Below are 56900 nucleotides of genomic sequence, written 5' to 3'. Positions count from 1 at the left end.
TTGCTTATTGACTTCTGATGACTCGGTAGTAGTGGTGTCGCGATTTACTAAATCGTGTAGAGTAGCCTCAATACGCTTTAAACCTGCTTTCATAATGGGTATCTCTAACTTTTCTATGACTTGTGATTGTGGATGGTGCTGAATTGATAGTTGGGATTTTTGACTTTTCCCAATAGTTACATCAATAGGATGCTGAGTGTTAATTTTATCTCTTAAAAGTTATTTGGGGTCAACAATCTCATCCCCAAAGTGAAAAATTATGGTAAAGGTTTAAATTCCTGGTTTATTCAACATATCCAGGAAACGGCTGGGAATTAAGCCAATAATTAGGAGTATTGGGAAGCTAGTGTTTTGCAGGGTTTTCCTCCTTGTAGTACTTAGGATCATTGAGCATTAAGGATTGGGGATCACTTATGAGGCAAGGGTAATGGTTATTTCTTAGTTTTAATTTATGATTCCCCTTTTCTCATTTTATTTTTAACCTTGTGTTATGAGATTTTTATATTTGGGTTTATTGAGCTAAAAATGAATCAAATCATTCTGGTGACTGGGCCTGCGCGTTCTGGTAAAAGTGAGTGGGCAGAGGCTTTGGCAATACAATCAGACAAACCAGTAGTTTATATAGCAACTGCTAGTCGCGATCCTGCTGATCAAGAGTGGCTGCAACGTATTCAACAGCATCAGCAACGACGCCCCCCAGATTGGGTGACGTTGGAAGTACCAGGGCAATTGTCTGATACTCTTGCCCAAATGCCACCGAACACCTGCGTTTTAGTTGATTCTCTAGGAACTTGGGTAGCTAATCTACTCTCTCAGGAAGAAGCAATGTGGGAAAAGACTATGGAAGAATTTTTAGAGACAGTGCAACTAGTGGCAGCCGATATGATTTTTGTCGGTGAAGAAACAGGATGGGGCGTGATACCGGCTTATCCAATGGGTCGAACTTTTCGCGATCGCTTAGGTGGTTTAGTGCGACACTTAGGCACAATCTGTGAAGCTGTTTATCTAGTTACTGGTGGTCATGTTCTCAATCTCAGTTTGCTTGGTTCTCCGTTGTTTGTGGGGGATCGGGGATTGGGTAACGGGGAAGGTGGGGACTTTCAAGGGTAGGGGCGAAAGAAAGGAGAATAACTGATTACTATTAACCATTGACAAGCGACTCTTCTTAAGGATTAATTCCAAATTGAGTATCAAAAATCTAAATAAAATTAAGAGTATGGCATCTCAAAATGAAGTTAAAAAATATCTAGCTTACTGGCTTCAGTTGGGCAAAAAAATCATCATCAATGATGGTGCAGAATCTTTGTTGCCCAAGTCTGTGATTGTAGGCGATCGCTATAGTGATGAGTTTGAAGAATGCTGGCAGAAAATTATTTCTGAAGAAGCAGGAGATTGTTATCTTGAAGGTACGACCGAAACTATTGGCGAACTGCTAACATCCACTTGGGAAATGTATCCCTGTTCGCGCTGCACAATGCCTATACCTTTGCGAACTATAGGTATGCCTGCTGAGTTATGTCCATGCAATGATCTATCTGACTGGCCAAATACAGAAGTTCCTCTTCCCAGAGATCCTGTGAACAGTCAAATACAGTTAAAATTGATTCGCGATCGCATAGCAAAAATAAGTGAACTTTCTCATCGTTCTAATAGTTAATTTTTGTAATTAATTTAAATATTTTCCAATTTCTTTGATGTTTTTAATTCTAATGAACCCGGTTTATAGAAAAACCGGGTTTTTGCTTTTATTGGCATGTACTTTTCAGAAATAACACTCGTATAATTCTGCTATTCATGCTTCTCAAGCAGGTAAATAAGTTTACAGAAAGTGTAAGTGACTGACAGATTAGCAAGAGTATATCGTAATAAATAAGCAAGAAGTTGAATTAGTAAATAAAGCGGTTCAACTTTAAGTATTACACTCAACAACAACAAGATAAGCAAGGAGTTTTGCTACTATGTCTAACGAAAATTTTGCATCTAATTTGTTTAGTGAAGTAGCGGAAGAACAACAGCAGCTAGTAGCTGGTGGTAAGAGCATTTATGATAATCTCAACACTAATTACTATGCAGATTTAACTGCTTTTTCTTTTAAAGCAGCATCTGGTCCTGGCGGTAGTGTGGTAACTCAAGAATTTGCTGAACAAGAAATTGATACCAGCGCTTACAAAACTTTTGAACTCAATCCTTACTACTATCCATACTAAAAAAATCAATTTTTCAATAATCGAAATAAGGGAGTTTAAATCATGTCTAACGAAAATTTTGCATGTGATTTGTTTAGTGAAGTAGCAGAAGAACAACAGCAGCTAGTAGCTGGTGGTAAGAGCATTAATGATTATCTCAGCACTTACTTTAATGCAGATACAACTGCTTTTGCTTTTGCAGCAGCATCTAGTCCTAACGGTAGTGTGGTAACTCAAGAATTTGCTGAACAAGAAATCAATACTAGTGCTAACAAGAGTTTCCAAGTCAATCCCTACTACTACTATCCATACTAAGTAATCCAAAAGTTGAGTAGCCAAATCAGGTACTCAACTTTCAACACAACTATATAAACCTGAACAAGGAGTTTTTAATAATGTTTAATGAATTGTTTAATGAAATAACAGAAGAACAACAGCAATTGGTTGCTGGTGGTAAGAGTATTTCCGACTACATCAATACTAACTACTATCAAGATTTAACTGCTTTTAATTTTGCAATTGGTTCTGGTCCTCATGGTAGTTATGTTACCCAAGAATTTGCATCTTTAGAGATAGATACTAGTGCTTACAAGGATTTCTACCTCGATTCTGATGATCCATATATGGCATATTAATATACTTGGATTAATTATAAACGGTGATGTTGAGCCAGAATTAATAATCCGTTCAATTCTGCTTATATCAAACCTCACCTCCCTTCCCTCTCCTTGCTAAGGGGAGGGTTGAGGTTAAACGGGAATTATAAGTAATCATACAAACTTGAGATGAGATGATAGCTGACTATTGATAAAAACCCAAAAATTTGTGTGATACTTATAGTTTTTTAAACTGTCTATGCAGACATAGAAAAGAGGTGTAAAGGTGTCTACAGATAGAGAACTAATCAAGTCCGAACTTTTTGTAGATTTGTCTGAACAGGAACAGGAGATTGTAACAGGAGGAGGTTCATCTTCACTATTTGATTTTTTTGTTAAAAGAACAAATATTGTGACTTTTGCAAATTATGAAAATAATTTTTCAGATGGTGTACACAACATAACATCTAAGCAACAAACTGGCTATTCACTATCAGAACTTACCTTTGGCTTTAGTTTTGGAAAAAGTGGACGTAAGTATGGTTTAAGTGGCTTGGAGGTCTTACGAAGATTGATTTTGTATCTGTTCGCTTAATTTAGTAGTTGGTTGCCATTATCAAGTCACTTCAATAACAAGCAAACAGATTGATTAAACCTTCAGGTTCTCAATCTTTTGGGTGGATTTCAGATGAAATACAAATTTGTTAAACAGCATAGTGAAGAAGATTGTGGAGCTGCTTGTCTAGCTACTATTTCTAAGCATTATGGACGTAATTTTACTCTCAATCACATCCGTGAAATGGTAGGTACTGGACAGTTTGGAACTACTTTATTAGGCTTAAAGCGGGGTGCAGAAGCACTTGGGTTTAATGCTCGTCCAGTGAAAACTTCGCCAGAACTTTTAAATCGAATCAAAGAAGCACCTCTACCAGCAATTATTCACTGGGGGGGAAATCATTGGGTTGTTTTGTATGGCAAGCAAGGTCAAAAATGTGTAATTGCTGATCCAGCAGTAGGCATCCGTTATGTGTCTAAAAAGGATGTCGCAGATAATTGGACAGATTGGCTGATGTTGTTATTGCAGCCAGATCAAACTCGCTTTTTTTCTCAAGAAGACGATAAAATTAGTGGTTTTTGGCGTTTTTTACGGCGCGTTTGGGCTTTTCGCGGCATACTGGCGCAAGCGTTACCTTTAAACTTAATTTTAGGACTGTTATCTTTAGCCTCACCATTTTTGCTACAAATTTTGACTGATGATGTATTGGTGAGAGGGGATACAAAGTTGCTCACGACTGTTGCTATTGCTGTGGTTGTGATGCATTTTGTTTCTACTAGTCTTTCATTTGTTCAGTCTAATTTAATTGCTCATTTTGCCCAGCGTTTGCAATTAGGTTTAGTGTTAGAATTTGGACGACAAATTTTGCGCTTACCTCTTTCTTACTATGAAGCTCGTCGTAGTGGAGAAATTATTAGCCGTTTACGAGATATAGATCAGATTAATCAATTAGTAGCTCAAGTTATTGTTGGTTTACCTAGCCAATTTTTTATTGCTATCATTTCTTTTGGCTTCATGCTATTTTATAGCTGGAAGCTGACGACAGTGGCTGTAGTAATTGCTCTAGCAATGAGTATTTCTACAGTTATATTTCAGCCGACTTTACGAAATAAAACTCGTGAATTATTAGTTCAAGAAGCAGAAAATCAAGGCGTTTTAGTAGAAACTTTTAAAGGCGCGCTCACGCTCAAAACTACTACTGCATCACCACAATTTTGGGATGAATTTCAAAGCCGATTTAGTCGTCTGACAACCCTGACTTTAAATACAATTCAAATTGCAATTATCAATAGTACATTCTCAGGCTTTGTCGCTGCTATTGGCGGTGTGGTTTTGTTGTGGTTTGGTGGTAATTTGGTAATTCAACCACAGGAAAATCTTAGTATTGGGCAATTATTAGCTTTTAATGCTATGAATGCCAATTTCCTAGGTTTGATTGGTAGTGTCATTGGTTTTGTAGATGAATATACTCGCGCCAAAACTGCTGTTCAACGTCTGACGGAAGTTATCGATGCAACTCCAGAAGATGATAAAGATGCGAAAAAGCAGTTTGCTAAGATACCTGGAGATGCTGACATTATTTGTACTGATGTCAACTTCCATTATGCTGGTCGGATGGATTTATTAGAAGATTTTTCGTTAACAATTCCAGGTGGTAAAGTAATTGCTTTTATTGGTAAATCTGGTTGTGGTAAAAGTACGCTTGCTAAATTAATTGCAGGTTTATACCCATTGCAATCTGGAAATATTCGTATTGGATTATATAACCTAAATGACCTTGCTCTTGATTGTCTACGTCATCAGATAGTTTTAGTTCCTCAAGATGCTCATTTTTGGAGTCGTTCTATTATTGAAAATTTCCGTTTAGGATCACCTCATGTTACATTTGAACAGATTGTTAGATGTTGTCAAATAGCAGAAGCTGATGAATTTATCAGCAAACTTCCTGAGAAATATCAAACTGTTTTAGGGGAATTTGGCGTAAATATTTCTGGTGGTCAACGGCAAAGATTAGCAATAGCGCGTGCTATTGTCAACGATCCGCCAATCTTAATTTTGGACGAGTCTACTGCTGGACTAGATCCTGTCAGTGAAGCACAAGTTTTAGAGCAATTATTTCAGCATCGTCGAGGAAAAACAACAATTTTAATTAGCCACCGTCCGCGAGTAATTGGTCGTGCTGATTGGATTGTGTTTTTAGAACAAGGTAGGTTAAAACTACAAGGTTCTGTGGAAGAATTAAGTTCTCTCCCAGGAGACCATTTAGATTTTTTAACTCCTTGAATTAGTTATTGGTTAGTAGTTAGTGGTTAGTGGTTGGTGGTTGGTGGTTAATTACTAACTAATAAAAAATTTTCATAACTATCTACAACTAAACACTAAGTAAGATAACTATCAAGAATTATGCTCTACACTCATAATCAAAAGTTTCTTCCTTCGGTTAATACCGATGAGTTTCTACCGCCGATTAGTCGTTGGACAACTTTGGCTGGGATATTTTTGGTTCTCAATTTTGGTACAGCGATCGCTCTGGCTTCATATATTAAATATAATGTCAGTGTCAAGACTTCTGCAACTGTACGTCCTACAGGAGATGTGCGGATTGTACAACCAGAACTAGAAGGAACAGTTAAAGGTATTTTTGTTAAGGAAAATCAGATAGTTAAACAAGGAGATATAATTGCGAAACTTGATGATATGGAACTACATATCAAAAATAGCCAATTACAAAACAGTATTGAAGAAAGTAAATTACAATTAATTCAAATTAAAGCTCAAACTCAAGCTTTAGATATTCAAATTGATGCTGAAAAAGAACTTATCGCTAGAACAGTTATTTCTGCAAAAGCAGATTTAGAACATAATAAACGAGATTATCGAAATGAACAAGTTAAAACTCAAAGTGAATTACTATCAGCAGAAGCAAATTTACAAAAAGCTGAGGCGAGTTTAAAAAAAGCCAATGCTGATTTGAAATTTGCTAAACAGGATCGAGAACGCTACAAAGAACTGTCACAATATGGAGCAATTGGGAAACGTGATTATGAGCAGAGAAAATTAGCTGTTGAGCAAGCACAATTAGAAGTAGAAGCTGAGAAAAGAGCTATAGATATAGCTAAAGCAACCCTTCAAACTGCAAAAGCTGCTCTTAATCCTAGTGAAGCAACTGTGGAAATTGCTCAGGAACGTATCGCGCAAGAAAAGGCGAAAGGTCAATCTAGCATTGCTGGTTTAATCAGAGAGAAAAACAGTTTAATTCAACGACAAATTGAACTTGTAAATCAAATTAAACAATATCAACAGGAACTACAAAAAAATATCATTCAAATGCAAAGTAGCGTCATTCGTGCTACTAGTGATGGTGTGATTCTCAAGCTGAATTTACGCAATCCTGGTCAGGTGGTGCGTCCCTCAGAACCTATTGCGGAGATTGTCCCACATCACGCGCCTTTAATTGTGAAAGCCATAATTCCTGCGGCTGAAATTAAAAAGGTGGAAATTGGTCAAAAAGTGCAGATGCGAGTTGATGCTTGTCCATATCCCGATTATGGTACTCTTCAAGGTGTTGTGACTGCTATTTCTCCAGATACCATCGCACCTGTAAATAATTCAGATGCGATCGCAGCAACTAGTACAAGTCCTGCTGCTGGATCTTTTGAAGCAATGATTCAACCTGAAAATTATAGTTTTGGAAATCAGGAAAATACCTGTAATCTACAAGTTGGAATGAATGCTTCTGCTGATATTATTTCTAAACAAGAAACAGCTCTGCAATTCTTACTGAGAAAGACTAGGTTAATTACTGATTTATAAGTTTAATGCTCTCGTGAATGACAAAATCCCCGACTTCTTAAAGAAGTCGGGGATCTGATTTCTCGTTATTGCTAAATTATTATTGAGCAATAAAGTTTGAATTAATTCAATATTAAATTATCTGGGAACATTAATGCAGTTTTAGGTAATACATACAGCGCTTTTGGACAAAAATATTGTCTAATTTAAGCAATTTATTTAGGGAAAAAATAGCATATGCTATTTAATATTCCTAGATGTAATTAGGAAAACTCTAATAACTCTATGTGCTGTGAATTACCAATTTGCTGTACAAATTTTAATTTTGATTTTCTACATGATTACACTATTTTTTTTAGTGATAAATTTTTATAAAACTCAACAAGCATTGCAATGGTGGTCTTGTAGACAATCACTGAAAATGTTTTTGGAAGCAGAGAAAATTCGCGATGGTCTATTACAGGAATCTTTTACTATTCGTCGCAGCTTAGAACTCTTACCAGAAGGTAATTTAGAGTTATCGGCAAATCAAACTCAAGAACTTTTAAAAAAAATTGATAATTTTCATCAATCTCTAGCGCAGTTGAGCGATCGCTTATTTCCAGTATATATACAAGATAATTTGCCTTTGGCAATTCAGTATCTATTAGAACCGTGGCTTAGATCTCATTCTCACATATATTTCCATCTTGATATGCCTCAGTCTTGGCGACATGAATCAGCAGATCGTAGCCTCATTATTTTAAGAACTATAGAGGAGTTACTTAGAATTAGTTTACCTGATTTTTTGACACAAATTTCTATTTACATATGTCTACAACAACAAGCTAATGTCGGCAAGCTAACATTACAAATTACTTACCCTGATATTTCCACTGTCGTATTTTACAAAAATTTACCGGAGCGAGAATTTATTTGTCAAACTTTTAGATTTTTAACATCAGGTAAATGTTTTTGTTGTAGTAATAACCTCAGTGTCGTTTGCTACTTATTTTGGTAAATCAACATTACTTGATTTCGTTTATACTAGTATAATACATCTTTAAATGAATTAAAATTTACCATCTTTAATATATAGTCTAAATTCTTTTCTTCCGTAGATTAAAAATAACACGCATAGACAATTACGGTCAAAATATACACAGTATTTGAAGCAGAAATTTTTTAACTCTTTGTACAGACGCGAGAAAAATTACATTTATACTGATTTTTAACTTCACAATTAGCCGTAATAGTGATCTCATCAATTGTTGAGGTGTGAATTATGAAACAGGCGTTAACAAAACAAGCATTACTAAAAATTTTAGTAATAGATGATCATGAATCAGTATTAGGCGGAACTATAGAAGTGTTACGAAAAAAGTATGTGGATGCTGAGTTTCTGACAGCTGTCACAGCTCAAGAAGCACTTTCTCAAGTAGCGAATTTGCAACCTGATCTAGTAGTGATGGATCTTTCTCTACCAGAGAGTCCTGGCAAATTTGCACGACCAGATACAGGTGTAAAATTACTCAGAAACTTAATGAAAAACCATATCAATTTAAATATTGTAGTCCAAAGCGCTCATGTAAGAACATTAGTCCGAATTAGACCTGATATTGATATTCATAAAGGAGGTTTTACAGTTGCAGATAAAAGTCTTTCTAGCCAAGAAATGTTAACTAGAGTAGATTGGGCTTTACAAGGATTAACTCATACAAAAGATATTAAAGGTGTTCATTATGGATTAGAAGTAAAACCAGAATGGTTAAGGGTGCTAACTCTCGCATTTGAAGAAGGATTAACAGATAAGGCGATCGCAGAACAAATGTGTGTTGGCGAACGTATGGTACGTCATTATTGGAGCAAGCTGCAAGATGCTTTAGATGTTTATCCTGAAGACGGTAAAAATATGCGAATTCAAACAGAAATGCGAGCTAGAGAAGAAGGATTAATTGATTAATTGGGGATTGGGGATTAACAACAAAAAATAATCAACAATAAATAATAAATGCAGGCTGGTGTGTGGAGAATCATTAAAGAGCAAATAATAATTTGGCGTGTAGGTTTATTACCAGGAATGACAGTCATAGTGCTGGTAATAATTACTCGTTTAAGTAGTTATATGCAATCTCTAGAGTGGTTAGCTTTTGATAATTTTCTACGTATACGTCCTGCTGAACCTATTGACGAACGTATTGTGATTGTCGGAATTAATGAAGAAGATATCCACAGTGTTGGAACATATCCCATCCCAGACAGAGAAATTGCAGAACTACTGAGAAAACTAAATTCTCTCGCACCTAGAGTTATCGGTCTTGATATAGTCAAAGATTTACCTGTTGAACCTGGTCATACAGAATTAATTAGTGCATATAAAGATATTAAAAATTTAGTTGCGATTGAAAAAGTATTACCTGAGAAATTTTCTCCCCCACCAGCATTATCTCCAGAACAAGTTGGTTTTGCAGATCAAATTATTGATACTGATGGTAAATTACGACGTAGTTTATTAGCAACACCAATAAATCAAGAATACAAATTTTCTTTGTCTATTTTTTTAGCAAAAATTTACTTAGCTAGGGAAGGTTATAGCCTAGAAAATGGTATTCGTAATCCTAAAACTATTAGGTTTGGAAATATTGAACTACCCCAGTTTTTGCCTAATTCTGGAGCATATATCAGAACTGATGCTGGTGGAATACAGATATTGCTCAATTTTCGCAGTGGTTCAAAAAGATTTAGAATTTTATCTCTTAATGATATTAAAAACGGAAGATATCAGCCGCAGTGGATACGCGATCGCATTGTCATTATTGGTGTAACTGCTCCTAGTGTCAAAGACTTCATCACTACTTCTGCTGTCACATCCATACAACCTGCTGAGGGACGCATTTATGGAGTGGAACTTCAAGCACATGCAAGTTCTGCAATCATTAGTGCTGTGCTAGATTCTCGACCACTTTTGAATACTTGGACAGATTGCTGGGAATATGCATGGATCATATGCTGGGGGATTTTAGGAATTGCTTTCGCTAGACTTACCAAGTCCCCGTGGCGAAATCTTATTGCTGTTGTGATTGGTAGCGCCATTTTAACAGTTGTTAGTTATTTACTTTTGTTGTTTTGGGGTTTGTGGGTTCCACTAATACCAGCAATTCTCGTTTTAAATTTAAATGGTTTTGCAATGACGGCTTTATATCAATATGATCAAGCATTGCGTTCTAGAATTGAAGCCCGTCAAGCGCTAATTGAACGTACTTTTGAAACAATTCATAACGGACCTTTGCAAACCTTGGCTAAAGCATTGAAGAGAATTCGCGAACAAGATTTATCCCCAGAAGAATTGCTACTAACACTTGAAAAAGATTTAGAAAAATTAAACTATGAATTACGGGGAATATATGAATTTTTACAAAGAGAACCTCTAACTCAAGATAGAAGTCTTTATTTAGGAAAAGGTTTACTGCTAAATTTACAAGACCCTATTCATACACTTCTCTATCAAGTTTATGACCATACACTACAGCGAGAATTTTCCTGCTTTCATACACTTAGGATTAAAATAGTAACATTTGATCCTATTGAAGATTATCACTTAAGTATTGACCAAAAACGGGGACTCTGTAGATTCTTAGAAGAAGCTTTGTGTAACGTTGGTAAACACGCCACAGGTATAAGTCGTTTAGAGGTAAGTTGTACCCAAAATGAAGGATGGTACACTCTGAAAATAGTCGATGATGGCTTAGGTAGCATTTCTTCTAAAGAAGGTCGAGGAACACAACAATTTAGAATTTTAGCTAAATATCTCAAAGGAAAGTTTACGCGATCGCCTCTTTCTCCTCGCGGTACACTTTGTGAATTATCTTGGCCTATACCAAAGGTAGGTTTTTGGTAAATGTTTTGATTAAGAATAAAAACATTTTTCATGTATTTTTCTACAATACAAATGACTAAAATCTGAAATGAATTTACTCTGTTACTAGTAATACAATTAAAGTGGATTATGTAGCATGGTTAACAAAATACTTGTTCGCGACTAATGGTAATAGCCAATGATGTAAAACCAATTGCTAATCTTCTATGGTTAATGGCAATTAAAAATAAACAATAACTAATTATTAACCAGCTACATCTACCAATTAGTATATTTTTTTAGTGCAATGCCAAGAGGGAAAGATCATGACTCACACACAGTGGCTCTTGCACAAAGTTTTTAATCCCAAGGTTTTAACAATTTGTGCTTTGACCATTCCTTTCTCGTTTAGCCAGGTAACTTTAGCTGCATATAAACCCCCACCCGATCAAAAACCACCAAGTGGTTATACAGAATCATCGGGAACTAGGGGAAGATGCAAAGCTAGTGATGCTGATTCTTTAACCCTGCTTGCTCCTGTTACACACATTGGACAAACCACTTCAACTCATCCCACCTTTGCTTGGTTTGTAAGTAATCACCAAAGAGTACTGCTAGAATTCTCTATTTATGAGTTAAGCAGTAATGAGCAGCTCAAACTAACTTATAAATCTCGATTACAAAGTTCACCAGGGATTATGAAAGTTTCTGTTCCAGAAACTTTACCCGGTTTAGCCTTGGGTAAAAACTATCTATGGCAGGTAGAAATTTTGTGTGACTTTAACCATCCTTCACGCAATTTACTTGCCACAGCAGACATTGCAATTGTACCCATACCAGGCAGTTTACAAGATGCACTCTATCGAAAACGCGATCGCACTCAAAGAGCTAGCCTCTATGCTGAAGCCGGGATGTGGTACGATGCCTTGGGTGAAGCTTTAGCTAACAGTAGTGATGGCCAATTGGGAAAACTGGCAATAAATTTACTAAAAGACCTAGCTAACTTAGAAAAGTCGCCACAAATTAAGGATCTATATCTCATTGCTTTAGAAAAACATAATTTTTAAGTAGAGACGCGATATATCGCGTCTGGTACAACCCCTTAACGGTATATTGAAAAAATTGGGATGTTCCCGAAGGACGTGGGATTCTTGGTTATAGACCTCTTGCAAAAATATTTTTACCCCACCCTAACCCTAAGCGTAAACGGGGAGGGAACTAAATCTTCCCCCCGTGAACGGGGGGATTGAGGGGGGTTCATTCGACTTTTGCAAGAGGTCTAATACATCGGCTTACATTGTGAATGCATCGGCTGACATTGCGAATGCATCGGCTGACATTGCGAATGTAACGGCTGACATTGCGAATGTAACGGCTTACATTGTGAATGCATCGGCTTACATTGTGAATGTAACGGCTGACATTGCGAATGCATCGGCTTACCAAAGAGAGGGGATAGGGATGAGGACTAAAGTCCTGACTACAAACTCTGCAAAGCTGGTGTGGCGGACTACTAGATTAAGACTTACAGAAAATATTGGCATATCCAGAGCGGAACGATCGCACAGTTTCCGTTTCTGGGTTGTATTGATGTCGCCAGCTACAACCCATGTCATTACTGAGGACATGAATAGAAACAGAAGGTGCAAATTGTGTAGTAGTTTTCACTGTATGGATATCATTGTCAGGAGGTAAAAACTGATAGATGTCACCTGCTTTGAGTTGCCGTACTGCTAACACTTCTAATTGAGCATGACCGGGAATATTGCCTTGATCTACACGTTGGTAAACCGTTTTTTCTTGTTTGCCTTTATACAAACCAACTAACCCCCAACTTTGATGATCGTAAATCGGTGTGGAAGCTCCGGGGGGAATAACTAAACTAAAAATAGTCAGAGAACTATCTTGAGAGCGATACAGTAACCATTGACCGATGCCACCACCTATATTACTGTCAAGATTGGGTTGAGCAAAATTGCTTGGTAGCCAACCCTCTGTTTTTAGCAATTGTGAAAAATAGGGTTCTAAGGTGCAGAGTGTATCTGCCTGTTCTGTTTTGTGCAAGCTGATTTCACGAGCGATCGCAACAAATTGCAGCAATTCTGGACTATCGATAAACCATTGATCTGCTGTTGATGCTTCTAGAGGGGTTGTGTAAATCATAGAGAAGTAATAAACGAAATCATACGAAAGAAGCGAAAATGCCCGATTTCGGGTAACTAACAAAACCCCTGTTACCTTATCTATTAATAATACTACTTTTTTTATAAAAAATTTATAAAAAACGGTATATCGATAGAGAATCGATTATTTATGACCTATAGAGAATATTTTCATCGGTAGCGATCAAAATTAAGTGCTTTTTGTTGAGCAAAATACGTCAGACTATTAAATTAATTTCACTTGATCCCCAATCCCCAATCCCAATTTCAGGAGATGACAAATTAATGTTGATGCGTAAATGGTATAAATGGAGTTTATTGCTGTTGGCTACTCTTCCCTTGATTTTGTCAATGACTGCTTGTACTAGCAGATCAAGAGGTAGTACTAGCCGCTTAGATACAATCAAAAATCGTGGCAAGTTGATTTGTGGTGTTAGTGGACAATTACCAGGATTTAGCTATGTCAAGGCTAATGGCGAATATGCAGGATTAGATGTAGATATTTGTCGAGCGATCGCAGCTGCTATTTTTAATGACCCGAAAAAAGTTGAATTTCGCAACTTAAACGCCAAAGAACGCTTTACTGCTGTGCAAACTGGTGAAGTAGATATTCTCAGTCGTAACACTACTTGGACTATCAGTCGCGATACCTCTGTCGGTTTAGAATTTGCACCAGTGGTGTTTTATGATGGTCAAGGTGTCATGGTACGTAAAAATAGCAACATTAAAAAGCTAGAGGATCTCAAAGGGAAATCCATCTGTACTCAAACTGGAACTACCAATGAACAGAACCTCAGTGACCAAATGCGACAAAGAGGAATTACTTACAAACCACTTGTCTTTGAAGATGTAAATACTGCTTACACTACTTATGAACAAGGTCGCTGTGAAGCTATCACTTCCGACCGTTCGCAGCTAGTTTCTCGCCGTAGCGCCTTCCCAAAACCTGATGAGCATGTGGTGTTGGATGTAGTACTTTCTAAAGAACCTTTAACACCCGCAGTCGCCAACGGAGATTCTAAGTGGTTCGATGTTGTTAAATGGACTGTGTATGGTTTGATGAATGCAGAAGAATTAGGTGTGAATTCGCAAAATGTGAGTCAATTAACTAATAGTACGAATCCAGAAATCAAACGGCTTTTAGGAACAGAAGGGGATTTAGGAAAAGGAACTGGTCTTTCAAATGATTTTGTCGTCAGAATTGTTAAAAGTGTGGGAAATTATGGTGAAATTTACGAGCGTAATTTAGGTAAGAATTCAGAGTTAAAACTAGATAGAGGTTTAAACAGACCTTGGAATAAAGGTGGAATTATGTACGCTCCACCATTTCGATAATATTTCAATAATTTGAAAATTCAAGAAATCTGTGGATTGATTTTTGAGGTCAATCCAAAATCTATAGACGCCCTATGGGTGGCTTATCAAAGAGTAATCCAAACTCCAAATCGAATGACTCCTATTTGGTATAACCGTAAATTTTGGGCTATTGTTGCTCAACTTATTGCTGTTTTTATTGCAGTTGCGATCGCATTGATATTATGGATAAACCTGACAGATAATTTGCAGCAACTTGGTATTCAATTGGGTTTTGATTTTCTCAATTCTCAAGCTTCTTTTGATATTGGTGAAACTCCGATTGCTTATCAAGCTTCTGACCCCTATCGTCGGGCTTTATTAGTAGGTTTAATCAATTCTCTTCGAGTGATAATCTTTGGAATTATCCTGGCTACAGCTATTGGTATTATTGTTGGGATAGCAAGACTATCTGATAATTGGTTGGTGCGGAAACTAGCTTTAATTTATGTAGAAATTCTGCGTAATACACCTTTACTTTTGCAATTATTCTTCTGGTATTTTGCAGTATTTTTAAGCTTACCACAAGCAGAAAAGACAGTTTCGTTTTTGGGATTAATTGAAATTAGTAATCGGGGAGTTTTCTTTCCTTTTGGAATTCACTTTTCTCCGGAATTATCAACATTAGCTCTTGGCTTGACTTTGTACACTGGAGCTTTTATTGCCGAAATTATTAGAGCCGGAATTTTATCAGTATCAAAAGGACAATGGGAAGCTGCAAAAGCATTGGGTTTAAAATCAGGATTAGTCTTGCGTTTAGTTATTTTTCCCCAAGCTTTGCGGTTAATTATTCCACCATTAACAAGTCAATATCTGAATTTAGCTAAGAATTCAAGTTTAGCGATCGCGATTGGTTATCCTGATATTTACTTTGTGGCTTCAACGACTTTTAATCAAACTGGTCGAGCTGTAGAGGTGATGTTGCTAATTATGATTACCTATTTAACCATAAGTTTAGTTATCTCATTTATGATGAATTTGCTCAATCAGACTGTGCAACTCAAGGAAAGATAAGCAAATGTTAAATCAAAATATTCGTAAATGGTTCAAAAAGAATCTTTTTAATACCTGGTACAACAGTATCTTGACTATAGTTTGTGTTTGGTTACTAATTTATGCAATCACAAATATTTTTAACTGGGTATTTAACCAAGCACAATGGTCAGTAATTAAAGCTAATTTACCTTTGTTTTTAGTAGGTCGTTATCCTGCTGAACTTTATTGGCGATTATGGTTAGTACTAGCTATTATTTTAAGTCTTTCAATAGTATCATGGGCAATTTTTACGCAGCGTCTTGCTAGCCGTTTGAATCCGATTTTACCTATAGCATGGGCGCTATCTTTTCCAGTAGTGTTATTGTTAATTGGTGGTGGATTAGGGTTACAGTCTGTAGATACAAATTTATGGAATGGGTTATTACTGACTCTTGTAACTGCTGTGATCAGTATAGTGATTTCTTTCCCTTTGGGTGTTCTTTTAGCATTGGGGCGTCAGAGTAAATTATTTGTCATCAAAAATTTTTCGATCCTTTATATCGAAATTGTACGTGGATTGCCATTGATTGGTATTCTATTTTTAGCTCAGGTGATGCTACCCTTATTTTTACCAATAGAATTTCGTTTAGATCGAGTCGTCAGAGGGATTGCTGGTTTAACTCTTTTTAGTGCTGCCTATTTAGCAGAAAACGTGCGCGGGGGATTACAATCAATTCCAAGTGGACAATATGAAGCAGCCAGAGCCTTGGGATTGAATACTGTTTTTATGATGTTATTTATTATTTTACCGCAAGCTTTGCGAGCAGTAATTCCGGCTTTGGTTGGGCAATTTATCGGTTTATTTAAAGATACTTCCTTATTATCAATTGTCGGATTGTTAGAATTAACTGGTATTTCCCGTTCAATTTTGGCACAACCACAGTATATTAATCGTTATGCAGAAGTTTATTTATTTATTGGCTTGCTTTATTGGGTATTTTGTTATGCAATGTCCTTAGCTTCGCAGCGATTAGAAAAGCAATTGGGGATTGGGAAAAGATGAATATACAAGAGCCGATTATTATTGCCCAAGATGTACAGAAATGGTATGGCAAATTCCATGTTTTACAGGGTGCTAGTCTGACGGTAAACCGGGGAGAAGTTGTGGTGATTATGGGGCCTTCTGGTTCCGGGAAATCGACTTTTATTCGCACTTTTAACGCCCTAGAAGACTATCAACAAGGACGTATAGAAATAGACGGAATTGCTTTAACAGATGATCTACGCAATATTGAAGCAATTCGACAAGAAGTAGGGATGGTGTTTCAGCAGTTCAACTTATTTCCACATTTAACGGTACTGCAAAATATAACTTTAGCGCCAATTTGGGTACGGAAGCGATCGCGTATCAAAGCCGAAGAACTAGGGATGCAGTTATTAGAACGAGTTGGAATCTTGGAACAAGCGCAAAAATACCCAGAACAACTTTCAGGAGGACAACAACAACGGGTAGCGATCGCTCGTGCTTTAGCAATGCAACCCAAAGTTATGCTGTTTGATGAACCAACATCTGCACTTGATCCAGAGATGGTACGTGAAGTGTTGGATGTGATCAAAACTCTGGCTGCGGATGGAATGACAATGGTAGTTGTCACCCACGAAGTTGGGTTTGCAAGGGAAGTAGCTGATCGAGTTATTCTTATGGATGGGGGTGTAATTGTAGAAGTAGCTACACCAGCAGAATTTTTTCAAAATCCCCAACAGGAACGTACTCGTAAGTTTTTATCTCAAATTCTTTAAGGGAGATTGGACTAATACCGTTGCTCGCGTTCTGCGTCCAGAGAAATCATGTAGTAAACCCATCAGCGCAGGTACAACGGTGGGAGTCAAAATAGTGGAAAATGCCAAACCACCAGTCAGGACAATGCCTAATCCTTGGTATAATTCTGAACCCTGACCCGGTAGTACTGCTAAAGGTAACATTCCTAACACACTAGTTCCCGCAGACATGAAAATTGCCCGTAGGCGATCGCTGGTTGCATTATAGAGTGATGCATCATAATCTTCGCCTGCTTCCTGAAGTTGCAAGGCTCTATCGACTAACAGAATGGCGTTGTTGACAACCACACCTGTCAAAATCACAAATCCCAATGCTGTAATCATATCTAACGCCACATTCATTCCGGGAATGCGGTTGGCAATAACTAGGCTTAAGAGTGCGCCACTCATTCCCATTGGTACAGTAGCCATAATTACTACTGGGTAAAGGAATGAGCGATAAAGTGCCACTAATAATAAGTATGTAATCAAAATCGAAAATGCAAACGCAGCAGCTAGTTGAGCAACAGTGGCTGCTAACTGATCTGCGGAACCCGCCAATTCTAGCCGATAGCCTGTAGGTAAATTCGCACGCAAAGGAGCGAGAATTTGATTTTCAGTACGTTCTACTAAAGTAGCAAGCGGTGCATCCGGTGCGAGGGAGACGGTGAGGCTAATTGATCGCTCTAAATCCACGTGATTAATTACATCCGGCCCAATCGTTTCGCTGACTTGAGCAACATCACCTAGTTGCACCTGTCGTCCCTGAGCATACAGTGGCAATTGTCGCAGTTGTTCTGGTGTTTCCACGGAGGTATTTTGTAACTCCACTGAAACATCAAGTTCTTCTTTGCCATCAATGTAATCGGAAGCAATGCGTCCACCCAATGCAGCTTCTACCATTGAACCAATGTCAGCTTCCGAGAGTCCCACTTCTGCAATACGTTCTCGATTGGGAATCACTTGCAGTTCTCCGGCTCCTGTGACAAAGTTGGAACGTACATTCTGCACTCCGGAAAGTTGTCGCAATTTACCTGTAATTTGTTTCTCCAGATCATTGATCTGATTGAGATCAGCCCCGACAATATCCACTTCAAACTCCTTACCAGGATCGCGGAAAATAGAAATGCGAGTTGGGACTATAAAGCGGTATCCAGCAAAATTGTTACTTTGGGCGCGCAACCGATCTACCATTTCAGCTAACCCAGTGGTGGTGGCAAATTCTGATTTTAAGATTGTGGCTATCCCCCGTAGTGCGCCGGGACGATCAACATACAAAATACGCTCAACTTCTGGTTGCGATCGCAAAAATTCTCGGATTGATTCAGACTGGCGAATTGCTTCGGGAATACTGGTTCCTGGTAAAGGTTCCGCCCGCAAGACAACTAAGTTACGATTACCTTCTGGTAAATAATCCGCAGGTGGCATTAGCACAACACTGATGAAAAGTAAAGCAACAGGAATCGACAGTACTATTAATCTCCGACCAATTCGCTTGCGTCCTAGTGACCAACTAACTGTAGAAGCGAGAAAGTTTTCTAATTTACCCTGAAAATGACGAAATACGGCTGAAGATTTGGCAACCGATCGCTCCAACAAATTACCACCTCGATATTCGCCACCTTCCATCATTTGCATTGCTTCCGATTGCTTGAGGAACAATCCAGAAAGCATGGGGACTAAAGTCAATGCGGCAAATAAGGAGAATAAGGAAGAAGCAGAAAGAGCGATCGCCATATCAGCATAAAGTTGCCCAGCTTCTCCCGTCACCATAATTAATGGCGCAAACACCACAACGTTAGTCAGGGTAGAACCAAGCATCGCGCCCCAAACTTCTTGTGTACCTTCAATCGCTGCGCGCATGGCACTTTTACCCTGCTGCATATGGGTGAAGATATTCTCAATCACGACGATGGCGTTATCTACAACCATACCCACCGCAAATGCCAATCCTGCCAAACTGATAATGTTTAATGTCCGTCCCAATGCAGACATGACGATAAACACCATAATCAGTGTAGTCGGAATTGTGATTGCCACCACCGCCACGGTACGCATGGAACCGAGGAACAAAACTAAGACAATGGTAGCTAGCAGCGCCCCACTCACCAAATTACCTTGAACAAAAGCCACCGATTGATTAATATATTGGCTCTCGTCATAGTTGAAGACAAAACGAATTCCCTGATTTTGCCGATCAAATTCTGTTTGCAGTGCAGCAATTTCCGCGCGAACACCTTTAGCAACCTCTGGGACATTTGCCCCAATTTGCCGAATTACACCAACTGCTACCCCTGGTTTGCCGTTAAATATCAACGCACTATCTTGCGGTTTGCGCCCCATCTGTACTTGAGCCACATCCCGCAAGTAAACTGTACCGGACTGATCACGTCGCAGTACAAAGCCTTCTATTTGTGATAAATCTTGCGATCGGCTGACTGTGCGTACTCGATATTCCCGTCGTCCCAAAATTAACGGCCCACCCCGGATATCGCGGTTGTTTTCCCGCAGTACCTCCACCACGTTACCAATCGTGAGGTTGCGATCAGACAATGCTTTTGGATCAACCTTCACTTCTACTTCTCGCTCTTGTCCACCGACTACGAGAAATTGTCCTGTTCCCTCCACTCGCCGCAAGCGGGGAATCACCACTTCTTCGGCTAAATCTCGATAGCGGTTAGCATCCGGTTGAAATCCTTGTTTTGTATCAAAAGGAATCCACATCATCGGGGAACTATTACCGCCCACCAGTTCTACACTCGATTCCTGGGCTTCTGGAGGTAAGCTTTCCACCTGCTGCAAGCGGTTGATCACATCAATCATCCGCTCTTGCAAATTAGCATCCTGAGTAAATTCTAATGTAATGCTACTGCGTCCAGATCGAGAATTACTACTAATTTCCTGTACACCCAGCACCTCTTCCATTTGCTCTTCAATCGGGCGCGTAATCAGGTCTTCTACCTCCGTCGGTCCTGCTCCTGGGTATGTGGTGGTAATCGTAATTTCCGGGCGATCGCCCCCTGGTTGCAACTCTAAAGGCAGATTCAGCAGCGAAAATACTCCCAATATTGCTAGCAAGCAAAACAGGACAAAAGTACCATGTCGCCAACGCACAGAAGTTTCGATAAAGTTCATAGTGGGATTGGGGATGAATCAGTTAACAGTTAACAGTTAACAGTTTAATTTGATCACTGATCACTGATTAGTTGGATCAACTATTTTCACTGGCGCACCATCTTGCAAGCCGTCACCGCCACGTAGGACGATGCGTTGTCCGGTTTGTAGGGAGGAATGATAAATTGCCATGTCTTTGCCCATGTCAGCAATCATTTCTACCTGAATTTGTTTGGCTTTGCCATCGGTGACTGTGAAGACAAACCATTCGTTTTGTCTTCTGGTTAAGGCATCTCGCGAGACGACAAAACTAGAACGATTTGCAGGCATCTTTAGGTTGCCTGCGATCGCCATCCCTGGTAATAATCCTGATGGTGGTTTGTTAATTTGGACACGTACTCGTTGACGACGGGAGGCACTGTCGGCAGAGGGAACGACGGCGGTGATTGTCGCTCGTTGTTTCCATTGTGGTAGGGCGCGAGCTGTGAGTTCAATTGCCATACCGGGAGTAACTCGACCAGTTAATTCTTCTGGTAACTCTAAGAAAATGTCAAAGCGATCGCCTGCTACTAGGGTGACAATTTGATTAGAGCTTTGCACCAAATCACCATTGCTGACGTGTCGTGTCTGCACTACACCCGATTCAGATGCCACAATCCGAGTTCGTTGTTTTGCTAGTTGTACTTGTGCGAGGTTAGCTTGGGCTGCTTCTACGTTGGCTTTCTGGGCGGCAATTTCTTCTTGAATTGGCCCTGCTTTGGCTTCTGCAAGTTCAGCTTGAGCTTCTAACAGTGTTCCCTGGATGTCATTTAAATTTGTTTGAGCTTCCACTAGTGTTCTTTGTGACAATGCACCTTCTTTCACTAGGTCACTAGTACGCTTGAGGTTATCCCGTGCTTCTTGTTCTCGTGCTTTGGCAGATGTGACGGCTGCTTGACGTTGAGCAATAATTTCTGGACGAGTACCTACTTCTAAGCGTGCTAAATTGCTACGTTGCTGTGCTAGTTGCGCCTGTGCTTGAGCGATCGCCAATTGCTGATCAGAGTCATCTAAGACAGCAATTACCATTCCTGCCTTGACGCGATCGCCTGGTTGCACTAAGATTTTTTCGACAGTTCCACTAGTTTGAGCGCGAAGTGTGGATTGTTGAGTGGCTTCCACCTGTCCCAAAAGCTGTACATTCCTGGTAGCAGTTCCAGTGGCCAGAGCGATCGTTTCAATGGGGCGTGGGGATGGTGCTTGCTGCTGTTGAGCCACAGAAGGTTGCGGTGCGCCACCAGGAGCCAGCATCCGCCAAAGGATAATACCCCCAGTGGTTAAAAACAAAATTATCAATGTCCGGAACCAGGGTTTGCCAGAACGAGTAGAACTGTCTGATTGGGTTTGATGGGTTGAAACTGGAGCTTCAGAAGTATCCATAGCGGTTGATGGCAAGCTATTGAGGATTTAGGACTAATGAGTGAGAAGCCAGAATACAGAAAGAACAATATTAGACCTCTTGCAAAAATACATGAGTGCAAGAGTTGGGAAAAGGGTAAAGGGAAAAGGATTTTTCTATTCCTTTAACCTTTGCCCTGACTTCTGCAAGAAGTTTAATCAAAATGCTGAAAGTCTTCTTAGTTTATAGTTTGATAGATAAATGTGACAAAATAATGTCAGAATTTGTAGTTTGATAGAGAAATATTACAAAAGAGTTTAAATCTGGATTTAAATTGCGATGGTGCGATCGCTTTCACGCTTAATTTTATCTAGTCCTTGATAGCGAATTAGTTCGCTGACTCGTTCCCGTGATAAACCCAACTCGCGACTAATGTTAGCTTCAAGTTGATTAGGCTCGGTGATTGAGAACTCAAATTTCATCGTTTTGAGAGGTGAGTGATTTGTTTTCACATTCACTAGCGAAACTCCTTTGGCTTGAAGAACTTTCACCTCAATCGCCACTACCTTTTTCATGATCTGCCGTACTAATTGCGTATCCGCTTGCAGGTATTTTTTATGACTGTAGGTATGATTGAGTATTCGATCTCCCACTAAACCGCTTCCCACCCAAAAAACCAGTCCAATCAACGGTAATGATGACCAAAACACAAACCCTAATGTTTGTAATACTGGAAAAAGTTGAAGTTGACGCATGGAAGGAATAGACTTGATTGCTTGATGTTAATTGCTGATCGTCACTTCTATGTCACTCAGTTAGCTTAATCTTAAAACTAGCAAGTGAAATTTACAGCAAGCTGATATAAATGGGATGTTGATCTTACTGGTTGAAGACGATCTAGCCCAATTAGAACCACTGCGGGCTGCACTATTGAAAGTAGGGCATACAGTAGATGCAATTGAAGATGGAGAAACAGCACAATGGTTTGCTTTTCAAAAAGATTATGACTTATTGATTCTAGATTGGATGTTACCTAAGATGAGTGGGGTAGAACTGTGTCAGTCATATCGAAGAGCAGGTAAAGTCGCTCCAGTACTGATATTGACTGCAAAAGACACGGTTACAGATAAGGTAATGGGTTTAGATGCGGGTGCGGATGATTACTTAGTCAAACCAGTAGATGTATTAGAACTTTTGGCGCGGGTACGAGCATTGGGAAGGCGATCGCCAATGTGGCAAGGAGATATACTCAGCTTAAGTGGGTTACATCTGCATGTATCTAATTTGACGATTGAACTTGATGCAATCACAACTCAACTTTCTAGCCGGGAGTTCCAATTGATGGAATATTTGATGCGACATCCCCGCCAAATTTTATCTCATGATCAGATTGAGCAAGCCCTGTGGAGTAGCGGAGAAGAACCCGAAAGTAATGCAGTCACAACTTTGGTACGCCGCTTGCGCCAACGTCTGCAAATCATTGGGGCTAGAGATTGGCTCGAAACGGTGCATCGGGTAGGCTATCGGTTGAATCCGCCGAATTCATAACAATTCGTGGAAATAGGGTTTTAAACATTAATCATCCCAAAGACATTGAAACCTGACACAGATGCGAGTTCGGTATAACGCAATACGGTTCGGAGCAGATAAATCGATTGATATTGAAACCCACTAGAGACGCGATATATCGCGTCTGGTACAATCCGAAAATTATGACGAAAAATCCTTAACCGAACCGTATTAATTGTCATCCCACCAACAAACGACCAACCCCTAGCCGCTAACAACTAACTGTTGCTTTTCAGGTAACTGGGTATACTCAGCAACAATTTTACGGAATTGCTCTCCTTCTATAGTTTCCTGTTCCACTAATAAGTCTACAAGACGATCTACTAATGCTCGGTTTTCACGGATTATTTTTCGAGCTTGTTGGTAACAAAAAATAGCCATTTCTCGCACTTGTCTATCAATCTTGGTGGCCATTTCTTCTGAATATTCGTTGCGGCTGACCCAATCCCTACCCAAAAAGACATCACTATTTTGAGTTTCCAAAGCTACTAGTCCCAAGTCAGACATCCCGTACATTGTCACCATCTTTCGAGCTAGGTTCGCAACCATTTTCAAATCGTTACTAGCGCCACCTGTAACTTCAGATTCTCCAAATACTTCTGCTTCTGAGGCTTTTCCTCCCAGTGTCATGGTAATGTTGTCTTGTATCCAAGCACGAGTGTAAAGACCACTATCAATCATCTCTTCATTGAGAATTTGCTGAGAGAAACCACCGACTCCACCAGAACGGGGAATAATGGTGACTTTGTTTAAAGGGTCTGCGTGGGGTAAAAGTGTAGCCAACAAAGCGTGTCCCACCTCGTGATAGGCAATCAATCGCTTTTTGTTGCTATCTAACAATGGGTTGAGAGTTAACCCAATCGTCAGCCTATCAATAGCATCGTCAATTTCTATCTGTGTAATTAAATCTTTGCGTCTGCGTGCTGTGAGAATAGCTGCTTCATTCAACAGGTTAGCTAAATCTGCCCCTGTAAAACCAGGGGTACGGCGTGCAACAACTTCTAGGGAAACTGCTGGGTCAACCTTCTTATTACGAGCGTGAACTTTTAAAATTTCCAAACGCCCTTTCCTGTCTGGTGCATCAACAATTACCTGACGGTCAAATCTTCCGGGTCTGAGTAATGCTGCATCCAAAACATCTGGGCGGTTAGTAGCAGCAATAATAATAATGCCTGTATTGCCCTCAAAACCATCCATTTCGGTCAGCAACTGGTTAAGAGTTTGCTCTCTCTCGTCGTTACCACCACCAATACCAGCACCCCGTTGTCTACCAACAGCATCAATTTCATCGATAAATATCAAACAAGGAGCATTATCTTTGGCTTTTTTGAATAAGTCACGGACGCGAGATGCACCCACACCAACAAACATTTCCACAAATTCTGAACCGGAAATGCTAAAGAAAGGAACACCTGCTTCCCCAGCAATGGCTTTTGCTAGTAAGGTTTTACCAGTACCCGGAGGTCCTACTAACAGCACTCCTTTGGGGATGCGTGCGCCAACAGCAGTAAATTTTTCTGGTTGTTTGAGGAAGGTAACAACTTCTTGCAGTTCTTCTTTGGCTTCTTCAATACCCGCTACATCATCGAATTTGATACCAGTTTTTGCCTCCATTTGAAAACGAGCTCTGGATTTACCAAAATTCATGGCTTGACTAGAAGCATTCGTAGAGCGGCGTAGGAACAATAACATTAAAGCAACCAGTGGCAAAATCCACATGAGATTGATCAAAAGACCAACAGCAGCTTTACTATTAGTAGAGGAAACCTCGTCAAATTGAACATTTCTATTAGCTTTAAGTGTATTGATTAATTCTGGGTTTTGATCCAAAAGCTTTACACGTAGCGGTTGAGCATTTGGTTCCTGTCCCTTGAGATACACATCTGCTACTTTTTCAGTTTCGTCCAAATCTACCCTGACGACTTCTCCATCTTCAATTTTTTGGAGCAGTTTACCATAGCTAAGAGTGTTGTTGTCCTGCTGCTGCTCTGCTTTTTGTGCTAAGGCTGGAGTACCTATCACAAATCCTGGCAACATCATCATACCAGCTACCAACGCCCCTGCCAAAGCTGTACGTTTTGTCGGTCGCTGTTTTGTTGACACCTTTTTCTCAAAACTTCTCATAAGAATTACCCTTTGTCCGCTGCCATGATCTGAGCGCTGGTTTTTTTATAGCTTTTCTTTTAGTAAAGAGTAGAAATAAGCTTTTCTCACTCTAGTGTAGCTCTGCCTTCAGAATATTAGGATACCTTCTGCTTTGTGCTGTTGGTACTTCTATTTTAAAAGTAGAGAACAGAGATTGAGGATTGAGGATTGAGGATTGAGAATTGAGAATTGAGGATTGAGGATTGAGGATTGAGGATTGAGGATTGAGGATTGAGGATTGAGGATTGGGGATTATTAATCCTTTTATAGCAAGCGCCATGTTGGTTAGGACACTAGAGCTAGGACATACTCCATGGCTTCTCGCAATGTTCCAAAATTCTCCAGTTGTTTGCGAATCCGACTTTTTAACCATGACCAAGATTTTTCAATCCGGTTTAAATCTGGTGAATAAGGTGGTAAATACCAAACCTCACAGCCTGCTGCTTGGACCAGTTCTTCAGGGATCTCCAAATAATAAAATGCCCAGCCGTCGAGGCGCGCCTCTTAGGCGAAAGCGCCTAAATTCTTGGGAAGGCGCCAAAATATATTTAATACGGCGCTTGCTTTTATTACTTGGAAGTGCCTCAATGCGTCCACCTTTATGAAAAGTGGCATTGTCAATGACAAGTTTCTGTCCTGGTTTCAAGGTGGGAATCAAGCAGGTTTCTAACCAAGTTTCAAATACCTGACGGTTGCAAGCTCCTTCAATTGTGAACGGTGCTAATATCTGTTGACCACAAAGTGCAGCAATCATGTTAACTCGACCTGTCCTGCGACCAGACTTCAGGTCATGAAAGCGTTCCCCTTGAGGACTATAGCCATAACCATAATCTTCTCGATGATCCATGCCTGACTCATCGGCATAAACAATCTCCTCATTCTTCAAGGGGGCTAGCTGTTCCACAAAGGCTTTGCGTTTGGCTTCATCTGTTTCACGGTAGCCGTAGGTCTTTTTTTTCGCGTAAACCCAATCTTCTTCAAAGCACGTGATATTGTGCGATCGCTAATGTCACCTTCCCACAGTTGAGCCATCTCCACTTGAGTTTTGTCGCCATGAGTTTCCACAAAAGCTCGAAATTTCTCCCAGTCAGTGATTTTATGACCAATTAAGCGATTTTCTCTGACTTTGGCTTGAAAGTCACCCCCTTGGACAAATAAGAGCAAAACTGGGCAACCTTATATATTTTGCCCACATTTAATATCTAGGAGTGGAGGTGGCAGCAAGGGGGTAAGTAGAGTGGAATACAATTCATTCTCTAATCAAACCCCCTTGCTGCAAAGGTTGCCCAGTTTTGCATACTCAAGAGTGAAACCGTTTCCCTACGACGTTGGAACCATGTATTGATTGTATTACGGCTGATATTGAAGAATTCACTCGCCTCCGAGCGCTTCATCCCATCAAGTTCAATCGCTTCAATCACTTTTCGCCGCAGATCATAACTGTAAGCCCTTGCCATTGGAATGTCCAAACTAATCACTTCTTTATCTATCTTAGATTATGTCCTAACTAGCCCGGCGGTTGCTATACTACCTGAAATATTAAACCTCCTTAATAGAGATTCTACTAAGGAGGTCAAAAGCGGCACAATAATATCACACCCTGGGGTTCCTAAAAATCATCCAAATACTGACTCAGACGGCTAATTACAGGATCAACATCTTGAGGAAGTGCAGCAGTATAAGAAGCAGCAACACTATGATTTACTACTTCTGGCACTGGTGTTGATGGCGACGGTGAGTGTATGGCTTGTGTTTGATTCACCATAATTGCCAGTTGTGCCACTTGTTGGCTGAGTTGCGTCAGGTGGCGTTCTATCATCTCTAATCGATGAGATTCTTTGGCAAAAAAACGTTCCTCAAGGTCAGCCAATTGCCTTTGTATTTCAGCTATTTGTGGTTCTACTCCTTTTGTTAGTACTGATTGGGGAGTAGGCGGTGGGCTTGGTCTTACTGATTCTGGCACGCATAAAGCCTGCCACAGGGCCTCTTTACAGAGGTCGCTGAAAGTCTTGTTGGGATCTTTCTCCAATTGGCTTTCGATAAGCGCTAATAAGCTTTCGTCAGCCACCCCTGGGTTGAACGTAACCGATTTAACCACCTTTTTTGACCATTGGAACATTATTTTTAAGCCCTAGAAGAGCGATTAGCGGATAGTTGTGCCTCTGAATAAATAAACTGACCTAGAGCATTAGCTTGTCGAGATGGTGATGCTAAGTGGGCATTAATTTTTGCTTCTTTCAATAGACGTTGAACGTCTTCCCAGAAAAACTCCCCACCGCCACCAGTGAGAATCACATCAGTGACGCGCTCTGGTAGCCATGCTAACACACGACTGCAAATTTCACGCGAAAACATTTCTATTAAATTGGGAAGAAAATCATCTAGATTGGCGGGTTTACCTGCACCTCTAGGACGATAGTAGCGATCGCCTTTGGGGCGGTTAACAGCAGCAATTAAAGCCAAAGATTGGCTATCGGCTCCATCAATTTCGGCAGCTACGAGTTCATAAAACTTGCTCATACCGAAGTCTTCACTCTTAGAAGCACCTCTAGCAAAGCGGAAATTATCTACCATCAAGCAATCGATGGTTTGATGTCCAATGTCCACGATTGCTACTGACACCTTAGTGAAATCTGGCATTGCGGCGGTTTTTTTCGGTTGGGCTTCACACCATAGTAAACTACCATAACCTTCTGGCATTACCCAAACTTTACTGATATTTAGCGACACATCCTCACCACGGAACTTCATCGTGTGAGGACCGCTTAATTGGCTAATCAACTGGGCTTTTTCCTTTTCAAACTGTTCTTGGGAAAGGTAAGGCAAACCCATGACAACAGAGATATCATCTTTCAACTTGAAATAACCAGCACAAGCTAAGGTTTTGACAAGCGCATCTTCTACTTTGGATTGACCTACACCTAAATTAGCACCGAAGTCGGCAGCTAGTTGACCTACAGCATATCCACTACCTTGATACTCCAACCACAAATCCATCAAAGGATCTGTTGCACGGGCTTCAAAGACACCTCCGCGCACTTGTTCCATTGACATTTCTTTCACATTGGCGGAGACAAATATTACATTTCCTGGTTCGCGGCTGACACAAGCTTTTGTGGAAGTTCTACCTAAGTCAACACTGAGAATCTTTTTACTTGTGGCACCACCCACATTTGGGGTAGGAGTAGCATTGATCGGAGTAGAGGCCGATACTCTATTCATGGGTATGGCAGCAGCATTCATCGGGGTGGCTGCGGAAGGTTGGTCTGTCATGAAAGCTCCTAGTACTTACTTATGCTTAAAAAAGTTACCATGCTCATCTTACAAAAATGCGTGTATCAGAAATTTTTGGTTACGTTAACATTTAGCTGAAAACTTGCCAAAAATTACTGAATTAGTGAATGTGAGTTAGTTTACTAAGGCTATGCTGAAGCAAAGTTCAATAGCAACTCACAAGTAGCTTGTTCTCATTCATAGGGCTACTTTTTACACCAAAACAGTTGTTTTTGTAGATTCTAATCCGGGGCAAGGTTTTTATCTTCTCCTATGTTTGTGCTTCCGCTTTAATACCAAAACAAGAAATGCTAAAAGTATAACCGCAAGCACAATTTTTGATACAGGAGCAAGGTACTTGTCCACAAGTTCATATTGACTACCCAATATGTATCCTGAGTATGTTAGCAAACCTACCCAAGCAGCGCTACCCACAGTTGTATAAAATATAAAAGATGGTAAAGGCATATTGCTGAGTCCTGCGGGTACAGAAATCAAGGTACGAATTCCTGGTACTAGGCGACCCATCAGAACAGCTTTGTTACCCTGCCTATCAAACCAATGCTTAGACTTAATGATGTCTTTACTACTTATGGTTAGCCACTTACCATATTTGTCAGCCCAAACTTTTAAGCGGTCTTCACCAAGAAACTTACCAGGATAGTACCAGATGAGTGCGCCGAACACAGAACCTACTAGTCCTGCAAAAAACACACCAATAATATTGAGCTTTGCATCTGGTAGGTTTGCTGTATATCCTGCTAGAGGCATAATCAATTCTGAAGGAATGGGAGGAAAAAGATTTTCAAGGAACATTAATAAGGCAATTCCCACATAGCCCATAGATTCGATAGTAGTTTTGATCCAATCAGTCATTGAGTTAATTCCTAAAATTGCTAAGTAGTTGGACAAAATTAAATTGATTTGATTTGTGGAGATCAGGAACTCTTAACTGGAAAAAATCTGTGTAATTAGTTGTGTCTGAGTACTTATTGAGTTCTGTTTGGTAAATTTTGTGTGTTGTTTGTTGTTTGGAGAAAGCAACTATCAACAACTCACATTAAAAGAGAGGGAAAGAGTAATTTCTTACTTTTCCCCCTCTGTTGCTGTTTTACTCTCCTACTCTTGTTAAACGGTGGGTGTTAAAGATTGCACTCTCGATTCAGATTCCCAATCTAATGGGTTCCAAACTCTTTCTTCCATAGCCATCTGTTCAATTAGACTTGCTAGTCTTAAGGCTTTAAGTGCTTGTTCACCACCAACTGAAGGTTGGTTTCCACCACGCACACAGTTGACAAAATGTTCCAATTCTGCACCCAATTTATCAGTGTTGCTAGTATAAACTTTTTCAATCACACCATCTTGCTTGTAAAGGACTTTCCGATAGTCTGTCACAGAGTTAGGTGTAGTGTGACGATGAATCAAAATTTCATTTTTGAGAAAATCTGCCTCTGTATATGAACTTTTACAATGAGCGACTATACTGCGGATTTTGCGGTGAGTGACTTTGCTAGCAGTCAGGGTGGCAACAATGCCATTAGCAAATCCCAAGGTCGCACTCACATAGTCCAAATAACCAGAGTCTAAGGTATGATTGCCACTAGCCGTTAACTTCACCACTGGTGAGGCGGCTAATTCTAATAGTAAGTCAATATCATGGATCATTAAATCCAAAACAACTGAGACATCGTTGGCACGGTTTGAGTAGGGACTCATGCGATGGGCTTCTAAGGCCAGCACTTCTTCAGTTTTTAATACTTTACTTAATTCTTGAAAAGCTGGACTGAAGCGCTCAATGTGACCTACTTGGAGAATACAACCAGATTCAGCTGCGGCATTAACTAGCGATTCTGCTTCGGAAATACTGGCTGCGATCGGTTTTTCTACCAAGACGTGGATTCCTGCCAAAAGACAAGAAATTCCCACGGCGTAATGTAAACGCGTGGGGACAGCAATGCAAACCGCTTCCACATGTGGCAGCAGATCGCAGTAATCCTCAAAAAAACGCACCTTGTATCTACTGGCGGTTTCTAATCCTCGTTCAACATTTATATCTGCAACCCCAACCAGTTCAACATCTTTCATGGAACTTAGGATACGGGCATGATGTTGCCCCATATTACCCACCCCGATCACGCCTATGCGGATCGGGTGGGGCTGGGTGCGGTGTCCGTGTCCGTTTTGTTCTCCTGCTGACATACTGCTATCTTGCACTCTCATTCTCTCCTCAACCACCAATTTAGAGACGCTACAATAATCGTCGGCTTTGATACTTAAACTGCCACTGATTTAGTCGTCTAAAACCATCCAGATGGTAACATAGAGGTTCTATTTATGAAGAATTTCAAAGTTTGTTATGAGTTCCCACCATCTGGGTCTGTTTTTTATACTCAGTAGAGTTTGATGTTTATTTCTAAACTTTACAAATAAATAAACTAGTACTATTTTTGGCCTTAAAAAACAAGTATGGTAACAGCATATGTTTATTAGTGAGACTCAAAAATCAATTTGCGGTATAATTATCTAATTATTCCCACTAAAAATAAATAATTTTTTGCCAGTTAAGTTACTAACTATAGAGAGATTTTGATTTAGAAAGGCTTTATTGGAATAGCATTTATCTGCATTAAAATCAGCAAGAAAGTCAGCAATTATTCTTATCTGTCAACCAGAGATGGGTTTAAGGGGAAGTATTAGGTATCTCATCGATGTAGATTTTTCACCCTTTGCCCAAAAAATATTGCTTTTAGGGTGTAAGGGTGTAATATAAACCAATTTATCTATATCTCTATACCCTTATATCCCCATACACCCAAACGTAAATATGAAAGCTGTAATTTTATTGTCTGGTGGATTAGACTCTTCGACTGTTCTCTATCAAGCACTGGTGGATGGTTGTGAGTGTTATGCTATTTCCTTTGATTACCAACAACGGCATCGAAGAGAATTGCACTCAGCATTAGCGATCGCCCAAAAAGCAGGTATCGTCCAAAATCAAATAGTAACCTTTGATTTACGGCAGTGGGGTGGTTCGGCACTTACAGATGACACGATTGATTTACCCCAAAAGCGTTCTTTAGAGGAAATGTCACAAAATATTCCTGTTACCTACGTACCTGCACGGAATACAATTTTTTTGAGTTTTGCTCTTGCTTACGCTGAAACTATCGCCGCAGAACGTGTCTACATTGGCGTCAATGCTTTAGATTACTCTGGATATCCTGATTGTCGTCTTGATTATATCCAAGCAATGCAGGAAGTCTTTCGTTTAGGAACAAAACAAGGACGCGAAGGCAAGCCGATCACCATTGTTGCACCTCTACTTGAGCTAAAAAAAACTGATATTATCCAATTAGGTAATAAATTGGGAGTTCCTTGGGAACTTACTTGGTCTTGCTACGCTGGTGATGAAATGGCATGTGGTGTCTGCGATTCTTGCCGTTTACGTCTTGCTGCTTTTGCTGAATTAGGACTTAAAGATCCGTTGAATTATGCTTCGCCTTGTTGACCAAACAAGGCAAAAGTCACTCATTCAAAAGGCACTTCCTAAGAAAAAGTGCTGGTACTAAGCCCCTAAATTTATTTATGGAACGATCAGGAAAACATTTATTACTCTCCGAGAAGCCGCTACGCGTCTATGAGATGCTCCCGCACCGAAGTTGCTATGTCCGTGGTTATTTCCCCTCAATTTATTTATGGGGATTATCTTTTTACTTTTTACTTTTTAAGAGGTTTTGGAAGATACACAGAGTAAAAGACATAGCGACAGGGAGAATCTATCAAGAATGTCCCCCCCCGTGTCTCCCGTGTCCCCCTTATTCCCCTTGTCCTCCGTGTCTCCTTCCCCTTGTTCTTAAATTTTAAATTTTAATTGTTTTGTCCCCGCGTCCCCCGTCCTCCTCAAAGCGCCGTACTTGAATTTGATGCAAGCGAGGCCCATCAACTGATGTGACAGTTAATTCCAAATTTTGGTAACGGAGAGTTTCACCCAAGGCAGGAATTTTTTGCAATTGATATAGCATAAAACCTGCAAGTGTTTGATATTCTCTTCCCAAAGGCAAATTAAGATGTAATACATCGTTCAACTCTTCTAAATTAATTTGCGCTTGCACTAAGAATGTCTGGTTATCTATAAACTCAATTAGCAATTCATCGTGATTTTCTACAATACCAATATCACCAATAATTTGGGCAATTACATCTTCAATGGTGACTAGTCCAACCGTTCCACCAAATTCATCCACTACTATTACCATTCCCAGCTTTTCTTGCTGCATCATTGGTAATAATTCACCTAATGGTGTGTGTTCTGGAACAAATCTTACCGGACGTATCAAATATTGAATTTGTGTTTCTAAAACTAATTTGCTTACAACTAAAGGTTTTGCTAAATCTTGAAAGTAAACGACACCAATAATATCTTCTAGAGATTCTCCAATAATTGGGAAACAATAGTAACTCGTAGCTGCCATTTGTTCAAGAAAAATCTGTAAAGTCGCATCTTGAGGTAAAGCTACTATATTATTACGAGGAACCATAACTGCTTGTGCTGTTACTTCTCCGAACTCAAAAACATTTTTGAGTAGTTCTCGTTCTCCCGCTTCTAATCCAGTAGATTCACGTTCTGTAGAAATAATTAACTGTAATTCTTCAGGTGTAACAGGTGGTCTCCAACTTTGACCAGTATATTGAATGCCAAATAATCGCAACAAACAGCGAGTTGATTGGTTGAGAATCCAAATAAAGGGATTAAAAAACCTAACGATCGCTTTCACAGAAGGGCCTAAAAATCGTGCTAGCTGTTCTGAGTACAGCATCGCTACTGATTTAGGACACAGTTCCCCTAAAACTATTTGCAAATAGGCAATGAAAAAAAAGGCGATCGGGATTGATAATGAATGAGCGATCGCAATATTCATTCCTCCGGGAAGAGGCAAGGATTGTAGCCATGATTTGACTATAACAACAATCGTGCTTTCTCCAATCCACCCCAGCGCCAAACTTGAGAGAGTAATCCCTAGCTGAGTTGTAGACAGCAATAGGTCTATACTACGCTGTAGAACTTCAACGGATAATGCTTGTATATCACCAGCTTGTACTAACTGATGAATACGCGATCGCCGTACTGTTACCATCGAGAATTCTGCTGTTACAAAAAAAGCGTTGATGGCAATCAGCAGCAGCACTGACAACACTCGCAGCCATACATCAGTCCAATTCAAGCTAGGAAAACCTATCACTGCAAAGCCCGTGTAAAATGCACACCAAGTTGGGAATTGGGGATTAGGGATCGGGGATCGAGGATCGGGGAACTGGGGGCCCTCTTTGGGGATTAGGGGCGAAGGGAGAAGGGGGATTCTCCAGAGGAGACGCTACGCGTAGACGCGCAAGCGGTGAGACAGCGCGGTCTACCCTACGGGTAGACACGGAGTGGCTTCCAAAGGTAGCCGAAGAAGGCGCGTCTATGGGGGTTTCCCTCATGTAGACGCGCTCATAGACTTCTCGTAGAGTGCGACTACGTTCGTGTAGACACTGAGCGGCGCAGGTAGCGTTCCGGAGGGAACTACCCAAAGGGCTTCTCACAGAGTATGAGGATTAGTGATTCTCCGCGTGTCCTCACGTCTCCCTGCTCCCTGCTCCCTTCTCCGTGATCCCCAATTCCCAATCCTCAATTCCCGATCCCCTACTGCCTTCCTACAGGAATATCTAACACTTCCAAATTCAGTTGTTGAGCTGGATAATCTGTTAGAGAAAGTGAAATGCTTTTGACATCATCAAGCAAAGCTGTGGGAATGCTAACAGTACCAGTATATGTTGGGCTGTTGTTTGGTAATTCTGATGGTAAACCATCTGTACTAGCACTCAGGGTTCGTCCTTTATCATCTGAGACATCTAAAAAACTGTAGAGGAAGCGTACAGAATCTTTACTTTTGTTCTGCATTTTAACTCGCAGTTGCAATGCACCGCCAGAATAACGAGCAGATTGTACCGAAAGACTGACGCCTTCATTTTCAGCAGAAACTGGAAATCCTGGCTGGGGTTTTTCTTCAACTTCTGTCTGGGGTTTGTCCTGTGGCTTCTGTTTGTTGTTAACAGTTTCGTCTTCTTCTTGTTCTGACTTAGGGGTTTTGGTTTTGCCCTCTATTCTTGCCTTTACAGTTTTGAGAATTTCTTGCTCTTTTAAAAGCACCAGCCCTTCATGCTGAGAGTTACCGCTTTTAGCACTGGCAAACTTGGTAGTGGGGCGAGAATCTGGTGCAGTCACACCTTTGAGTGCTTTACTACCAATATCAAATCCTAAAAAGGCACTTACAGAACCAGCTCCCAACATCAGGGCTAATAAAGTTAAAGTTAGAACTACGGTAGAATTTAGTTTCATTGCTCGCAAGCTATGGCAAAAAAATATTGGATTGTTTTAAACTGTGTTTTTCAGGGACTTAATTAATATTAGTCTGCACTATAGCAATATCAAATTATCTAGTGTTAAAACCTAAAAAGTAAGTTGCGATCGCACACAATTAATAAAATTATGCTATAATCTATCAGACAATAACCAGGGTTGGCCGAGCGGTTGAGGCAGCGAACTCATAATTCGCCTTAGGCAGGTTCAACTCCTGCACCCTGGATTTCAAAAGTATTAGTTATGAGTTAAACAGTCAATAGTCTCTAACAGACTGCTGACTGTTGCTTATAGTAGAACCTTAACGAGGAGGTATTTGTTCAAACCGAAACTCAGTACCAACCTTAAGCTTGTTAGCATTTAAGCCTGGAGACATTAACAGCGAAGTGTTGTAAGGATTGGGTAAATCGGGACTACGAAGATAAGGATCATTACTAACCTGTTGGTAGAGAATGTCTCGATAGAGAATGTGAACTAACTCACTATCTCTGGCTATTTGATTTTCCGGAAAACTGTTTCGGGAAAATGAACCAAGACCAAAAATATCGTTTATGTCGCTTTGACTGGTGATACTACCAAAAAAATCAGGAGAATTTTTAAAGTAAGCTCGTTCAAAAGCTTCATTTGGTGTTATATACTCATTATTCGATGTTTGTGCTTCATCTTGAGCTAAAGCCGGAATTGCGATCGCAGTAGTAAACATTACTAATAATCCACCCAAAATTTTGAATTTTAAAGCCATTTTTATTTTTCCTCTGTCTTTGTGCAAATCTTCATTTATCCTTATCTTGAGAACTTCTAGTAGTGACTGTTAGTAGTTAGTGGTTAACAACTAATTACTACCTACTAATAAATTTAATGGTTATCTTTTTTACGCCTGTTTACTGAGAAGCTCAACCATTGGTTTAGCACAAATTTTATTCTTTTGTAATGACTTACCAAGCTCAAACCCCTACCCCATCTGACATCTGGGCAGTTAATAGTGATTTGCCAAGCTTACGTGACAAGTTGCTAGATTTATTTTGCCAACTCGCATATCAAGAAGGCGATTTTGTTCTCTCTTCTGGACAACGTAGTTCTTATTACATCAACGGGAAACAAGTTACACTCCATCCCCAAGGTGCTTTAGCAATTGGTCGTATTCTCTTATCGCTTCTACCACAAGATACTCAGGCGGTAGCTGGATTGACATTGGGTGCAGATCCGATTGTGAGTGCTGTGAGTGTAGTTTCTGCCTATGAGCATCGTCCCATACCAGCGCTGATTATTCGTAAAGAAGCCAAAGGACACGGAACAAAGGCGTATATAGAAGGGCCAAATTTGCCAACAGGTGCAAATGTGGTGGTTTTAGAAGATGTTGTTACTACTGGACAATCTGCCATGAAAGCAGTTGAACGTCTTAGAGCAGCAGATTATACTGTTAATCAAGTAATTTCCCTGGTAGATCGTCAGCAGGGTGGAGCAGAGTTTTATCAATCAGTAGGGTTAAATTTTCAAGCAGTATTCACAATAGAGGATATTCAGGAAAGATATCGGAATTTGAGGAATTAGTTATTTGTCATTAGTAAGGGTTTGAATAATTTTTACTTAGGCGATCGCACCCAGCATTATTAATCAAATTAAACTTTAAAATAGGAAGTCTCTAAACATTGACTAATAGTGGCTACGACAGATTGGGAGAGTGCAGGCAAATCGTAGCCACCTTCTAACCCAAATAAAATTCGACGGGTGATCCTTAAACAATAGTTGGTAAATACACCGTAATCTTGGGGTTGGAGATTAATCATTGCTAGTGGATCAGCTGCATTAGCATCATAACCAGCACTAACTATTAATAAATCTGGTTGAAAGTCTGACAGAAAGGGTACAACCTTTTTTTCAAAAATAGGTTGGTATACTCCAATATCATTACCAGGTGGTATCGGTAAATTCAGGACATTGCGATGAAAACCTTTTTCTGTTGCTTTACCAGTTCCTGGATAACAAGGGTATTGATGGAGTGAACAATAGGCTATTTGAGGGTTAGTTTCCACAATTGCTTGCGTGCCATTACCATGATGCACATCCCAGTCTAAAATGGCAACGCGGTTAATATCTGGTTGTTTCAGGGCATAAAAAGCAGCGATCGCAGCATTAGCAAATAAACAAAACCCCATACCATATTCTCTTTCAGCATGGTGTCCTGGTGGACGTGCTAACACAAAAGCGGGTTCGCCAGTTTCTCGGACGATATCTACTCCATCCAGCCAAGCACTCACTGCTAGTAATGCTACATCATAACTACGGGGAGACACTGCTGTATCTGTATCCAAGTAACCACCACCATTAGAGGCTATTTCTTGGACTGTTTTAATATAGCTTTGGCTGTGTGCCTCCTCAATTAGCGAGATTAAAGGACGATCTACCACTGCTGTAGGCGATCGCCATTCAATTTGTGAAGCAAACGTTGCAACTTTTAAAGCGCTAGTAATGGCACTTAAGCGTTCTGGTTTTTCAGGATGGAGATATCCGGTTTTGTGATCTAGAAATTCGTCCGAATAGATAACTGGCAACATAGTCCAAGCAAAATTGGCATATGGATACTGATTGCAATTGTATCTTTACTAGTCTTTTGTGAAACCAACGATTTCATCGGTTGGTTCATCAAGCATTTCTGGTACCACTGCTTGGTTATTCTTGAGTTCATCCGGCGGTAACTCCCGCAAAACATCATCCATTTTTGGGGGATGTTTGATTTTGTCAAGCACCTCTGGACTGAGTTGTGTTTCATCTCCTGCGGGACTAGATTGTTCGGCTTGTTCAGGAACGGTTTCCTTACTCATGGGAGTAATTTTCTTTTTATCCACCATTAATCTTTAAACTAAAACTTCACATCCCAAGCATCTTAGTCTGTGCTGAGAGGAGATACACACTATCTTGAGTATTAACTTAACTTAACCAATTAAGCTAGGTTTAATCTTGACATTTGTCTTATTTTTACAGGTGTGCAAGATAAATTAAAATTTCTTTAATCAAGTAGATGACAATTGACACAAAAAGCGTCAACATCTCCTATCTCGTTTTTCACTACGGTAACTAGTACAGTGCAACCAAAGCAGCGTCAAAGATTAGATCAAACTCAACGTTGGGCATTTTCGCAATTATTCGGACTCACAAGGCGTAATCCTTTCATGATTTCCCGTTGGGTTTTGCGTTGGGTACTGGTAGGAATTGTTGGTGGCTTATTTGCTGCTTTATATTGGAATATACTAGAAATCTCAACTAACACGCTACAAAAATTACCTGGTTGGGGTGTGTTGCTGTTAATGCCATTAGCGGGATTAATTGTCGGTTTAGTAATTCATTTTCTTGGTAATCCTGGAGAAATTGGCGTTATTATAGATAACATTCATTTCCGCAGTGGACGTTTGGATATTAGCAAAAATCCTGCCATGATTCTTGCTTCTTTAGTTGGGATTTCGGCAGGTGGTAGCGCTGGACCAGAAGCACCACTAGTACAGGTAACAGGTTCGTTTGGGACTTGGATTAGCGATCGCCTTCAACTTCAAGGTGAAGATGTCCGCAATATGAGTCTAGCGGGGATGGCAGCAGGTTTTACTGCCTTATTTGGCGCACCTCTTGGCGGTGCGGTGTTTGCTTTAGAGATCTTGCATCATCAGTATGTAGTGGAGTACTACCAAGCACTGATGCCAGCTATTGTTTCTAGTTGTGCTAGTTACTTAGTGTTTGCGTTAATTACGCATTTAGGAATCGCACCGATTTGGTATTTACCCCAGTATAGTTTAGAAAGCATTAATGATGTTTTGTTTGCTATCCTCTTCGGGATGATTGGGGCCTTAGCAGGATGGATATTTATAGGCATTTTTCACGGATGCGATCGCTTATTTGCCCGTATTCCTGGCCCAGTTTATCTTCGCACAACTTTAGCAGGACTGGCTTTAGGAATCTTAGCATTCTCATTACCGCTAACTCGTTATTTTGGACATGATCAGTTAGCATTCATCGCTAATACTAGCTTTTCTGGCGTTTTGCTGTTGAGTTTAGCCTTGGGTAAAATGGCTGCCATTGGTGTTACCGTAACAGGTGGATGGCCTGGTGGATTTATAATTCCTCTATTTTTTATTGGCGCTTGTCTTGGTAAAGCAATAGCGGTTTTTGTTCCTGGAATTAACCCTTCTCTATCTATGATTTGTGTAATGGCAGCTATTAACGCCGCAGTCACACGTACACCAATCAGCACAACTTTACTGCTGTCAAAACTGACTAATTTCGCTCCCTTAACACCAATTCTTTTTGCAAGTTTAATTGGATTCTTTTTTGCTCCGAAAATTCCTTTAATTGCATCTCAAATTAAGTCTAAGCAGGATGGCTCGTAAACTTTCCCTCTCAATCAAAACCGCGACTGTTAAGAGGTTGTTGGGACGCACCACAGCAGCAAATGATGACAACTATCCGCCTTGGGATTCAGCACCAGGAAGAAACCCTGTCTCTTTAAGCAGTAGCTGTAGTTTTAAATGAGGAAGTTTCGTGTCTTTTTTGTTATTTCTCCATATATCAAAATAGAAGTTTCGCATCAGCGCAATGATGCTGCGGTACTTCACTATGCTGGCAACATAGAATTCATCTAGCTTCATGATTCCATCAGCATGTATCTGCTCGATGTTGTCGAGTAATAGAGACCCCAGTTCATAATGTTGTAAACCTTCTTTTATGCCATATTTTTCCATTATTGTGCGTTTATCGTTCTCCGAACATGAGTCATACGATGCTCGAATAAAGTGGCTAAGATTCCGCAGGATTTCTCCGTAGTCGTAAAATGTGTTCTCCTTAAAGAAAGATTCTTCATCCTTCGTCAACGTAAAACTCTTGTCAAGTGCCAAACCAAAATCGGTTAAATAGATCTGCTCGCCATCGGTGAGGACGTTGCGAAAATGTGCGTCGAAGTGGATGATTTCCTTCGTCCTCAAAAAGGCAATTGTCCTACGCAAGTCATCCAGAGGTTTCTGGAGTTTGTTAGGGTTTTCCCGCAGCCATGTTTCCAGAACATGTGGTATGTACTCCAGGAACAGAGCTAACTCATGGTTGGCGTTCGCTCTGTCTAACATATAATTGCCGACGTTCGCACTATTTCCCCAGTATTCCACAAAGCCTTTTAGACACTTCCTATCCACGTCCACACGCTGCCCAGAGAACGGAATAATCCGATAATGGTACATCAGTGGGAAGGTGGCGATCGCTCCCTCTAATACCCAGTTGGTGGTTTTGATATGTGTCACGAGTTCACGGAAGACCCCTAAACCAGCGACCCCTAAACCAGCAGAACCGAGTCCGTAATTAAAGTAAGTCGGCAGATCATAGAGATTTTTGGTAGAGAACAAGTTGTCATATTCGATGTTTGTCACTGGAATGCGTTTCACGAAGACTTTGGATTCTCCAAGAACTATAGTTTGAGTTAGTCCCCAACCCAAACTTGACTGATTATCGTCAAACAGAGAACGCAGTTGTGCATTATCTAATTGAGCAATCTGTGAACTGAGGTTGAAGTATTTTTTCCTTCTAAGTTCTGAAGAGCTGAAACTAACTTCCACTATCATTCCTCTATCAGCTGTTTTAGTTCATTAATATTGATCGCTTGCAGGTATTTTGCTAGTATCTGGACTTGATGATGAGCGATCGCACATTGCTGCTATCTCTACAATCACGACTTTGTTGGCGAATTCAAAAAAATCCAATACTGTTGTTATGCTGCTATACACGCACTATTTTGCAGCAACAAACTCATCTACCGTCAGTCCAGCACTACGGATAAGACTCCGCAAAGTTCCTTTTGCTACTTCGCGATGGTCAGGAACCGAAAGCGTTACTGGCTCATCATCCTTAACCATAATAATGTGACTGCCAGTCTGACGGACAACATCCCAACCAAACGATTCAAAGATACGCACAACCTCACGCCCACTTAAAACTGGAAGAGCAGATCCCATGACTACGCTATAACCTCAACTTGGCGAGTCTCTACAGTTAGCGGTATACCACGTTCTGCACGAACTTGAAGACAAGCAGCGATCGCATCCTTAATATTCTCAATGGCTTCCTCTTTACTATGTCCTTGGCTAACACAACCAGGAATACTGGGACACTCTACAATCCAAATTCCGTCCTCATCCCGGTCAAGTGTCACATTAAACTTCATCAATTGCTCCTAGCGTTTGTTCGTTTTAACTCTAGCTACTTCTAATCATAAATATATTCTGATAAAGGTAGCGATCAGATCTTGCTGACTACTGCTTAGGTTTTCAACCGAGCGATCGCTTGCAGGTATTTTGCTAGTATCTGAATTTGTTTATGAGCGATCGCGCATTGTATGATACTACACCTCAGAACAATAATCAGGCAATTTGAAGCGTACTTGGGTTAGGAATAAATTCACCTTCTGTTTGCCAAGCTTCTAAGTACATTTCAATTACTTCCTCACCGTTATGTATTGCTTCTAGCTAGGTTTTTCAATCATATTTTGGCGATCGCTATTCTATCAAAAGCGACCGCTTATAGGTATTTTGCTAGTATTTGAAGTTGTTTATGAGCGATCGCACGCTATAATCTTGGCTTGGTTAATTACTTTAGTAAACGGATAAAACCCGCTTGCTCAAAATGTTTATCAGTTGTCAAAGCTTCCTGAATTCCTAATTGTTGCATCACAACGAAAGATGTACAGTCAACTAATGACCAAGCTTTGTCTAGTCTACTTTTGCATAATTCCCAACCCAGAGCATCAGTCACATCGTCAATGTGAATAATCTCAACATAAGCTACTGTTTTAATAGCATCAACAATTTCAAAGATACGTAAACGAGACACCCGAAGTGGGCTATTCAATAATGCTACTAATTCAGAAATTACATAATTTGTTGTATAAATTCTTCTGTGTTGTTGAAAAGCTAAACGAAAATGCTGCTCTGCCTGTGGATAGTGAGGTTGAGTGTGAATAAAAAGACTTGCCCAACCCGACGTATCAACAAACAAACTACTCATCCCCTCTTAGCTCCTGATAAAGAGCTTGTCCTATATAGTAGTCATGATTTTCTGCTAAATCCGAAACATCTACACTAACGGAGCCAATTAGTCGTAGAAGCGGATCTGTTTGCACTTGCTGTGCTGAGTTCTCTGGAAATAGAGTCGTTAACTGCTGTGATAGTACTTGTAACACGACTTCTTCTGGAGATTTATTTAAACGTTCTGCTTGAGCAGTCAGTACTTGCTCTAAATCATCTGGAAGCGTAATCGTGAATGTTTTAGCCATAGCTCCTCCTTTGGTCTGGATTGCACCTATTCTAATTGATCACAATAGCTCTAAGCTTCCAGAGATGTATCCTGTTCACGAGGACTTGGGGATCTCAATTGAGCGATCGCTTACAGGCAGTTTGCTAGTATCTGGACTTTATGATGGGCGATCGCTTTCTGGTGTTGCAATCTCATACTGGTTTACGTGCAATGAAGGCGGTATGGGCTTTTGGCAGTTCGTATTGATCATAACTACGCATGATTTGAATCTGGAAACCTACTTGACGAAGTTTTCCAGCAATATCTTTTACTGCTTCACACCCTTCATCGATAAACCAATCCGCTTCAATTTCTCATTCACTTCCATCACTCTGACTTTCACAACTTGTCCCACTTTCACGATTTTCTTCGGATCATCGACAAATCTATCAGCAAGTTGAGAAATATGCACCAAACCATCCTGGTGAACACCAATATCTACAAATGCGCCAAAATTCGCCACATTTGTCACAATACCTTCTAATTCCATCCCTTCTTTCAAATCAGAAATTTCTTTAATTCCCTCTTGGAAAGTGGCATACTTAAACTCGGCACGGGGATCTCTGCCTGGTTTTTCTAGTTCTTTGAGGATGTCGCGGAGGGTGGGTTCACCAACGGTTTCGGTGACGTATTTTTTCAGGTTGGCTTTGTTGAGTTTTTCGGCAACTTCGGTAACTTTTTGTAAGTTTACACCTAAATCATGAGCGATCGCTTCCACAACTGCATAACTTTCTGGATGCACGGCGGTATTATCTAGAGGGTTTTTCCCGTTGCGAATCCGTAGAAATCCTGCTGCTTGCTCAAACGCCTTTGGTCCTAACTTAGGAACTTTCAGCAGTTCCCGACGATTTTTAAAGGCTCCATTTTGGTTGCGATAGGTGACAATGTTATTAGCAACCGTAGGTGTAATCCCGGAGACAAAAGTTAAAAGTTCCTTGGAAGCAGTATTCAAATCTACGCCGACGTAGTTAACGCAACTTTCGACTGTTTCGTCTAGTTTCTTTTTCAGCAATTTCTGATCTACGTCGTGTTGATATTGTCCCACACCAATAGATTTCGGGTCTATCTTCACCAGTTCTGCTAGGGGATCTTGCAAGCGGCGACCGATACTAATTGCGCCACGTACGGTAACATCTAAATCAGGGAATTCTTGGGCTGCAACTTTGCTAGCGCTATATATAGATGCACCAGATTCGTTGACTATAACTTTGATTGGTTTGCGTTCCAAACTTTGCAATACTTGGGCGACAAACTCATCTGTCTCGCGGGAAGCTGTACCATTACCAATAGCGATTAACTCTATCTTGTATTTTTCAATCAGATTTTTCAGTGTTTGTGCAGCTTTGAGGCGCTGTTCGGCTGCTTGATGGGGAAATACTGCTTGATATTCTAAGAATTTCCCAGTTTCATCCATTATAGCAACTTTACACCCAGTTCTAAAACCTGGATCGATCGCCATTGTTGGTTTCATCCCCGCAGGTGCAGACAGCAGTAACTCCCGCAAGTTTGCTTCAAATGTCTTAATCGACTCAACATCGGCGTATAACTTCTTCTCTGAGATGACCTCGCTGATCAAGGAAGTTTTCATCAGACGGTTGAATGCATCTTTAAGCATTTCCTGGTAAAATTTGCGGATAGGACGATGTTTAGAGCTAATTTCCTGGGATTCTAAATAGGAAAGCACCACATCCTCATCAAAGCTAATCCCAAAACTCAACACCTCTTCATTTTCACCGCGACACAGTGCAAGTAGATTGTGGGGTGCAATATTCTTAACTTTGATTTGATAATTGCGGTACATCTCAAATTTAGTCGTACCTTCAGGATGTTCATCTTTAATCCGTGAGGTAAATATTCCTTCCTCTAGCAAATATTCACGCAGATATGCGCGTAACTCTGCTTTTTCTGCTACTTCCTCAGCTAGGATATCAGAAGCACCTCTTAGCGCTTCTTCTGGTGTTTTCACTCCTTTTTCTTCAGAAACATACTTCGCTGCTGCGTCTTCCAAAGATGTAGGTGCAGCATTTTTGTGATTCAGCGATTTGATCAATTCAGCTAGCGGTTCTAGTCCTTTTTCTCTGGCGACAGTAGCGCGGGTGCGGCGTTTCGGACGGAAGGGTAAATATAAATCTTCGAGTTCCGTTTTTTGTAGACAAGCTTCGATTTTTGCTTTGAGTTCGTTTGTGAGTTTACCTTGCTCGGCGATCGCATTCAAAATTGTCGATTTTCGTTCTTCTAGTTCGCTTAAGTAGGTATGTCTATCTGCTAAATCGCGCAGCTGGACTTCATTCATTTCTCCAGTGCGTTCTTTACGGTAACGTGAAATAAAGGGAATTGTTGCACCCTCTGCCAATAGTTCCAGCGCATTTTGCACCTGATAGGCTTTGAGGTTGAGTTCAGTTGCTAGTAATTGAGGAATGTTCAGCATTGGGTGTCTGTCAGAAAAGCTACTCAATCAAGGTAATACCTTAGATAGCTTTGATGATGCAAGCGTATGATGGTAATATAATATATTAGACTTTTTTGTAATTATTATTAATGGTGTTGTTGTTTATTAGTAGCACATTGTGGCTTAAAAAAAGCGTGAATGTATAATTGCTACACGTTTTTAAACAATAGCTCCAATATTCAATTACTAAAAATTTAGCGCTTCTGGTTTAGTTCAGAGGTGAAAGAAAAATGGCTTTGTTGTTTGTGATACCACTTTTTACTGGTCTAGTAGCTGGCTACATCTTCAAAAAAAGTACCGATGAAATTGGTCAGATTATAGGTGTAGTAGCAGCTATTAGCCTAGCTTTAGGATTGATATTAGCGCCTTGGCAAGTACAGGTTTTGTTGCTAATCGTCGTTTTTGTTAGTACAAAAAAACTCCTACAACAAAACGAGTACAAACTCAAGCAGCAGGAAAAATATCAAGAACAACTAAACAAGAATCAGAATCAGGAATTAATTAGTTCTCAACCTCAAGAAATTGATAATGAAGCAACACTTAAGTATCGCGGTAGTAACTACCAAGCACCAGATGTGAATTTTGAAATTCAAGAGGGAGAAGTTGTTGGGAGGTATCGTGGGATTCCTTGGAGAATGCATCAAGTAGTTAATACACCCAGAAGTATGGAATGATTTTATTGGTCATTTGTCATCCGCAATTATTTTTGTTCGTACATTTGTTTATGTTTTGCTAAAAGCTGGAGATATTTCTTGTTAGTTTTAGCTTGTATCCACTTTTGGTTAAAAAATTTTGCCGATTCAGCCTTAACAGGGTCTACTTCGTAAGGTAAAATTTCTGTTCGTGCTTGCTTTTGTGCTTCTGCTGAATTTTCCTTTTGTGGATTTGTTTTATATTTTTTGCCACTTTTGTGGTTTGCATAACGGCGCGAGCCTCCTTCAGAGGAGCTTCGCTAACGCGTGTAACCCATTTGTAAAAATTTCCGCGCCATATCAGCACCTACAAAATCATCTTGTTCAAGGTAAGCTAAAAACATTTGATAGATTTTTTCGCTAGATTCTCTAGCGATATCTGGTGTTTTGAAACGCCAATAGGGCAAAATTTCCGATTTATATGGTTCTACTAAAAGTACACCTTGCTCACCTTTGCCAACACAATACAACTCAGGGTGTTGTCGAAAATTAATATTTTGAAAGTCTAATGAATAGTCAAATACCATGTTAGATTTTTATTATTAAAAATAGACTTTCAAAAAATATTTGTCATCTATCCGCAAAAGTAAATTTTACTAAAATTAATGATATCTAGCACTGACTCTCTCAACACTATTCTGACTCCCGGAGACTTGCGTCGTGTACATCATATTGCTTTGAATGTCCAAGATATGCAAGCTTCGCGCAACTTCTACGGTAATATTCTGGGTTTACACGAATTAACAGGTGATGAGGTTCCAGAAACATTAAAAGATTTAGTCACGCAGGGAAAAGTCGCTAACTTTGTTACTCCTGATGGGACTATCCTAGATTTATTCTGGGAACCGAAATTATCACCGCCAGATCCTAATCCAGAAATCACTTTTACCAGAGCTTATCATCTAGCTTTCGACATAGATCCCTTGAGTTTTGATCGCGCTGTTGAAGTACTCAGACAAAATCAAATTGCGATCGCACACGGGCCAGTCACTCGTCCCACCGGACGAGGGGTTTATTTTTATGACCCCGATGGCTTTATAATCGAAATCCGTTGCGATCCAAATAGTTAGTGAATAGTTGATAGTCGTTAGTGCTAAATAACAAATGACAAATAACAAATGACAAAAATACAAATTTTCCAAGTTATTGAACAAGCAATCACAAAACCTCCAATCCCACACGAACCAGCAAGACAATCATTAAAAGCTTGGGCGATGTATTGCTTGCGAGACAGAGGTTTTAAGGTGGTGTATGCTCAAAATTCAGATTTTGCTATTGAAATCAAGGGTGGCGAAAAAATTTATTTTAAAGTAGCAAATACTGACGATAATTTAGATCATCAATTTGGTTGGATAGTTTGGGATAGTACGACGAAAACTGCTAGCCTTGTTCCTCGACAATAGTAACTGAAAACATAAAGTCTCAAAGGGAATGGAGAATTGGGAACAGAGGGTTCCCTATTTTCTGTCCCTTATTTTGTAAAAAATGAAAGGGTAAGGGGTGTTTCTTCCATCTCTTTCCCTTTTCTTTTTGTCTTTAAACGAGAAGTAGTGCTTACCCTATAAAGTTTTATTAAAATTGAATTTATGCTACAGGCTAGCTAAATTACAATCTAGTGGGCGTTCTATGTCATCTTCACCCAGGTATTCACCATTTTGAATTTCCAGAATAATTAGTGGAATAAATCCAGGATTTTCTACTTTGTGAAGTGTGGCTGGAGGAACAAAAGTTGATTGATTTTTGTTCAGTAATTTTTCCTCTTGACCACAAGTAACCTTTGCTGTACCAGAAACAATGACCCAGTGTTCACTGCGGTGATAATGAATTTGTGGTTTAATGCCTTGCTTTGGCTTAATTTCAATACGATTAATACTGTAGTTTTTCCCTTTTTCTATAACTTCTACTTTACCCCAATATCGGGTATCAGTATGTAAAGAAGATTGATAAACTGGCAACTGAGTATTACTGCTTTCATTCTGGTTCATAACTAGTTTCTCAACTAGACAGCTATTACCATTCTTCTCTACTGTTAGGTAAAAATGTTGAGTGCTACAGAAATTTTAACTACATTTTTTGTAATGAATTTAAGGGAACTTCAGCATTTAACCATTCAAGGAAATTTTGGTTGATTTGTGTGGGTGAAATTTCAGCAATAAAGTTAGTGTAATTAATCTGTTGATGAATCACTCCTTCAATTTGTTCCCGATAACCTGCTTGAGTTTTCACAACTAGCACCATTTCTGGCTCTTCTGTAATTTCTCCTTTCCATATGTAAGCACAAGTAATTGGAAACCAATTGACGCAAACAGCTAATTTTTGTTCCAATAAAGCACGACCGATTTGACGTGCTTCATCTGCATTATTTAGGGTAATGTAGTAAAGTTTCATTTCCAATAAATTTGTTTTTTTTGTGATCTAGATGCTTGACTTTTATGAAAAAATGCGCTTTCAGTATAATTAAGTTTTAATCTTAATAAAGTTTGCGATCGCTACTTTTGTCGAGTATTAGATCTCCTTATCATATCTATTGATTTGACAACTGGTAGAGTAGGAACAACTGTGATTAATTGCAAAAGTGTCACATCGCCTCTAGTTTGTCGCCCTCTGCTGCATCTTAATTTATTTTCAATAATAAATAATAATAGACCATTGTTGTTACTTACAGTACAGGCTATACAGCTAGTTATGGGTTTGAGGACGAGGATGAATCTATCCGGTCAAAATCTTTAATCTATCTTTAATCTAAATGTTGCAGAATCAAAAAGTGTCTAACTATAGTGCAGTTAAAGGTAAAAGTAGCCAAAATTAATAGTAGGTATCTATGAGAGATTTGATTTATGAAACGCTTACTTGTTCATTTGGTAGTTTTAGTTAGTACACTCAGCGTTATTCCGAGTGCTTATGCTAACCCAGTGAATACTCCAATCACCAATCGAAGTCATCGAGCTGGTTTTTTAGTTACCAAACCAGTGACGATTAAGAATAACTGGGGTAATGTCAGTAACCGAAATAATAGTCTCAGACAAACTGCTGGTTCAATTTCAGTCGTCAGACAGCAGGGATGCACAAAAATTGACCCACTTGAAATAATTCAGAATCCTGGTTTAATCATCAAGGAATGCGAAGAACGAAAAAATCAAACTCCTGAGTATCTCCAGCCAATAGAGTATTTCAAGACTCCAAAACAAATCAATTCTGGTGTTAATGTTACGGTTACTAAATTTTGACTTCACCAAATTAGTTAAAATAACTAAAATTCTGATAGATATTAGATTTATTGTAGGGGCATACAGATGTACGCCTCTACCGATGTCTTTGGATGATAAAAAATGAAACGCTGTAACTAATTTTGCTAATTGAGTAAATAAATCAAAGTCATATCACAAACTTTTCAAAATGGTTTTATGATTTTCTCTGCTCAACTTTAGTAACCAAATATTCTGCCATTTCAATAGCAACTATAATCAATTCTTGCTCTTGCTGACCTTTAGCTCCTTCGTCACTTACAGTTGCATAAATATGAGGATTAGAAAGCATACTAGCTAATAACTGTGTAGCAATTTGTTTGACTTCCTTGGCTTTGGATTGCATCTTTATTATGCTCCCATATTAATAATACTAATTCCCAGAAATTACACTAAATATTGAAAGACAATTTTTCATGCCAAAAAAATTGTTTGACTCCTAAGCAAAAATCCACTAATTTAGTTTTACTTTTAAAGTAAAACAACAATGTGAGGAAGTTGTGAGGTAAGCTAAAGCATATTGAGATATAAGATTAGTAATTTAATTTTTCATGTTACATAATCATTGGAATACAACTCTCTATGAGGATCAACACGGATTTGTTTGGCAGTATGGCGAAGATTTGCTCAACTTACTTTCTCCCCAAGTAGGCGATCGCATTCTGGATCTAGGCTGTGGTACAGGACAGTTGACTGACAAAATTGCTACTCATGGCGCTGAAATCATGGGGATTGATTATTCTCCCGCCATGATTGAAAAAGCGAGACAAAACTATCCGCATTTGCAATTTGATGTTGCTGATGCTAGGAACTTTCAAGTTGAACAGCCATTAGATGCGATTTTTTCTAATGCTGCACTACACTGGGTCAAAGAAGCAGAAGCTGTTGTCAATTGTATTGACAAAGCCTTAAAATCAGGTGGCAAGTTCGTAGCTGAATTCGGTGGTAAAGGAAATGTCAAAGCCATTGTTCAGGCCTTGGAAGATGCTTTGGTGGAACTGGGTTACAATTCTCCAGGCACAATTAATCCCTGGTATTTTCCGAGCATTAGTGAGTATGCAACGTTACTAGAAAAACAAAATCTCGAAGTAACCTATGCTACCTTATTTGACAGACCAACTCCTTTAGAATCTGGTAATACAGGTATGGCGAACTGGCTACAAATGTTCTTCACCAGTCAATTTTTAACAGGAATTTCTCCTACACAACAAGCAAAAATCATCCAAGCCGTTGAAGAACGTTTGCAGCCTGTATTGTATAAAGATGGTAGGTGGTGGGCAGACTATCGTAGAATTCGCGTAGTTGCTATCAAGCATAGATGAGATGAAGTTTTACAAATATCATGCTCTCGGTAACGATTATTTAGTAATTAATCCTCAAGATTTACCGTTTGCGCTCACACCTGAGAAAATCAAAGCAATTTGTCATCGTCATTTCGGAATTGGTTCCGACGGTATTTTATTCGGACCATTACCTTCAGAAATTGCAGAGTTTGCACTTCGTATTTTCAATCCTGACGGTAGTGAAGCAGAGAAAAGTGGTAATGGCTTGCGTATTTTTTCCCGCTACCTCTGGGATTTAGGATTAGTGAACAAAGAATCTTTTACAATTCAAACCCTTGGTGGAATCGTGCGTTCTCTAGTCAAGAATGCAGGAAAAACCGTTCAGGTGGAAATGGGGAAAGTTAGCTTTTGGAGTGATGAGATAGCAGTTGTTGGCGATCGCGCAGAAGTTATCAAAGAATCAATCTGTGTTGATGACCAAACTTTTTCTTTCTGTGCTGCGACGATTGGAAATCCACACTGCGTAATTCCTTTACCAGAAGTAACACCCACTCTGGCCAAACAATACGGGCCAAAGCTAGAAATCCATCCACTGTTTCCCAAACGAATTAATGTTCAATTCATGAAAGTTCTGAATAGAAATCAAATACAAATCGAAATTTGGGAACGTGGAGCAGGTTACACCCTAGCTTCCGGTAGTAGCAGTAGCGCCGCCGCCGCAGTTGCCTATAAACTGGGTTTATGTGACGCTGATATTACAGTACAAATGCCTGGTGGTTTGATTGATATTCAAGTCAAAAACGACTTCACAATTATTATGACAGGCTCCGTCACTAAAATATCTCAAGGAAATCTATCCGAGGAATTGTTTGCGTATTACAACAACCCCCGATAATGAATAAAAACCAAAATCACCGCCCATGATCCCAACGCGACTTTGACTGCAACTAACATATTCAGCAAAGGGAGAACTCCACCACTCAAAAGTGTTCCCAATTCTCCGTGTGGTAGTTCCAATCCTATCAGAGTGATAACCGCCAACACAATGAAAATCAGAACCGAAACCTTTTCCCATGTAGCAGCGTGCCAGCGTTGGTAGATTGCTTGCATCCACTGCGATGATGAGGTGATCGCCACTAGCCCAATCGCTGTTCCGCCTGCTACCCCAGCTGCAAAACCACCACCGGGACTCAGATGTCCCCGAATCGCCAGTTCTATACCCACCAGCGCGGCAATAGTTGCTCCCAAACGTGCTAAAACAATAGATGTCTGATCGCTGAACTGATAGATTGTGCAGGATGGTCTTTCATTTGCCAACAAAAAATTGGCTCCCAAGATGGCGATCGAAAATACTACCACTTCAAAAATCGTGTCATACAGTCGATTCCGGAAAATGATACCCGAAACCGCATTCGGTACCCCACTATCTTGGACAACCGCTTCCACAATCGAGAAAGATAAGTCCGGTGTCGGATTGGGTACTAGCAGCATTTTGACAAACAGCGCTATTCCAGCTGCAATATAGACCCATTTCATGGCTGCGTCTCCTCTAAGTATGGTATATTTACGTAGGTAAGAACTGTTTTAGGTGACGAAAGCTCGGTTTGGATAATATCGTAGATGCGTTGCACCCTAATTGTGGTGTGATAGGGCTGGTTGTTTACCCCTGCATAGTCTTGTTCGTTGTGTGCCGATTGAGGCTGTCGGGTACAGGTGGCATGTATTTCTTTTTCCATCAGCGCCCGTTGCAAAGCCTGGATGTCGTTGTAGGTAACTAGTTCTAGGCGCATATAGCGTTTTCTAAAAATTGTGCGTAAGTCATCTATGAGTTGCCCAAACAGGCGATCGCCCTCTGTTTCCATCGTCCCGTCTTCGAGTACACCTAGACGCAATACCAGCGATGAACGCACCGTCACTGCATATAGCGTAATTGCCAGCAGGGTTCCCATCAACGCTTCGGTCAAAGCCACATCCGCCGCCCCTAAAACCGCATATACCAAGGCTGCTAATGCTCCCAGTATTCCCCGGATGATCAATGCATGGTATGGATTGACCTGAAATACCAGCATACAGGCAGCCAACGGCAGCAAGGCGATGATCATATAAATATAGCTATCATTCATGGTCAGCCTCACTATTGGACTCAGTAGTGGAACAGTATGCCAATACATACCCCAGCATCGTGTTCCAAATTGCTAAGGAAATTATCGCCAGGATGAGTAGCGGCCATTCACCAGGTATTTTTAGTAGCAGTCCGATGATGATTGCGATCGATCCCAGGGTATCCGCCACTGAAAGACTATGCAGCTTAAATAATACCGATCGCTTGCCGAGAAGATGGGAGGTTCCCCAAAACCAGAAGATGATTCCTAAGCCGATGCAGGTATAGCTCAATGCGTTTATCATACTTCTCTCATTCTTTTGATAATATGTGCCAGCAGCATTAATCCAGCATTACCCACACTCAGGATAATCACTGCCACAACACCGATCATCCAATCATCACGCAAAACTGATACTGTGAGGATCATGATTGCTGTCTTAGTAGCAATACTTGCAAATGCCAACATTGTCTGCCAGATATCTTCATCCTTCCAGGCTTCGTACATGGGTATGAGCAGGGCTATAATCATCGCAATGAGAATCAGGTTCATGTTCATGTTTGTTTCCGGCGTCGTACTCGATGTACTTCGTACCAACCCTCTTGCTGGTATTTCAAGACAATGGTTTTGGGTGTAAAGGTAATTAGGAATATATCCAGGAAGATCAGCCGGGGCGATCTTCGTGCTTTAACTCTTTCTAGGGTGACATCTTCGTGGTTATGCGGACGCAGGATGAGTTCAAATGCCTCAACATATGCCAGTGGAATCGCCATGATGATCTTACGCAGCACTCGTAGCCAATCCTGTAATGCTTCCGGGGTTGTGTAGCTGCGCGGTAGTAAGAAGGCGACGCTGACGCCGATGATAATATTTGCCACGCTTAAATTGGCAGTAAGCAAAAACCAGATAGCCAGTCGCAATATCAGATGCCCAATCATGCAAACACCATCCAGAACAGCAAGATCAACATTAAACTCATCACACCGACCAGGTGGTCAAATTGCTCAAGTACACGTGGTAGCTTGATTACTGACCGTTGAAAAATCAAAAAATACGCCAACCATCCAAGGGCGATAGTTGCCAAGGGTTTGATGATATTTGTCACGGTGTACGCTTCGTAATACACAATATTTGCTGCAAACAGCGCACCGATCAGCAATATCACTGCTGGCCAGAAACCTGGTTTGACATCTGTTTTTCCTCCACGTGGCAAAAATATGAATTTGGCAAACGATATAGCTGTTCCCAGTGCTGCAATGTTCATCCCAATAACTTGCCAGGGTAGCAAATTCTTCATTGTCAACACCTTTGCCCCAAAACCAGACAATAAGGGAAAGCCCGATATTGAGAAGCTAGCCATGACTAGGGCAATCCAGATCCCAGTACCAATCGGCTTATGTTGCAGTTCCTTAAGGTTCCGACTTGGTAAGACACCCGCTATCAAGAAGAGTGCTGATTTGACAAGTCCATGGGTCAGCGCATAAAAGCCCCCCACTTCAGGCGCAGCCAGGATAAAGCCTAACTGCGAAACAGTATGAAACGCCAACATGCGCTTGGTATCTTTTTCAAAAATTGCATAAAGCACCCCCAAAACAGCTGTCCCAACTCCGAAGATGCGGATGATCGGATCAAGTTCATCTAAGATCAAAGCACAACGCACAAGCGGAAGGACTCCGGTTTTGACCACAACTCCCGACAGCAATGCTGACACAGGTGTTTCTGATTCCGAGTGAGTCAAGGGTAGCCACAATCCCGATACAAAGATCCCCCCTTTTACCAACAGTCCCAAAAAGATCAAGGCAAGTGCTTCGGTTGGTGCATCGCGCAAACCTGCAAAACCAAACGAATGATGCGTCTGATAGACCAACACCGCGCCCACCAGATAAAAAAGCATTGCTACGTTACTGACAAAAAGATAGCGCAAGGCAACCCAAATCGACCGATCAGTCCGGGGATAGGCAATCAACAGAAACGCTGCAATCCCAATTACCTCTAACGCCACGTATAAACTAATAAAATCCGAACAGACAAATGCAGCATTAACACTGCCATGCAAAATGATGGTCTGTGCGTAAAAAAAAGCTGTCTTAGTGCTATGCCAACAATAGAAAATAACCGCAATTGTTACCAGGGCATTAGTCAATATAAAGTAGCCAGTCAACTGATCGATAACTAATGTTACGCCGAAATGATCGAGTAACTCCAATGTCAGTGGTGTTGGCGTCAGCTTTTTGGAAGCATAGGGGATAAATAGCTGTAACGCATATCCAACAGAAGCAATACCTACACCCAAGGCGAGGTAACGGTCAAGTTTGGGGAGCAAATAAATCGTGAATCCCAAAAAAAATGGTAGTGCAATCCAGGCGATCGTCATGGTACTCATGGCGTATTGTTCTTCTCGATCTCGTTTGTTTCCAAAGTCGGATTATCTCTTGCCAATTTCATAACACCGACCAGCATTAACGCCTGAATCGAAAAGCCGATCACAATTGCCGTCAATATAACCGCCTGGGGGACAGGATCGGCATAAGCAGCATTTTTGACCTTTGACAAAATTGGTGTAGATAGGCCATCTCGCGATGCAACTAGTACGTAATAGGCGATAACCCCCGTACTCATGACATCCATAGAGATGATTTTCATCACAAGGTTCTTTTTCAAAATGATGCCGAAAAATCCGCATAATACTGTCGCAAATATGCACGCTTCTAACACGGGAATTGCCTGTTGAGTAGGTGTTGGTCTTAATTGTTTTTGAAAAAATACACTATTTATGTAGGACTTTGAAAATTCCTCACCTCAAATATAATCAGACTTAGGTCAATGACCAATAAACACATCAATATGGGTAGTTCACAAATCTATGAAACAAAATTCAATCACAAAGGTCATAAAAGATTTATTCATCTTCGTCGAAAATCTTCAGATCATCTGATGCAAATGAATAAAAATATAGGCACCAAAAACGAGAATATAGTTGTATTCTTTGAGACTAGTTTCATCACATACCTCATTTAACGCAGATCAATTATTAATTTGATGTAAAAGTAACTATACATAAGTATTTTTGCTTTTTTTTGCACAGTTTGTTATAAAGTTCCATCCGATTTTCAATAGATAACCATTGATTTAAATCTATGCTAATTACTCCATCCCTTTATGAATGGGGTTTTATAACGTTTCATGAGAATTTTGATACGTTTGGCACTCACCCCGATTAAGACGCAAAAGGAAACTATTATGAAAAGGCCATTACAATCTGGTCTATTTAAATTCACCACAGTAATGCTGATCAGTTTTTCAGTGTTGCTCCTGTTTTGGCTCGCCTCCCCATTACCAAAGACACTCGCTAAACCAGAAACTAAAATCTTTGAACAAGTTTGGCAAACCATTAATGATAACTTTTACGATTCAAAATTTAACGGTGTGGACTGGAAAGCAATGCGGGAAAAGTATAAATCTCAAGCCACACAAACCAAATCTAGCCAAGAATTTGCAGCAATTATCAATCAGATGCTTGACGAATTACAAACTTCTCACACCCACTACTACACCCAAGATGAGCCTGCTTATTATCAGATTTTGGGTATTTTTGTAACCAGAAGTGGTGAATTACAAAAACAGTTAGCAAAATTTCTTCCGAAAGGCAAAATAGAATACACTGGCATTGGTGAATTCACTAAAAATATCAACGGCAAAACATATGTTAGCGCCATTATTGAAAAAAGTCCCGCCGCCGCCGCTGGGTTAAAAATTGGCGATCAAATCCTCAGTGTTGATGGTCGTCCCTATCAACCCATACAATCTTTTCAAGGCAAAGCAGGAGAAGAAGTCAAATTATTAATTCAGCGTTCAGCTAAAACAAATAGTCAAACAGAAATTACGATCGCACCCAAAATTTTTGATGCTAAAACCATGTTTATCGATGCTCAACAAGCCAGCATCCAGAACATACAACGCCAAGGTAAAAAAATTGGCTACATCCATATTTGGTCACACGCAGCCAACGAAGACCAACAGCAACTGCAATCAGAAATTATTTATGGTCGCCTCAAAGATGCAGATGGATTGATATTAGATTTTCGAGACGGTTGGGGTGGGGGAGATGTCAATTCTCTTAACCTCTTCACTGCTCAAGTAGGACCAAGTGTCACTAGTATTGCCCGTAATGGTAAAAAATATACTTATATATCCCAGTGGAAAAAACCAGTGGTTATGGTGATCAACGAAGGAAGCAGAAGCAGCAAGGAAATTTATGCTTATGGCTTTCAGCAACATAAAATTGGGCCTGTAATTGGTACCAAAACAGCCGGAGCAGTAGTTGCTGGTCGTCCTTTTTTCATGGAAGATGGTAGCTTACTTTACGTAGCAGTGGCAGATGTATTTGTAAACGGAAATCAGAGATTAGAAGGTAAAGGCGTTACACCAGATATTAATGTTCCCTTGCCATTAGAATATGCTCAAGGTGCAGACCCACAAAAAGAACGAGCCATAGAAACTGTACTAGGGGCTATTAAGCCGTTTGCGGAATATTGAAAAAATTGGGATGCTCTTGTTCGGTGTTCCCTGAGCTAAAAGCAATGGGATATTTTTTTTACTTGGAACCCACATTCCGCACTTCAAATTGAAGTACAAAGAGATTACATCATGAGAAAAG

Annotated in this window: 61 protein-coding genes, 1 tRNA gene and 4 pseudogenes (1 of these 66 running past the window's edge); 28 read left to right on the top strand and 38 right to left on the bottom strand. The window is 40.1% G+C overall.

The features are described 5' to 3' along the window. Window positions 1–93 carry the start of a hypothetical protein gene (locus tag AC5JMK_RS01215; protein WP_096677819.1) on the bottom strand. It extends 675 nt beyond the left edge of the window, so the window shows 93 of its 768 coding nt (coding positions 1–93); the start codon lies at window positions 91–93; its stop codon lies beyond the left edge, outside the window. Window positions 94–525: 432 nt separating this feature from the next. Between AC5JMK_RS01215 and cobU the strand changes: the two genes are divergently transcribed. The 12 genes from cobU (at window position 526) to AC5JMK_RS01155 (ending at window position 12032) form a co-directional block, all read left to right on the top strand. After that, window positions 526–1110 (top strand): bifunctional adenosylcobinamide kinase/adenosylcobinamide-phosphate guanylyltransferase, encoded by a 585-nt coding sequence (cobU, locus tag AC5JMK_RS01210; RefSeq protein ID WP_495909192.1) that lies wholly within the window; start codon window positions 526–528, stop codon window positions 1108–1110. Window positions 1111–1216: 106 nt separating this feature from the next. Next, entirely contained in the window at window positions 1217–1657 is a 441-nt protein-coding gene (locus AC5JMK_RS01205) for a hypothetical protein (protein ID WP_495909191.1), read from the top strand. A gap of 301 nt (window positions 1658–1958) precedes the next feature. After that, a complete protein-coding gene (locus AC5JMK_RS01200) occupies window positions 1959–2207 on the top strand; it encodes a CTB family bacteriocin (RefSeq protein WP_096677816.1) in 249 nt (82 codons plus the stop codon). Between the two features lie 42 nt (window positions 2208–2249). Beyond that, window positions 2250–2501: a CTB family bacteriocin gene (locus tag AC5JMK_RS01195; protein ID WP_495909190.1), complete on the top strand. Its 252-nt coding sequence runs from the start codon at window positions 2250–2252 to the stop codon at window positions 2499–2501. A gap of 80 nt (window positions 2502–2581) precedes the next feature. Next, window positions 2582–2821, top strand: a complete 240-nt coding sequence (locus tag AC5JMK_RS01190; protein ID WP_096677814.1) for a CTB family bacteriocin — start codon at window positions 2582–2584, stop codon at window positions 2819–2821. A 247-nt stretch (window positions 2822–3068) separates the two neighbouring features. Continuing rightward, entirely contained in the window at window positions 3069–3377 is a 309-nt protein-coding gene (locus tag AC5JMK_RS01185; RefSeq protein WP_495909189.1) for a CTB family bacteriocin, read from the top strand. A 93-nt stretch (window positions 3378–3470) separates the two neighbouring features. Then, window positions 3471–5621 (top strand): peptidase domain-containing ABC transporter, encoded by a 2151-nt coding sequence (locus tag AC5JMK_RS01180; protein ID WP_495909188.1) that lies wholly within the window; start codon window positions 3471–3473, stop codon window positions 5619–5621. A gap of 120 nt (window positions 5622–5741) precedes the next feature. Further along, the gene (locus AC5JMK_RS01175; RefSeq protein WP_096677811.1) at window positions 5742–7151 is read left to right on the top strand and encodes an HlyD family secretion protein; all 1410 of its coding nucleotides are present in this window, start codon (window positions 5742–5744) and stop codon (window positions 7149–7151) included. Window positions 7152–7422: 271 nt separating this feature from the next. Next, window positions 7423–8130 (top strand): hypothetical protein, encoded by a 708-nt coding sequence (locus AC5JMK_RS01170; RefSeq protein ID WP_495909187.1) that lies wholly within the window; start codon window positions 7423–7425, stop codon window positions 8128–8130. Between the two features lie 264 nt (window positions 8131–8394). Continuing rightward, complete coding sequence (locus tag AC5JMK_RS01165; RefSeq protein ID WP_096677810.1) at window positions 8395–9072, top strand: response regulator; 678 nt, start codon at window positions 8395–8397, stop codon at window positions 9070–9072. 48 nt (window positions 9073–9120) lie between these two features. Beyond that, complete coding sequence (locus AC5JMK_RS01160) at window positions 9121–11007, top strand: CHASE2 domain-containing protein (RefSeq protein ID WP_096677809.1); 1887 nt, start codon at window positions 9121–9123, stop codon at window positions 11005–11007. A 284-nt stretch (window positions 11008–11291) separates the two neighbouring features. Next, window positions 11292–12032, top strand: coding sequence for a DUF928 domain-containing protein (locus tag AC5JMK_RS01155; protein WP_096677808.1), 741 nt, complete (start codon window positions 11292–11294; stop codon window positions 12030–12032). A gap of 451 nt (window positions 12033–12483) precedes the next feature. On the opposite strand, the gene AC5JMK_RS01150 is transcribed toward AC5JMK_RS01155, so the two are convergent. Beyond that, on the bottom strand, window positions 12484–13128 hold the full coding sequence (locus tag AC5JMK_RS01150) for a cysteine dioxygenase family protein (RefSeq protein ID WP_096677807.1): 645 nt from the start codon (window positions 13126–13128) through the stop codon (window positions 12484–12486). 284 nt (window positions 13129–13412) lie between these two features. Between AC5JMK_RS01150 and AC5JMK_RS01145 the strand changes: the two genes are divergently transcribed. From AC5JMK_RS01145 to AC5JMK_RS01130, 4 genes are all read left to right on the top strand, one after another. Then, window positions 13413–14462 carry an amino acid ABC transporter substrate-binding protein gene (locus tag AC5JMK_RS01145; RefSeq protein ID WP_096677806.1) on the top strand — a complete coding sequence of 350 codons (1050 nt, stop codon included), beginning with the start codon at window positions 13413–13415 and terminating at the stop codon, window positions 14460–14462. Window positions 14463–14576: 114 nt separating this feature from the next. Continuing rightward, on the top strand, window positions 14577–15494 hold the full coding sequence (locus tag AC5JMK_RS01140; protein ID WP_495909203.1) for an amino acid ABC transporter permease: 918 nt from the start codon (window positions 14577–14579) through the stop codon (window positions 15492–15494). A gap of 4 nt (window positions 15495–15498) precedes the next feature. Beyond that, window positions 15499–16518: an amino acid ABC transporter permease gene (locus tag AC5JMK_RS01135; protein ID WP_096677804.1), complete on the top strand. Its 1020-nt coding sequence runs from the start codon at window positions 15499–15501 to the stop codon at window positions 16516–16518. Next, window positions 16515–17255 (top strand): amino acid ABC transporter ATP-binding protein, encoded by a 741-nt coding sequence (locus tag AC5JMK_RS01130; RefSeq protein WP_096677803.1) that lies wholly within the window; start codon window positions 16515–16517, stop codon window positions 17253–17255. The genes AC5JMK_RS01135 and AC5JMK_RS01130 overlap by 4 nt, the downstream gene beginning before the upstream one ends. Here AC5JMK_RS01130 and AC5JMK_RS01125 read toward each other — a convergent pair. The 3 genes from AC5JMK_RS01125 to AC5JMK_RS01115 all read right to left on the bottom strand — a co-directional run bounded on the left by AC5JMK_RS01125 (window position 17238) and on the right by AC5JMK_RS01115 (window position 22520). Further along, entirely contained in the window at window positions 17238–20408 is a 3171-nt protein-coding gene (locus AC5JMK_RS01125) for an efflux RND transporter permease subunit (protein ID WP_096677802.1), read from the bottom strand. The two genes, AC5JMK_RS01130 and AC5JMK_RS01125, sit on opposite strands and share 18 nt — an antisense overlap. Before the next feature lie 60 nt (window positions 20409–20468). Beyond that, window positions 20469–21806, bottom strand: coding sequence for an efflux RND transporter periplasmic adaptor subunit (locus tag AC5JMK_RS01120; protein WP_096677801.1), 1338 nt, complete (start codon window positions 21804–21806; stop codon window positions 20469–20471). Between the two features lie 288 nt (window positions 21807–22094). Beyond that, entirely contained in the window at window positions 22095–22520 is a 426-nt protein-coding gene (locus AC5JMK_RS01115) for a hypothetical protein (protein WP_495909186.1), read from the bottom strand. Window positions 22521–22635: 115 nt separating this feature from the next. On the opposite strand from AC5JMK_RS01115, the gene AC5JMK_RS01110 reads away from it, so the two are divergent. Further along, window positions 22636–23313, top strand: coding sequence for a response regulator transcription factor (locus AC5JMK_RS01110; protein ID WP_096677799.1), 678 nt, complete (start codon window positions 22636–22638; stop codon window positions 23311–23313). 225 nt (window positions 23314–23538) lie between these two features. On the opposite strand, the gene ftsH is transcribed toward AC5JMK_RS01110, so the two are convergent. The 9 genes and pseudogenes from ftsH to AC5JMK_RS01065 all read right to left on the bottom strand — a co-directional run bounded on the left by ftsH (window position 23539) and on the right by AC5JMK_RS01065 (window position 30972). After that, entirely contained in the window at window positions 23539–25458 is a 1920-nt protein-coding gene (gene ftsH, locus AC5JMK_RS01105) for an ATP-dependent zinc metalloprotease FtsH (protein ID WP_096677798.1), read from the bottom strand. 91 nt (window positions 25459–25549) lie between these two features. Continuing rightward, window positions 25550–25759, bottom strand: a complete 210-nt coding sequence (locus tag AC5JMK_RS01100) for a hypothetical protein (RefSeq protein ID WP_495909185.1) — start codon at window positions 25757–25759, stop codon at window positions 25550–25552. 5 nt (window positions 25760–25764) lie between these two features. Next, a pseudogene (locus tag AC5JMK_RS01095) lies at window positions 25765–25938 on the bottom strand (transposase); the annotation flags it as partial. Between the two features lie 127 nt (window positions 25939–26065). Beyond that, a pseudogene (locus tag AC5JMK_RS01090) lies at window positions 26066–26637 on the bottom strand (transposase); the annotation flags it as partial. Window positions 26638–26735: 98 nt separating this feature from the next. Beyond that, the gene (locus tag AC5JMK_RS01085) at window positions 26736–26936 is read right to left on the bottom strand and encodes an IS630 transposase-related protein (protein ID WP_495909184.1); all 201 of its coding nucleotides are present in this window, start codon (window positions 26934–26936) and stop codon (window positions 26736–26738) included. Window positions 26937–27088: 152 nt separating this feature from the next. Beyond that, window positions 27089–27598 carry a filament morphology membrane protein FcmC gene (fcmC, locus tag AC5JMK_RS01080; protein ID WP_096677797.1) on the bottom strand — a complete coding sequence of 170 codons (510 nt, stop codon included), beginning with the start codon at window positions 27596–27598 and terminating at the stop codon, window positions 27089–27091. A gap of 5 nt (window positions 27599–27603) precedes the next feature. After that, entirely contained in the window at window positions 27604–28752 is a 1149-nt protein-coding gene (fcmB, locus tag AC5JMK_RS01075; RefSeq protein WP_096677796.1) for a filament morphology actin-like protein FcmB, read from the bottom strand. Between the two features lie 261 nt (window positions 28753–29013). Then, window positions 29014–29628 carry a DedA family protein gene (locus tag AC5JMK_RS01070; RefSeq protein WP_096677795.1) on the bottom strand — a complete coding sequence of 205 codons (615 nt, stop codon included), beginning with the start codon at window positions 29626–29628 and terminating at the stop codon, window positions 29014–29016. A gap of 252 nt (window positions 29629–29880) precedes the next feature. Continuing rightward, entirely contained in the window at window positions 29881–30972 is a 1092-nt protein-coding gene (locus tag AC5JMK_RS01065) for a Gfo/Idh/MocA family protein (RefSeq protein WP_096677794.1), read from the bottom strand. 604 nt (window positions 30973–31576) lie between these two features. Between AC5JMK_RS01065 and queC the strand changes: the two genes are divergently transcribed. Further along, entirely contained in the window at window positions 31577–32260 is a 684-nt protein-coding gene (queC, locus tag AC5JMK_RS01060; RefSeq protein WP_495909183.1) for a 7-cyano-7-deazaguanine synthase QueC, read from the top strand. A gap of 352 nt (window positions 32261–32612) precedes the next feature. Here queC and AC5JMK_RS01055 read toward each other — a convergent pair whose 3' ends face one another. Both AC5JMK_RS01055 and AC5JMK_RS01050 read right to left on the bottom strand, forming a co-directional pair. Continuing rightward, window positions 32613–33992, bottom strand: a complete 1380-nt coding sequence (locus tag AC5JMK_RS01055) for a hemolysin family protein (RefSeq protein ID WP_495909182.1) — start codon at window positions 33990–33992, stop codon at window positions 32613–32615. A 443-nt stretch (window positions 33993–34435) separates the two neighbouring features. Then, complete coding sequence (locus tag AC5JMK_RS01050; protein WP_096677791.1) at window positions 34436–35131, bottom strand: hypothetical protein; 696 nt, start codon at window positions 35129–35131, stop codon at window positions 34436–34438. A gap of 174 nt (window positions 35132–35305) precedes the next feature. On the opposite strand from AC5JMK_RS01050, the gene AC5JMK_RS01045 reads away from it, so the two are divergent. After that, window positions 35306–35378 (top strand) — tRNA-Ile (locus AC5JMK_RS01045). 75 nt (window positions 35379–35453) lie between these two features. Here the strand turns inward: AC5JMK_RS01045 and AC5JMK_RS01040 are convergent. After that, window positions 35454–35894: a tudor domain-containing protein gene (locus AC5JMK_RS01040; RefSeq protein ID WP_495909181.1), complete on the bottom strand. Its 441-nt coding sequence runs from the start codon at window positions 35892–35894 to the stop codon at window positions 35454–35456. 188 nt (window positions 35895–36082) lie between these two features. Here AC5JMK_RS01040 and pyrE point away from each other — a divergent pair, with 188 nt between their 5' ends. Then, a complete protein-coding gene (gene pyrE, locus AC5JMK_RS01035; protein WP_495909180.1) occupies window positions 36083–36703 on the top strand; it encodes an orotate phosphoribosyltransferase in 621 nt (206 codons plus the stop codon). A gap of 68 nt (window positions 36704–36771) precedes the next feature. Here pyrE and AC5JMK_RS01030 read toward each other — a convergent pair whose 3' ends face one another. Both AC5JMK_RS01030 and AC5JMK_RS01025 read right to left on the bottom strand, forming a co-directional pair. Next, window positions 36772–37707, bottom strand: coding sequence for a histone deacetylase family protein (locus AC5JMK_RS01030; protein ID WP_495909179.1), 936 nt, complete (start codon window positions 37705–37707; stop codon window positions 36772–36774). Between the two features lie 48 nt (window positions 37708–37755). Further along, window positions 37756–37974, bottom strand: coding sequence for a hypothetical protein (locus AC5JMK_RS01025; protein WP_495909178.1), 219 nt, complete (start codon window positions 37972–37974; stop codon window positions 37756–37758). A gap of 261 nt (window positions 37975–38235) precedes the next feature. Here AC5JMK_RS01025 and AC5JMK_RS01020 point away from each other — a divergent pair, with 261 nt between their 5' ends. Continuing rightward, a complete protein-coding gene (locus tag AC5JMK_RS01020; protein WP_495909202.1) occupies window positions 38236–39528 on the top strand; it encodes a chloride channel protein in 1293 nt (430 codons plus the stop codon). 72 nt (window positions 39529–39600) lie between these two features. On the opposite strand, the gene AC5JMK_RS01015 is transcribed toward AC5JMK_RS01020, so the two are convergent. The 8 genes and pseudogenes from AC5JMK_RS01015 to AC5JMK_RS00980 form a co-directional block, all read right to left on the bottom strand. Next, window positions 39601–40740 (bottom strand): hypothetical protein, encoded by a 1140-nt coding sequence (locus AC5JMK_RS01015; RefSeq protein ID WP_495909177.1) that lies wholly within the window; start codon window positions 40738–40740, stop codon window positions 39601–39603. A gap of 30 nt (window positions 40741–40770) precedes the next feature. After that, complete coding sequence (locus tag AC5JMK_RS01010) at window positions 40771–40908, bottom strand: hypothetical protein (RefSeq protein ID WP_495909176.1); 138 nt, start codon at window positions 40906–40908, stop codon at window positions 40771–40773. Between the two features lie 3 nt (window positions 40909–40911). Then, entirely contained in the window at window positions 40912–41136 is a 225-nt protein-coding gene (locus AC5JMK_RS01005; protein ID WP_096677785.1) for a type II toxin-antitoxin system HicA family toxin, read from the bottom strand. A gap of 2 nt (window positions 41137–41138) precedes the next feature. Beyond that, complete coding sequence (locus AC5JMK_RS01000; RefSeq protein ID WP_096677784.1) at window positions 41139–41345, bottom strand: type II toxin-antitoxin system HicB family antitoxin; 207 nt, start codon at window positions 41343–41345, stop codon at window positions 41139–41141. A gap of 196 nt (window positions 41346–41541) precedes the next feature. After that, a pseudogene (locus AC5JMK_RS00995) lies at window positions 41542–41643 on the bottom strand (type II toxin-antitoxin system HicB family antitoxin); the annotation flags it as partial. A 124-nt stretch (window positions 41644–41767) separates the two neighbouring features. Continuing rightward, window positions 41768–42184 (bottom strand): type II toxin-antitoxin system VapC family toxin, encoded by a 417-nt coding sequence (locus AC5JMK_RS00990; protein ID WP_495909175.1) that lies wholly within the window; start codon window positions 42182–42184, stop codon window positions 41768–41770. Then, on the bottom strand, window positions 42177–42452 hold the full coding sequence (locus AC5JMK_RS00985; RefSeq protein WP_096677782.1) for a hypothetical protein: 276 nt from the start codon (window positions 42450–42452) through the stop codon (window positions 42177–42179). The genes AC5JMK_RS00990 and AC5JMK_RS00985 overlap by 8 nt, the downstream gene beginning before the upstream one ends. A gap of 288 nt (window positions 42453–42740) precedes the next feature. After that, entirely contained in the window at window positions 42741–44900 is a 2160-nt protein-coding gene (locus AC5JMK_RS00980) for a Tex family protein (RefSeq protein ID WP_096677781.1), read from the bottom strand. A gap of 251 nt (window positions 44901–45151) precedes the next feature. Between AC5JMK_RS00980 and AC5JMK_RS00975 the strand changes: the two genes are divergently transcribed. Further along, complete coding sequence (locus AC5JMK_RS00975; protein WP_096677780.1) at window positions 45152–45595, top strand: DUF4278 domain-containing protein; 444 nt, start codon at window positions 45152–45154, stop codon at window positions 45593–45595. A 26-nt stretch (window positions 45596–45621) separates the two neighbouring features. On the opposite strand, the pseudogene AC5JMK_RS00970 reads toward AC5JMK_RS00975, so the two are convergent. Further along, window positions 45622–46140: pseudogene (locus AC5JMK_RS00970) on the bottom strand (DUF4385 domain-containing protein). Between the two features lie 78 nt (window positions 46141–46218). On the opposite strand from AC5JMK_RS00970, the gene AC5JMK_RS00965 reads away from it, so the two are divergent. Both AC5JMK_RS00965 and AC5JMK_RS00960 read left to right on the top strand, forming a co-directional pair. Next, window positions 46219–46683 carry a VOC family protein gene (locus AC5JMK_RS00965; protein ID WP_096677779.1) on the top strand — a complete coding sequence of 155 codons (465 nt, stop codon included), beginning with the start codon at window positions 46219–46221 and terminating at the stop codon, window positions 46681–46683. A 48-nt stretch (window positions 46684–46731) separates the two neighbouring features. Then, complete coding sequence (locus AC5JMK_RS00960) at window positions 46732–47016, top strand: hypothetical protein (RefSeq protein WP_495909174.1); 285 nt, start codon at window positions 46732–46734, stop codon at window positions 47014–47016. Window positions 47017–47202: 186 nt separating this feature from the next. Here the strand turns inward: AC5JMK_RS00960 and AC5JMK_RS00955 are convergent, their stop codons facing one another. Together AC5JMK_RS00955 and cutA are read right to left on the bottom strand one after the other, a co-directional pair. Continuing rightward, a complete protein-coding gene (locus AC5JMK_RS00955) occupies window positions 47203–47598 on the bottom strand; it encodes a cupin domain-containing protein (protein ID WP_096677777.1) in 396 nt (131 codons plus the stop codon). A 79-nt stretch (window positions 47599–47677) separates the two neighbouring features. Continuing rightward, on the bottom strand, window positions 47678–48001 hold the full coding sequence (gene cutA, locus AC5JMK_RS00950; protein WP_096677776.1) for a divalent-cation tolerance protein CutA: 324 nt from the start codon (window positions 47999–48001) through the stop codon (window positions 47678–47680). Window positions 48002–48450: 449 nt separating this feature from the next. On the opposite strand from cutA, the gene AC5JMK_RS00945 reads away from it, so the two are divergent. Beyond that, entirely contained in the window at window positions 48451–48840 is a 390-nt protein-coding gene (locus tag AC5JMK_RS00945) for a hypothetical protein (RefSeq protein WP_096677775.1), read from the top strand. Window positions 48841–49015: 175 nt separating this feature from the next. Here AC5JMK_RS00945 and AC5JMK_RS00940 read toward each other — a convergent pair whose 3' ends face one another. Next, the gene (locus AC5JMK_RS00940) at window positions 49016–49204 is read right to left on the bottom strand and encodes a hypothetical protein (RefSeq protein WP_096677774.1); all 189 of its coding nucleotides are present in this window, start codon (window positions 49202–49204) and stop codon (window positions 49016–49018) included. 205 nt (window positions 49205–49409) lie between these two features. Here AC5JMK_RS00940 and AC5JMK_RS00935 point away from each other — a divergent pair, with 205 nt between their 5' ends. Together AC5JMK_RS00935 and dapF are read left to right on the top strand one after the other, a co-directional pair. Further along, window positions 49410–50180, top strand: a complete 771-nt coding sequence (locus tag AC5JMK_RS00935; RefSeq protein ID WP_495909173.1) for a class I SAM-dependent methyltransferase — start codon at window positions 49410–49412, stop codon at window positions 50178–50180. A 1-nt stretch (window position 50181) separates the two neighbouring features. Continuing rightward, window positions 50182–51036, top strand: coding sequence for a diaminopimelate epimerase (gene dapF / locus AC5JMK_RS00930; protein WP_495909172.1), 855 nt, complete (start codon window positions 50182–50184; stop codon window positions 51034–51036). On the opposite strand, the gene AC5JMK_RS00925 is transcribed toward dapF, so the two are convergent. The 7 genes from AC5JMK_RS00925 to AC5JMK_RS00895 are packed head-to-tail and all read right to left on the bottom strand — an operon-like array spanning window position 51018 to window position 54958. Further along, window positions 51018–51677, bottom strand: coding sequence for a Na(+)/H(+) antiporter subunit B (locus AC5JMK_RS00925; protein WP_096677771.1), 660 nt, complete (start codon window positions 51675–51677; stop codon window positions 51018–51020). The genes dapF and AC5JMK_RS00925 overlap by 19 nt on opposite strands. Next, complete coding sequence (locus tag AC5JMK_RS00920) at window positions 51674–52264, bottom strand: DUF4040 domain-containing protein (protein WP_096677770.1); 591 nt, start codon at window positions 52262–52264, stop codon at window positions 51674–51676. Before AC5JMK_RS00920 ends, AC5JMK_RS00925 begins: the two co-directional genes overlap by 4 nt. Next, the gene (locus AC5JMK_RS00915; protein WP_096677769.1) at window positions 52257–52547 is read right to left on the bottom strand and encodes a monovalent cation/H(+) antiporter subunit G; all 291 of its coding nucleotides are present in this window, start codon (window positions 52545–52547) and stop codon (window positions 52257–52259) included. Before AC5JMK_RS00915 ends, AC5JMK_RS00920 begins: the two co-directional genes overlap by 8 nt. Further along, the gene (locus tag AC5JMK_RS00910) at window positions 52544–52801 is read right to left on the bottom strand and encodes a hypothetical protein (RefSeq protein WP_495909171.1); all 258 of its coding nucleotides are present in this window, start codon (window positions 52799–52801) and stop codon (window positions 52544–52546) included. The genes AC5JMK_RS00915 and AC5JMK_RS00910 overlap by 4 nt, the downstream gene beginning before the upstream one ends. Beyond that, a complete protein-coding gene (locus AC5JMK_RS00905; protein WP_495909170.1) occupies window positions 52798–53181 on the bottom strand; it encodes a Na+/H+ antiporter subunit E in 384 nt (127 codons plus the stop codon). The genes AC5JMK_RS00910 and AC5JMK_RS00905 overlap by 4 nt, the downstream gene beginning before the upstream one ends. Further along, on the bottom strand, window positions 53178–54626 hold the full coding sequence (locus AC5JMK_RS00900; protein ID WP_495909169.1) for a cation:proton antiporter: 1449 nt from the start codon (window positions 54624–54626) through the stop codon (window positions 53178–53180). The genes AC5JMK_RS00905 and AC5JMK_RS00900 overlap by 4 nt, the downstream gene beginning before the upstream one ends. Further along, window positions 54623–54958: a cation:proton antiporter subunit C gene (locus tag AC5JMK_RS00895; RefSeq protein WP_096677766.1), complete on the bottom strand. Its 336-nt coding sequence runs from the start codon at window positions 54956–54958 to the stop codon at window positions 54623–54625. The genes AC5JMK_RS00900 and AC5JMK_RS00895 overlap by 4 nt, the downstream gene beginning before the upstream one ends. Before the next feature lie 525 nt (window positions 54959–55483). Here AC5JMK_RS00895 and AC5JMK_RS00890 point away from each other — a divergent pair. Further along, complete coding sequence (locus AC5JMK_RS00890; RefSeq protein WP_096677765.1) at window positions 55484–56779, top strand: S41 family peptidase; 1296 nt, start codon at window positions 55484–55486, stop codon at window positions 56777–56779. The last annotated feature ends 121 nt before the right edge of the window (window positions 56780–56900 follow it).

Source organism: Pelatocladus sp., assembly GCF_059505505.1.
This window is presented reverse-complemented; position numbering and strand designations above follow the sequence as displayed.

Coding starts and splice junctions, on each gene's coding strand:
- AC5JMK_RS01125 (WP_096677802.1), bottom strand. CDS start 20,408: ATGAACTTTATCGAAACTTCTGTGCGTTGGCGACATGGTACTTTTGTC.
- AC5JMK_RS00985 (WP_096677782.1), bottom strand. CDS start 42,452: ATGGCTAAAACATTCACGATTACGCTTCCAGATGATTTAGAGCAAGTA.
- AC5JMK_RS00910 (WP_495909171.1), bottom strand. CDS start 52,801: ATGAACATGAACCTGATTCTCATTGCGATGATTATAGCCCTGCTCATA.
- AC5JMK_RS01135 (WP_096677804.1), top strand. CDS start 15,499: ATGTTAAATCAAAATATTCGTAAATGGTTCAAAAAGAATCTTTTTAAT.
- AC5JMK_RS01065 (WP_096677794.1), bottom strand. CDS start 30,972: ATGAGAGTGCAAGATAGCAGTATGTCAGCAGGAGAACAAAACGGACAC.
- AC5JMK_RS01085 (WP_495909184.1), bottom strand. CDS start 26,936: ATGGCAAGGGCTTACAGTTATGATCTGCGGCGAAAAGTGATTGAAGCG.
- AC5JMK_RS01115 (WP_495909186.1), bottom strand. CDS start 22,520: ATGCGTCAACTTCAACTTTTTCCAGTATTACAAACATTAGGGTTTGTG.
- pyrE (WP_495909180.1), top strand. CDS start 36,083: ATGACTTACCAAGCTCAAACCCCTACCCCATCTGACATCTGGGCAGTT.
- AC5JMK_RS01130 (WP_096677803.1), top strand. CDS start 16,515: ATGAATATACAAGAGCCGATTATTATTGCCCAAGATGTACAGAAATGG.
- AC5JMK_RS01190 (WP_096677814.1), top strand. CDS start 2,582: ATGTTTAATGAATTGTTTAATGAAATAACAGAAGAACAACAGCAATTG.
- ftsH (WP_096677798.1), bottom strand. CDS start 25,458: ATGAGAAGTTTTGAGAAAAAGGTGTCAACAAAACAGCGACCGACAAAA.
- queC (WP_495909183.1), top strand. CDS start 31,577: ATGAAAGCTGTAATTTTATTGTCTGGTGGATTAGACTCTTCGACTGTT.
- dapF (WP_495909172.1), top strand. CDS start 50,182: ATGAAGTTTTACAAATATCATGCTCTCGGTAACGATTATTTAGTAATT.
- AC5JMK_RS01180 (WP_495909188.1), top strand. CDS start 3,471: ATGAAATACAAATTTGTTAAACAGCATAGTGAAGAAGATTGTGGAGCT.
- fcmB (WP_096677796.1), bottom strand. CDS start 28,752: ATGACAGACCAACCTTCCGCAGCCACCCCGATGAATGCTGCTGCCATA.
- AC5JMK_RS01070 (WP_096677795.1), bottom strand. CDS start 29,628: ATGACTGATTGGATCAAAACTACTATCGAATCTATGGGCTATGTGGGA.
- fcmC (WP_096677797.1), bottom strand. CDS start 27,598: ATGTTCCAATGGTCAAAAAAGGTGGTTAAATCGGTTACGTTCAACCCA.
- AC5JMK_RS01000 (WP_096677784.1), bottom strand. CDS start 41,345: ATGAAGTTTAATGTGACACTTGACCGGGATGAGGACGGAATTTGGATT.
- AC5JMK_RS01140 (WP_495909203.1), top strand. CDS start 14,577: ATGACTCCTATTTGGTATAACCGTAAATTTTGGGCTATTGTTGCTCAA.
- AC5JMK_RS00975 (WP_096677780.1), top strand. CDS start 45,152: ATGGCTTTGTTGTTTGTGATACCACTTTTTACTGGTCTAGTAGCTGGC.
- AC5JMK_RS01205 (WP_495909191.1), top strand. CDS start 1,217: ATGGCATCTCAAAATGAAGTTAAAAAATATCTAGCTTACTGGCTTCAG.
- AC5JMK_RS01175 (WP_096677811.1), top strand. CDS start 5,742: ATGCTCTACACTCATAATCAAAAGTTTCTTCCTTCGGTTAATACCGAT.
- AC5JMK_RS00915 (WP_096677769.1), bottom strand. CDS start 52,547: ATGATAAACGCATTGAGCTATACCTGCATCGGCTTAGGAATCATCTTC.
- AC5JMK_RS01155 (WP_096677808.1), top strand. CDS start 11,292: ATGACTCACACACAGTGGCTCTTGCACAAAGTTTTTAATCCCAAGGTT.
- AC5JMK_RS00960 (WP_495909174.1), top strand. CDS start 46,732: ATGACAAAAATACAAATTTTCCAAGTTATTGAACAAGCAATCACAAAA.
- AC5JMK_RS01030 (WP_495909179.1), bottom strand. CDS start 37,707: ATGTTGCCAGTTATCTATTCGGACGAATTTCTAGATCACAAAACCGGA.
- AC5JMK_RS00935 (WP_495909173.1), top strand. CDS start 49,410: ATGTTACATAATCATTGGAATACAACTCTCTATGAGGATCAACACGGA.
- AC5JMK_RS00940 (WP_096677774.1), bottom strand. CDS start 49,204: ATGCAATCCAAAGCCAAGGAAGTCAAACAAATTGCTACACAGTTATTA.
- cutA (WP_096677776.1), bottom strand. CDS start 48,001: ATGAAACTTTACTACATTACCCTAAATAATGCAGATGAAGCACGTCAA.
- AC5JMK_RS01195 (WP_495909190.1), top strand. CDS start 2,250: ATGTCTAACGAAAATTTTGCATGTGATTTGTTTAGTGAAGTAGCAGAA.
- AC5JMK_RS00920 (WP_096677770.1), bottom strand. CDS start 52,264: ATGAATGATAGCTATATTTATATGATCATCGCCTTGCTGCCGTTGGCT.
- AC5JMK_RS01100 (WP_495909185.1), bottom strand. CDS start 25,759: ATGGCGCTTGCTATAAAAGGATTAATAATCCCCAATCCTCAATCCTCA.
- AC5JMK_RS00990 (WP_495909175.1), bottom strand. CDS start 42,184: ATGAGTAGTTTGTTTGTTGATACGTCGGGTTGGGCAAGTCTTTTTATT.
- cobU (WP_495909192.1), top strand. CDS start 526: ATGAATCAAATCATTCTGGTGACTGGGCCTGCGCGTTCTGGTAAAAGT.
- AC5JMK_RS00890 (WP_096677765.1), top strand. CDS start 55,484: ATGAAAAGGCCATTACAATCTGGTCTATTTAAATTCACCACAGTAATG.
- AC5JMK_RS01110 (WP_096677799.1), top strand. CDS start 22,636: ATGTTGATCTTACTGGTTGAAGACGATCTAGCCCAATTAGAACCACTG.
- AC5JMK_RS00980 (WP_096677781.1), bottom strand. CDS start 44,900: ATGCTGAACATTCCTCAATTACTAGCAACTGAACTCAACCTCAAAGCC.
- AC5JMK_RS00900 (WP_495909169.1), bottom strand. CDS start 54,626: ATGAGTACCATGACGATCGCCTGGATTGCACTACCATTTTTTTTGGGA.
- AC5JMK_RS00955 (WP_096677777.1), bottom strand. CDS start 47,598: ATGAACCAGAATGAAAGCAGTAATACTCAGTTGCCAGTTTATCAATCT.
- AC5JMK_RS00945 (WP_096677775.1), top strand. CDS start 48,451: ATGAAACGCTTACTTGTTCATTTGGTAGTTTTAGTTAGTACACTCAGC.
- AC5JMK_RS01165 (WP_096677810.1), top strand. CDS start 8,395: ATGAAACAGGCGTTAACAAAACAAGCATTACTAAAAATTTTAGTAATA.
- AC5JMK_RS01120 (WP_096677801.1), bottom strand. CDS start 21,806: ATGGATACTTCTGAAGCTCCAGTTTCAACCCATCAAACCCAATCAGAC.
- AC5JMK_RS01160 (WP_096677809.1), top strand. CDS start 9,121: ATGCAGGCTGGTGTGTGGAGAATCATTAAAGAGCAAATAATAATTTGG.
- AC5JMK_RS00905 (WP_495909170.1), bottom strand. CDS start 53,181: ATGATTGGGCATCTGATATTGCGACTGGCTATCTGGTTTTTGCTTACT.
- AC5JMK_RS01025 (WP_495909178.1), bottom strand. CDS start 37,974: ATGAGTAAGGAAACCGTTCCTGAACAAGCCGAACAATCTAGTCCCGCA.
- AC5JMK_RS01145 (WP_096677806.1), top strand. CDS start 13,413: ATGTTGATGCGTAAATGGTATAAATGGAGTTTATTGCTGTTGGCTACT.
- AC5JMK_RS01050 (WP_096677791.1), bottom strand. CDS start 35,131: ATGAAACTAAATTCTACCGTAGTTCTAACTTTAACTTTATTAGCCCTG.
- AC5JMK_RS01200 (WP_096677816.1), top strand. CDS start 1,959: ATGTCTAACGAAAATTTTGCATCTAATTTGTTTAGTGAAGTAGCGGAA.
- AC5JMK_RS01040 (WP_495909181.1), bottom strand. CDS start 35,894: ATGGCTTTAAAATTCAAAATTTTGGGTGGATTATTAGTAATGTTTACT.
- AC5JMK_RS00965 (WP_096677779.1), top strand. CDS start 46,219: ATGATATCTAGCACTGACTCTCTCAACACTATTCTGACTCCCGGAGAC.
- AC5JMK_RS01005 (WP_096677785.1), bottom strand. CDS start 41,136: ATGGGATCTGCTCTTCCAGTTTTAAGTGGGCGTGAGGTTGTGCGTATC.
- AC5JMK_RS00925 (WP_096677771.1), bottom strand. CDS start 51,677: ATGAAATGGGTCTATATTGCAGCTGGAATAGCGCTGTTTGTCAAAATG.
- AC5JMK_RS01150 (WP_096677807.1), bottom strand. CDS start 13,128: ATGATTTACACAACCCCTCTAGAAGCATCAACAGCAGATCAATGGTTT.